The following is a 57671-nucleotide window of genomic DNA, read 5'->3' on the forward strand; positions in this document are numbered from 1 at the left end:
GCCTATCTCTATTATTATTACTACCTTGGCGGCTCGTGCCTATAATGGTGAACAAAACTTGCTTGAGGGTTTGCTTAATGTAGTAGATAATCTTGAAAAAAGCATTACCAAGAATGAGATAGGCGAGGATGTGGTGTCGAATCCGGTAAACCCTGAAGAAAACTTTGCTGATAAATGGCCAACACACCCCAAAAGACGCAAGAATTTCTATAAATGGCTCGCTACCGTGAAGAAAGATATGCATGAGATCCTTGATGGAGCAAACAGAATCCAGATACAGATTATTATGGGGCGTGTATTTGGTAAGAATATGATTGAAAAAGCTTCGTCTCTTTTGGTGGAACGAAGAAAATCGAAGCTTGCGACAGGTGCTGCTCTTTTGACTAGTGCGGGAAAAATAGCTGCGAATACAGTTGGAAAAGTTATAAATACAGCGAATACCTTTTATGGAGAATAAAGCTATAACACCGATCCAACAGTTTGGCATTTTGAGGCATGAATTCCCCGAATCGTCAGGTACCATTCAATGTGGTACTATGACTTGGTTCGGAGAGTTCACACCTTCGGCTTTGTCTGATACCTATAAGCTAAAGATTACTTACAAACTAGGACAGGCACCTAAAGCATTTATCATATCCCCAAAACCTCTGCAGCTGGCAGAGGGGGCTAAACGACTGCCTCACACATACAACTATAGTAATGGGAAACAACAGTTATGTCTCTATTTGCCAGGGACTGGCGAATGGCGACCGTCAATGGTTATAGCTCAAACAATAGTACATTGGGCAGTGCAGTGGATGTACTATTATGAGATATGGGTAGCTACTGGAAAATGGATGGGCGGAGGACATGGCAATTGGGATGCAGAGAAACAAGAAGATAATATCTCTTGAGGAGAGTGTAAAGTAAACTGTGCCTGATGGCAACAAAAGTAGTTTTAACACAATTCTGTCTACACTATTTTATAGGTCTCCTCCATTTTTACATTTTTAAACCCCGTGATGGGCGGATAGTTCTTTTCTGTATTTCTATTTCAGTCCTTTCATATTTGGAATAGTTATTAACCACATTCTGTACTTCCAATCTCCCTTTGGCGTGTTCGTCTTCCGTGAGAAAGGGATGGGATAGTACAGACAAAGTGGTTGCAGCATGTTGTCTGTCAGTGTCGGTATCAAGAAAGTCATTGACAGCACAGGCTTGCCCGAATGTAAACCGTTTGGCAATCGGTTTTTGAGCAAAGACGATGGCAGCTTGCAAAGCCTTACGGCACACAACGTCCAACAACTCCACCGCTTTCTGAAATGCGGCTTTAAGGATAGCGATGGCATAATCTCTCTGCGAGAGGTTAAACTCATAGGTGCTTTTGTCGTTTTGGGATTTCTTTAATAGCCTGTTGTAACTTCGGGTGAGCTTGTTGTATTCGTCCAAGCGAAGTTCCGCAATCTGCCTTTCCCTTTCACAAACTTTCTCCAGTTCGGCAGTTCGTTCAGCTACGCCTTCCGCTATCCTATTGGGGTTCAGTGCCACCTGCTGCTTCATTTCTTCATTTTCCGTTTCCAACTGAGCGTACTTACCCTTTCCTGCAATATGAGCCAAGCCGGATAAGATAGCACTGCCATTTTCCCGATTGCTTTCACTTGCTTGTCGTGGATTTCTCTGTCCAGCCTTGCACAATCATGGGCTTTCTGCTCGTTTTCCTTTGCCAATTTCTCCGTTTGCTTCTTTGTCTCCTCCAGCTCACGCTTCTGTTTGCCCACAATATAATCGTTACGTTCCAGATGCTGCTTGCCTGTCTCCAACTTAGAAACGTCACGATTCATTTCTAACGCTTCCGCTGCCATATCCTGCATGAGGCTAATGTCTTCATTGTCCAGTTTGTAGGACTTACCTGTATCATGGTTCATCCAGTCCCAGATAATGTGAGCATGATAATTGGGCTTCCATGTAGAAGCATCGCTTGGATCCGTGCAATGCCCCTCGTCTTTATGAATGTGGATTTGTAGGACAGTAATGCCAAACCGTTGCTGGCAAAGGTCAGCAAAACGCTTCAACTGTTCCATCGTTGTATCTGCCTTACAGACAACTACACCCTCCCGCAAGGGTGTGCAGCCAGCAATTTTCGTCCCCTTACCCGTATTCTTGTTTACTCTTTCGCGTTCTTTGGTCTGCATGGCTCGGCCGGTCTTTTCCTTGACCACCCGCCGATAGCGTCATAATACTGCTGCAAGGTCATTTGTCCTTGCAGACCTGATGCCCACGATAGATTCTGTGGTATCAGGTCCTTTCTGATATAAAGCTTTTCAGCATTAATGTGATCGAGATACGCTTTTGTTCTTTGATTGTGTGCTTCACTCTGCCCGATATTGCAAGGCTTGATGTGAACGGATGTCTTTTGTATCATAAGAATTTATATTTAGTCGTTGGATATTTTTCTTTATAGCGGTTCTTAGGGTAGTCCTAAGCGGAGAGTCCAGAGAGAGGGTCACTCTTTGGTCAGGGGGCTTGGGGGCAGATGTCCATGAGTGGAGGGTGCAGGGAGAGAGTCACTCCTGCCGGTTCCCCAAGGCTGGCCTTGGGCCCACAACTACGAAAGCGAAGCGTGTAGTTATAGTGGGCTATAACAAGGGCAAAGCCCTGTTCGTTCCTCCCGACACTTTCAGCGGCTATGGATTTCCCCTGCACTTGATTTTGTCAATCAGGTGTCGGTTGATGTCCCGATTGACAAAGCCACAGTCCACCTTGAATTGTTTACCAAATTGCTCCGTCCAATAATCACTACTCATATCGTCAGGGAAAAGGACCACCCTCTTGCCACCCAGCTTGTTCATCATGCCATTGGTGAGATTGTTGCCTCCTCCGACCGCCAGCCAGTCAATGGACGGTTCGGCAAGCGTACCGAGCAGGGTGGTCTTTTCTTCTGTGACAATGGCAACAGGCTTGCCTGATAACAGATGTTCATCGAAGAACACCTCGTTATCCGTGTAATAGTCGAGGCAATACCAGTTGTAAAGATGATCCGTGATAGGGGTTTGTCGAAGGATATTGCCGTTATCCGCATCAAAGTATATCACTTCCCCCCCCAGCAACATTTTCTCTTTCATTGATACGAAGTAGTACGGAACCATAATGCCCATTGAATGTTGTACTAACCGCTCCTAAGTGAAATCGTGAGATAAGTTCATCAATCTTTCGCATCATAGAGGTATCGCAATTTACCACCTTATCCAGATAATCCGTAATGGAAGAATAATGGTTGCCAATTTCTCCCCTTGGAATCTCTATCAGCATCCGTTCGTTGGGTGCCGCTTTTGTTGCCATTACGCATCTTAATTCATCCTGCTTCATAGTCTTTGTTATTTAGTTTTATGCAGTTTATGCACTTATGCATATTGCATAAAATGCATAAAGTGAATAATCAGCTGTTCAAAAGTCTCGACACTTTGCTTTGGGTAATGCCACATTCCTTGGCTATGTCCTGTTGTTTCATGCCTTGGGAGGAGAGTTCCTTGACCCTTGCCTTCAATCCCTCACGCTCATTGGTACTTGTCGTTTCCAAATGGGGCGCCTCTGTATCAAAGCCCCTGAAGGTAAAGCAGAGATTGCCCTCACCGTTCTTGGCCCGCTCGTATAAAGCCACATTATCCGCATCGAGTACCACTTCACCATTGCGCCATTTGCATTGCTTCACATATACCAATGAGCCGTCCTTGTGTGATTGCCCCAATCCTACGGCATCATCAATAAGCTGGTTGAGCTTGGCAGAACCTTGTATGGCGGACAGGGAAAGCGGCACGGCACCCGAAAACATCTTGGGAACATGGTTAAGAACAATCAGAGTCCAATTGTATTTCTTTTTGAGGGCATTGAGCGATGCCATGAGCGAGCCCGCATCGGCACCTTTGTCAAGCGACTGACTAAGGGCGGTAATGTTGTCGATGAACACCACCTCAGCAAGATTCGCCACGGCTGCCGTTTCTATTCCCTTCAGTACGTCATCGGCGGGATGGTTCCCGTCCATCTCCGCACGAAAGAACGTGGAAGGGAAATCTGGGGATTCATAACGGAGAGACAGCTGTCGCAGCGTCATCTCGAAGTCGGCGTACAGGACACGCTTTCCCTTGGCTGCAATATCCCGTGCCACCTGCATGGCAAAGATGGTCTTGCCGATACCCGACTGTCCGAAGATGATGCAAAGGTCACCTTCGAGGACAATATTGGGATAGAGTACCACAAGAGGGGAAGCGACTTGCCTTTTCTTACACAGTCATTCATGGAAGACACATGAAAGCCGCCAGCATCAATGGCTCCCTGTTCCTGCAATTCATGAAAGGAGGACAGGATGTAATCCATATCTGCCGGCTTGGGAATCGTTTTGATCAGTTCATCCATAGCATAACCCTATTGATTATTTGTGTTAGTAGGAAGCCCATTGGAAATCAATGCGTCCACTTCTTGCTTGGAATACAGGTTGCGCCTACCAATCTTATGCGCCTGAATGTCGCCACGCTTCTCCATTCGCCAGAGCGTAGTATAAGTAATGTGTAGGCGTACACAAAGCTCGTCACGGGTGTAATACTCGGTGGATGCTGTCTGAACAGGTTCTTTCAGCAGATTCTTGCCCACTATAGTTTCTAATACTTCTACAATGACCTCCTTGAGGTCTTCCTTTTGCAGCATAATGAAATTTCCTTGCATTTCCGTTTGTTTTGAAAGTTTGCTGCAAAAGTATCATGCGATTACATGGAATCATGCCCATATAGGTACCACATGGTGCCTATATGAGGGATTGAGACGCATTTACCCCCAATGGTATAAACCCAAATCGGTCATTAGGAATTCTCTGTGTTGTATGGCAGTGAGAAATCCTTCAACTTTTCCCATATTGAAAGAAACGACTTTCTCGTTTTCAACGACCTGGCAGGTATAGGATGTGCTTGTCTTTCTTTTTCCCCAGATATGCGGGAGTGGAAATCAGTTCGTACCGGATTGTCTTGAGAAACTTCTTTTTGTCCGAGTTAATCAAAGCATGACGGAACAGGGACATGAAGTTGTATGCCATGACGATGAAATTGCCACAGGCCTCCGTTGCCCAGAAGTTGTGCGACACGAAGTCGTCTATCGAGAAATCGTACTTGAGCTCCTTGATCCTATTCTCGGAGTCGGCCCTGCCCCGGTACGAGTCATATACAATCTTGGCAGGCAATGCAAGATTCGTGACGAAGCAGCTGTATCTGTATTTCCCGAAATCCTGCTCATCCTCAAAAAGCTCGAGCTCTCTGACCTGCTTGCCCGCTGCCTTAGGCCGCTTCTTAACCTCCTGCCTTACCATGACGATACGCTTCGGACTGTCCCAATGCTCCGCTTGGTAAGTGGTTTCCGCTATTTCCAAACCATCTGCCACCTCCACCCATGTCTTCTCATGCGTCAGGCTGTACTTGATGCGGTTGTTGAGCCGGCAGGCTATGATGTAGCTCAACTGCCTCTGTTCCAGATACCCGAGTATGTTCCCCGAAAAGAAACCGCTGTCCATGCGGATGAGTCCCACTCTCTTGTCTTGAAGCCGTGACAGCGTGTCTTCCAGAAAGGACAGGTAGTTGGTGCTGGCAGAGGTGTTGCCGGGGCGTAGCCAGTAGTTGGCTATCATCCGGACGTCCGACACGAAGGCCAGAAGAGGATGATGAGAGGGCCTGCCCGGACGCTTCGGGTTATACCCCTTGGCTGCTCCTTCCTGGCTGCCCTCACGGACCATGACCGTGGAATCGAAGTCAAGCGTGTAGTTGTCAAACACCAACTCAGAAAAGAACCAATTGAACAACTCGCTGAACACACGCTGGTTGGTCGCCTGTGAGAACTTGTTGAGATAACGCTGGTATGCCCTGTGGTCAGCTCCGCGATTCCATCCCAAAAGATTGCAAAGGGAGGTGTCATATCGGACAATATCAAGGCGTCCGAAGCGACTCGCACCGCACCAGACTCCTGCAAACAATCCAGGTATGATCTGTACGGGGTTGTACCCTCTGTTGGAGCCTTGGGATGGAATGCCGCTTTTCACGAGCTGCTCGTCAAAATGGCATCTGTCAAGCATCTTCAGAAACAGGGAAAGACCTCCAAATGGCGTAATCTCCTTGTTCACAAACTTTATGTCATAGTCACGCATCATAGCTATAGCTCTTCTTTTACGTGGTAAAGATAGTAAATTGTTGTCAATCAGATAAATAACGTGAGTTCGATGAATTCAAAACAATGCAAGTTGTGTATCAATAGTCCTTTACAGATTTATGCACGGTTTCTTTGGAAACAGACAATAGGCAGCAATAGCCCCTAATAAGTTGACGATGAAATTGTCAAAGCATCTATGTCTGGAGTGTTCCACTTGTGCAATGTTCTTAAGTTCATCATTCACCGTTTCTATAATGGCTCTTTTTCTGAGTAAAAGTCTGTCTGAAACACTCATTAAAGCTCCTTTCATGTTACTTTTCAATTTGGTAATAAGCTGTATTCCGTCAACGAAAAGCCTTTAAAAGAGGTTCTTGCCGATGTACCCCTTGTCACCGACTAGCTTACCATATATAAAATCTATGAATGCTTTGTACTCCAAAGGTTTACGGTCATCAACATCTCCCGGTGTTATCATAAAGTTGAGAAGCTCTCCTTTCTCATTGCAAATCAAATGCAACTTGAAACCGAAGAACCAACCCATGGAGCATTTTCCTCTTTGAGCTATGCCTTTGAAAACCTTGTGAATATGTATTCTTTGTTTTTTGCAGACACGCAGTGGTGTGCTGTCAGCGAAGCTTATGCCCGTACATTTGCCCAACAGGACCTTCTTGATAAACAAGGTTAAGGGTACGGCTACCTCCCTTTCCAATTCTACTATACGGTTATAAGAAACAACTTTTGGAAACAGATGGCGAAGATGCTTGCATACTTTTTCAAGATAGAAATGTTTAAAGCAGCGATAACCAGAATCGTGGAAAAGAATCATTATCAGCATGACTTCAGCCTTTGACATTGTAGAATTTCGATGATATTTTCTTTTCCCGGTAGCTTTTAGCGTATATTTTGCTGTCATTGCATCAAAAAACTTGCAGAAGTCATCTGCCATACAAAAGATTTCAGTAACTTTGTCTTCGGTGATCATAGCGATTTTTGTTTGTAATTCTATATATCAACACCTTAAAATTACAACAAATTTCGCTAATCACCAAATTTATAGACACTTATAATTCATCAAACTCACGTTATTAATAACAAATATAAACAAAATTATGAGACATCTATTTTCTGTTCTTCTCTTCGTGGCAACACTAATAGGCACAAGTAGTTTTACGTATGAAACGACATCTACAACCCGCGCAGAAAACATTAGTTTGCAGATGCAAATGAAGTATAAGGGGAGGAAAGCTTGTAAGCGTTCGAAAGCCCGTAAGCCAAGTGTCCATAAGAAAAGATCTACCCGCTCTGTTAAAGTAGGTCGGGTTGTATACATCACTCCTACAGGTTCTTGTTACCATTCACGAACATCTTGTCCTGCATTGTGGCGTGGAAACTACTCTCGCACATCTTTAAGTTCTGCACGAAGTGAAGGCTATCGTTCATGTTCAAGATGCTATTAACATAACGAGAATTCGTCGAACTCACGTTAAATATGATTGTAATTTTCTAATGGAGGTCATTGGAAAAAGGAGGAAATTGTCTCTAATGACCGATTTGGGATAAATGCTTGTATAGTAAGGCGAATGGATAAAAAAGCCCATGCAAGGCTGACTTACATGGGCTGCGGATTTTTTCTTTTAGCGGAATATCAATTCCACAATTTCATGATCGATGGGCAACTTTCCCGTCTTATTTGTATAGGTGTTCTTGTAATTGGCCAGTCCGGAAACACCGAACAGAGTCTCAAAAGGCTTCCAGTATGTTTTCTTCTTTCCGTCCTGCTCCGCCTTGGATAGGCCTAAATACTGGCAGGTGCAGTATCACCGACTCTCGTATAATTGTTGGAGAACAAGAAAGGATAATCTTGTTGGCTCACAATATGCTCCTGCTTCAACAACTTGGCGGTATAGGCATACAGGTGCATCACCGCTTCAAACAACTGCTTCTTCAGGTCATTGATGATACGGTCTGCCGTTATTTTGTTAGCGTGATACCATATCAGCAAATCTTCTTTATACTTCGATTCCATAAGTTATAGTTTTAAGCTATCCTTATTCATGAGAAAATCCAGCAGACCAATGGTTACGATTCCTTGCTCGTCCCGTTTAGGCTTAATATCATCTTTTACAACAACAATCTTCTTGAAAGAATCATTGATAAGTGAAAAAGAAGTCTTTTCCTGCTGTTCTTTTTCAATGTTGGGCATGGCAAAAGCAGACTGTATATAGTATCTGTCACTTCCCTCGTTCACCACAAAATCAACCTCATATTGCTTGCGAATACTTTTACCGTCAATTTTTCTTTTAACATCTACAACACCAACATCTACATTATAACCTCTCATTCGCAACTCATTATAGAGAACATTCTCCATAATATGATTTTCTTCTTGTTGGCGGAAATTCAAAATTGCATTTCTTACTCCTAAATCACAAAAATAAAACTTCGACAAGGAACCTATATATTTACGTCCCTTGATGTCATAGCGTTCTGCTTCTTCTATCAAAAAAGAGTCTTTCAAGTAAGATATATACTTAACGACAGTAGGATAAGATAAATCAACATTCTCTTTACTCTTAAAGGTATTGGTCAATTTGTTTGGATTGCAGGATGAACCTATAAAAGAAGATAGCATCTTTGCCAATTCCTCAAACTCATGTTCTTTAATCTCATACCGTTCTTTTATGTCTGTCAAATAGGTTTTGCGATAAACATTATAAAGATAGTCACTTTTCTTCTTATCGCCTACCAAAGTCAATGTATGAGGTAGCCCGCCGTATGTATAATAATCTTTCCATGCCACTTGCTTCTCTCCGCCAACAGCTGCATAATACTCAGAGAAAGAAAATGGATACATGTGTATCTCGTCACTCCTATCTCGAAACTCTGTTACAATATCATTTGAAAGGAAATGGGAATTGCTACCTGTTACATACACGTCCACATTCTCTATATGTAGCAGACTGTTCAGCACATCCATAAATTCATCCACCATCTGTATTTCGTCCATAAGTATGAAATACAACTGGTTATCCGTGACTTGCTGTCGAATATACGCCAACAAAACATCAGGATTTCTTAGAGCTTGGTTGATACGGTCATCCAAAGCAATAGAGATGATGTGGTCAGTTGGTATATTCTGTTTCAACAAATAATCACGGAAAAGCACTTGTAAAAGCGTGGACTTGCCGCATCTCCGCATACCTGTAATAACCTTAATAAAGCCATTTTCTCGTCCGTCTATAAGTTGCTTCAAATAGATGTCTCTGGGGATAACTGTTCTCATATTTTAATTTTATGCCCCAAGGGGCAGTTTTTTCAATGGCAAAGATACAAATTTTATTTTGGCAAAAGTAATTCAAATTTGAAAAAAGTGCCCCGAGTGGCATTTTTTTCAAATCAGCTCATTCACTACAAAGATGCCAGCAATTCTTTCCTTTCCTCATTGCTCATAGTCTTCAATAACTCCAAGATTGTCTGCTTATCTGTAGTTTTGCCTCCTTTTCTTCTTTTATCATTCAGCAAATACCAATTATATTCCAGCATTTTCTCCAATGGATAGGCACCTATATAATTTGAAGTTATATCACCATTTCCACTATGTCCCATACTGTCACTAATGTATTTATATGGTACCGAGCCCGAATTATTCAAATTTGTAGCGAAACTATGCCGAGCCCATGTAGATAAAGGACGTTGTTCCATATTGAGAAGTTCTGCCACTTTCGCCATGTGTTCACGAATGTAGCGGTTATATCGTTGGATAACCCATACTTCCATGGGGGTGTAAAGCTGTTCAGGAAGCAAGTAAAAAATGTGTAAACCAATTCAGTAACAATAAACAAAAAAGTGTGAAGTAAATTTAGGCATAGTCATTGACATTGCGAAAGCGGCTATTTTGCAACGCAAAACAGCCGCTTTTACCGTGCAAAACCTACGCTTTTGAAATGCAAAACAATAGGTTTTGTAATGCGTTGATGATTAGAAGGTTAAGCGATTGACTATGCCTAAATTTACTTCACACTTTTTTGTTTATTGTTACTGAATTGGTTTACATATTTTTTACTTGCTTCCTGAACAGCTTTACACCCCCATGGAAACTTTACTGATTCGCTTTACATAGTCATAAACTTTGACAATGAAGTCCGAACGTGTGTAGCACATGTTCAAAGTTAATATTTTTCCTTCAACTTACAAAATTTAATACCATGAAAAGCACAGAAACCCTTATGCCGCATTGCAGTGCCTTTCCCTCATTTGTCTTGGCGTAAGCATGCCGTTGCTCATATGTGGTCTCTTATTGTTGTAGAAGTCTATGATACCGGCAATGATGCATCGTGCATCATCGAGGTCCTTCGGTCGTTTCATGTGGTAGAGCCACTCTTGCTTTATTATTCCGTTCACTCTTTCGGCGATTGCATTATCTGTAGGGTTGTAGTCTTCAGTCATGCTTATGCACGAGTGTATACTCTCCAGCCTTGCCACATAGGCGTTGCTGCAGTATTGAACCCCACGATCAGAGTGGTGCGTCATCAGCGAGAGATCCATACCCTGTGACTGTTCTATTGCCATGTCAAGGGCAGCAAGCGTATTGACAGCCTGCAGACTGTCAGAAAGCTTCCATCCGATTATCTCATGAGTGAACGCATCGGTTATGAGGTGGAGATAGACCACACCATCCTCAGTATCTATATACGTGATGTCTGCTACCCAGAGCTGTGCAGGACGTGTAAGAACCATTCCTTTTGCCGTGTTCTTATACTTGAAATAGTTGTGGTTGAGTTCGTGGTGTGGCGACATCTGGATGGCTTCAGCATAAGGTGATGCTTGTGCATTAGCTGGTAGAACCTGTCGCGCCCAGGCATTAAGCCAGGATAGATATCCATAAGCATGTGCAAAAGTTTCTGTGCACCTATGCGAGGAGCATCTGCACGAACATCCATTACTGCACGTACGACAATTTTCTCAGTAAGTTTACGGCGTTCCCTCTTCTCCTTACTCACAGAGTAATAGCCTTCACGAGTCTTGCCAAACAGTCCACTCAGCAGCCCAATTGATAAACGGGGGTTGCGGACCCGAAGGCTGTCTACTGCTTGGCGCCAGCTTTTTTTAGCAAATCCTCCCCGTATTCCTTACTGCTTATCTCTATGACTTTCATCAACCCTTGATTGCGAAGTTCAGAATACTCCAGAGCTTTCTTCAAATTGGATACTTGTTCCTCAAGCTCTTCCTCACGGGTTAGAGGGGCTTTCTCCATATCTTTCTTACTACGCATAGCTTTTACTTTAGTAATAATATCATGCGACAAAGATAGCTTTTTTTCATCTAAACCATACTTCTTTTGCCATTGATAAAAGCTGGCACTACCAATGTCGTACTTGCGACAGATGAAATTAATTGACACTTCTGACGAGTAATACTCGCGAAGTAAAGTGAGAATAAAGTCCTCACTGAATGTTCTGCGTCTAGAATGTTTACTTCCCATTTTGAATTTTAAATGTTAAAACGATGTGAAGTAAATCTGGTATAAGACAGATAATTGTTCTTATGAAAAATATTTACACTTATATTGTTTACTTTTCGTTCATAAAATAATGTGAGTTCAGTGTAAGTTCGCACACACATTAGGAATAACATTACATAAATATACTAAATGGGGAAAGCCTAATTTAGAAGAGTTAATTGACGGCAAGTGTTTCACTGTAGAACAAATCCCAGCTTTTCAAATAGGCGATCGGTGGATATTGGCAACAAGAAGTAAACAAGAATTGCTGAAATCTTTTCAAGATAGCTGTATTCAAAGTAAAAGCTTATTTCCCAATAGCGAAACATTCTACAGAATAGGCGATTTTTGTGATATCGGGAATGGCATGGTGTCTGGATTGGACAAAGCGTTTAAAGTTACAGATATTGATATTCTAAACGAAGACGAGCGCAACAGTTTAATAAAAGTAAATAAAACAAAAGACTTAGAACAATATTCTAATATCGGAACAAGCTACTATTTCTTCATAAAGGACGATATGAAAGAAAAAGATTTTGCTGCAAAATTCCCCCATTTCTACAAACAGCTGATGCCTTATAAAGAATTATTGGAAAAACGATACAGTTACGGTCGCAACTTACCGATATGGCAATTTGCTTTTCCAAGAATGGTAATTTAAATAAATAAATCTAAAAAAATCAGATAAAGTTTTGTTTTTTATATTTTATGCTTATCTTTGCAAATAATCCGTAACATTAAAGCTTAGCGAAGTTTTTATATGTGGTAAGCTTTTATTATGTGAATAATGAAAAAGCATACCTTAAATTATTCAGAGGAAAATTAGACTTACATAATAATAATAATAAACTTAAAGACGTATGAAGAAAGTTTACTATTCTTTTGTCTTAGTGCTAATGGCACTAATGTCAATGAACTCAATGGCAGATATTCCTATTAAGTTAGATGTAGATGATGCCAGTAGAATTAGAGTAAAAGTTAATTATTCGCCCATTGAAAATATAAAAAATGGTGTGAACGAATTAACCGTGCCACAATATGGCTCAGTTCAAATAGAAGCCAAAGATGGTTCGTATTTAACACGAGTTTATAAAACTAACAAAGATGGAGAGGCAGTAGAACAATCTATTTCCAATCTAACTTCGTGTAACATTTATTTAACAGATGCAGATAAAAACCTAAAGTTTACGGTAAAATCGGGAGTTTTAGCCGATGCACGCACAGCATCGTGCACAGTAAAAGTAGACGATGCTACAAAAGTTAAATTAGAACGTTATGAATCGCACACAGTTGTGAGCCTACAAAATGGCGATAACACAGTGAAGTATATTCCTAATGTGGAGAAAACCTTAATAATAGGCAATGCAAACTATGGCGATGTTCCACTTTATAAAGTAACACTCGATGGTACAGAAGTAGAAAGTTCAGGCAATCAGTTTTTTGTAACACCGAAAGAAAATAGTGTAATATCAATTGCAGCAAACTATCCAGATGTAGATTGTGGTGTGAAATTTAATTTCTCAAGCAACGATGTGAAAGGTATTCTTGCCAAAGTAACAGTGAATGGCGAAGAAGTAACCAACTATAACGATGCAAATTTCACGGTTAAGGCAGGAACAAAGTTAGCACTTACTTTCGATAAAACGAACTACGCTTTAGAGTCGTTTAAAGTGAACAATGTGGAAACAAGTGTTTACGGAACGTTTGAATATCTTGTGAAAAATGCAACAACCTTCGATATTAAAGCACACAAATATGCAACAATAAAGGCAACACTGAATGTTGATAAGGCAGAAAATATTACAGTTTATCACGGCAGTAGCTATAATAATAAGGTGATAGCCATAAAAGATGGCGAAAACACTATTGAACTGAACGAAGTTAGCAGTATGATTCAGGTAAAGCCCAATAGTGGTTGCAAAATAGAGAGCCTTAAAGTAGATGGAAATGTGAAGACCGCTGGTAGCGATGGCATTTACGAAATAAATCTTGCAGAAGGAATGAAGATAGAAATTACGACATCTGCCATTGTACGCGACCAAAAAGCAATTGTGTATATCGATGATATAAGCCTTGCCAACTACGGCTTCAACTTTTATCGTTCCGACCATTCTACGGTTCCTATGCAAAGTGGAGAAAACACATTGATGTTTTCTGCCGACGATAATTTGTTTATGTTCGGAGCATACGGTAGCGACCTTAGCAAAATGGTTGTAGAACTAAATGGAGTGAAAGTAAAACCTGCTTACGAAGGAGGAACCAGTTACGAAGTTAGGTTAAAAAATGGTGATCGTTTAGAAATAAGGCTTAGTGGTCCTAATGGAATTGACGAAATAGAATTGCAATCTACAAATAGAAAGACAATAGTTTATCGTATTGATGGTACACGCGTAAAAGACAGAACTTTGTCTCCAGGTATGTATATTATTAATGGAAAGAAAATTATAATTAACAAATGATGAAAAAAATTACATTTACTATTTTATGCTTAGGCATGGCTTGCTCAGCATTTGCCCAGTCTAAGCTCGACTTGCAAAGCCGGATGACGCTATTGCAGATGCGTAATACTGCCATTCCGACCTACAATAGTCGCACACGCTCTTTTGAACGTCCGAAAAGCGTTCAGCCAAATGTTATGGCAATGATTGAATTTACGGGCAACAATGCCCTTAGCGAACTCGAAGCACAAGGTGTAAAAGTGCTTAGAGTACGTGGCAATATTGCTATAGTAATGGTTCCTACAGCTGATGTAGAACGCATATCAGATTTGAGATGTGTGCATCGTTTGGAATTATCGCGTCCAGTTTACCAGAAAATGGACATTGTTCGCCAAGTAACTGGTATTGATAAAATACATAAAGGTGTTGATCTTCCACAAGCATATACAGGTAAAGGAGTAGTAACAGGTATTGTTGATGGTGGTATCGACCCTAACCATATCAACTTTTTAAAGCCAGACGGTACAACTCGTTTTGGTTATATCAGTAAGATAACTGCAACAACAACAACTCAGCAAGGCTATCTTTACCAAAACTATTATCCTCGTGCGGTACTCGACACAATGACACAGCGAGATAACACGTATGCAATAGAAGATTTCTCTACCGATAGCTATACAAATTTCCATGGTACACACACCACAGGTATAATGGCAGGTGGCTATAAAGGAAATATTACTGCAGCGAAAACCGACGATCAAGACGTTTCTTACAAAGTAACAGTGCCTAATCTTTATTATGGTGGTGCTACTGAATCGGAAATTGTTGCTTCGTGTGGCGATCTGCGCGATCAATATATTGCTTTTGGTGTAGACGATATCATTAACTATTCTAAGCTCTCCGGACCGGAACGTAAACCTTGTGTTATTAACCTTTCGTTGGGTAGCAATATTGGTGCACACGATTCAACCAGTGTAATGAACCGTTTCTTGGCTCTTTGTGGTAAAGAAGCAATTATCTGTGTAGCGGCTGGTAACGAAGCCGACCACCCTGTGGCATTGACAGCAAAGTTTGATAAGGCTGATGCAACAGTTCAAACTTTCATTCGTCCAATAATGGAAGGTGAATATAAAACAGCAAATAAATCTTATTTCAATCTTCGTAATGGACAAATATGTGCTTATAGCAATGATGCCGACGAGTTTGAATTGCAAATTGTTGTTACCAACGGAGCACGTAATAATAAGGTGGCTGTTCGTATTCCAGTAGCAACAAATACAAATGGACAACCTATAATTTATTCTTCTGGTGGCGATTATGCCATTACCGGTGCAGTTGTAAACCAAACATTTGCAAAAGCTTTTAATGGATATGTAAGTGCAGCATCTATTAAAGATCAAGAAACTGGACGTTATTATGTACTTGCCGAATTTCTGACAAGCGACAACCAGAAAACAAATAAAGATGGTAATTATAAGTTAGGCTTGATAATAAAGAGTAAGAAAGCAGATCAGCGTGTAGATGTTTATGGCGATGCACGGTTGGTTTATTTCGATGATTACGACCAACCAGGTTGGGTAAAGGGTTCTCGCAATGGTTCAATAAGCGATATGGCATGTGCAGCCAATGTAATAAGTGTTGGTAGTTATAATGTACGAAATCATTGGCCATCGTTAGACGGATATGTTTATGGCTATAATAAGAAAGGTCAAGGAAACGATTTTCCAGAAGGCGAAGTATCACGCTTCTCTTCTTATGGAACATTAGCCGATGGTAGAAATCTTCCAGACATTTGTGCTCCTGGTGCATCTGTCATTTCTTCTGTAAACACATATTGTGTAACTAATCCTGATATGGGTTATACACCAGCTGCGTTGCAAGCAGAAGTAAAAAAAGATAATAAGACTTATTATTGGCATCAATCACTTGGAACATCAATGGCAACACCAGTTGTAGCAGGTGCAATTGCATTATGGTTAGAGGCAAATCCTTCGTTGACCTATAAAGATGTAGTGCGTATAATAAAAGAAACAGCAGTAAAAGACAATTATGTAAAGAACACTGGCGACCCAGTACAATGGGGAGCAGGAAAGTTTGATGCATATGCTGGTTTGAAACAAGTATTGAAAGAAAAGGCTGCAAATGGTATTCAAGGTGTGAAAGCAAATGAGAAAGAGATACCAGTTCTTACGATGACCGGTACACGTTCGTTCACTGCTTTCCTTGCAAATGCAAAGCAACTAACTGTACGTGCCTATACACTCTCTGGCCAATTGGTACACACAAATGTTGCCCAAGGTAATGAGACCGACATTGACGCATCATCATGGGAGAAGGGTGTATATCTTATTCAAGTAAACGGAAGTTCAGCACAACGAATTATTATTTATTAAAATATGAAGAAAAAATTAAGTTTCCTTTCATCAGCTCTATTGATGCTGATGGCGATGATTTTGAAGCCTCTTGGTGCACATGCACAAAGTGAGGAAGCAATCATCAGTTTCCATACGAATGTGTATGAAAAAGCGCAAGGCACTGGCGTTACACCAAGTGTTTCATTTGTTCTTGGAGCAGCAAATACAAAGCAAGTTGTAAGTATCGACTGTGGTAATGGCGAAGAGGAATTCGACGTAGATGTTGCCCAGACAGGAGAGAACCAATCTATAAAAGGTTCTCTTTACACCGGGCAAGTGTCAAAGGAGGGTTGGGTTAAAATTTATGGTGATCCTTCTCAAATCTATTATTTTAATGCTTCTGGCAACGAAATAGATGCTATTAAGTTCAACAGCAATTTAGGACTTCGTGTTCTTAATCTCGAACACAATGTTTTAACCTCTCTCAATATTGACGACTTAAAAGGTTTGCAAATTATCTATTTGCAAGATAATCCATTTGCGAAAGCTACACCTTTAATGATTGGTTCCTTGCCTAATTTATTGGTATTGGAAATTCCACAAATTGGACATATCTCACCTAACTTTACGCTTCACAATTTCCCTGCACTGCGTTCATTCGATGCATATCATACTTTGACTTTAACAAGTGTAGACCCTACAGCTTGTCCTCTTTTGCAACGTTTGAGTCTTGATATGACTAATGTTTCGTCTGTAGATCTTTCTAAAAATCCAGAATTGCAAGTATTGAATGTTAGCGATTCGCGTGTTAGTTCGCTCGATCTTAGCCATAACCCAAAGATAAGAGAACTCTATATCTCTCATACTTCTGGAACAGTGAATACAGATGTGAAGTTCGAAAATATTGATGTAACACATTGTCCTGAACTTTACTATTTCTTCTGCGGTGGTAACAAATTTAAGCAACTTGATGTTAGTAAGAATCCTAAACTCTTTACTTTCTCTTGCGACGACAACTTGTTACGTTCTCTTGACGTTACCAATAATCCAGACCTTTATAGTGTTAGTGTTCGTAATAACTATATGGACTTTGCTACCTTGCCTTGGCCAGGTAACTGGTTCGAATATTACCATGCACAGCACGAAATGGAATTGAACGATACTTATAAGGTAGGCGATGTTATTGACCTTAGCAATCGTGTGCTGCGTCAGGGTACAACTACCAATGGAATGCTTTATAGAGTTCCGAAGGAAGATCCAACAAAACCTGTTGCATTGGACAATACGTATTATAAATATGAGAATGGAAAAGTTAAGTTGTTGAAGGCTCTTACAGACCAAGTTTTCATTCAGTATACAAATACCGTATTGAAAGATTATCCTATTCGTACCGAAAACTTCACCATTAGAACTGCTGAAGAATTTGGCAAAGACATAAAGGCCGTAGAAATTTCAAGTCTTGGTTCTGCAGGTGCTCCGATAAAAATGTCTGTTGGTATTTTGGGCGCAACCGATGCCAAGCCTGTTTCTGTAAAGGTTGATTTGGGCGATGGCAATTTGGTTCCTATTGCAATTAAATCAGAAAATCCTGCGACAACACCTAACATCGATGCACAGCGCAAGGGAACCGGCAATATTATTGTTTATGTACCACAAGATTATTATATTACAGCTTTAGAGACAGATAACTTGCCAATCGATAATATCGACCTTACGGCATTGACTCAGTTGCGAGTACTTGTTCTGAAGAATGCTGGTTTAAGAAATATTGATCTTGGTTACAACAATAAGTTAAGGAAATTAGACCTTTCTGGCAACTTGCTTACAAAACTTACGCTGAAAGGTCCGTCTTCTTACTTCTATAAGAGTTTGCTTACCGATATTAATGTAAGCAACAACCAGTTGGAAAACTATGAGTTCGATGATTTCTATGCTGTCCGCAATTTCGATATCAGTCATAACAAGATGAAAGCATTAGACGTTTCTGATGCAGACAATCTTCGTTCGCTCAACATTTCCAACAATGCTTTCACACGTTTGTTAATGAATCATAGCGAACTGTTGGAACGCTTAGATGCTTCTAACAACGAACTTACCGAAGTTAAGATACCACCAGTTGCACCATTGACTTATCTGAATATAAGCGGCAATAACTTTACATTGGCAAATATGCCTGCCGACTTTGGTTTAGATGGTGCACACTTTATTTATGCTCCACAACATGTTCTCGAAATATCTACTTCTTCTCCGGGAATCGACCTTTCAGAACAATTCATAAAGAAGAACGGTGCTACAACACAATATGTGTGGAAGAAAGAAAATGGACAGAAACTTGTTGAGGGCACAGATTACACTATTAAAGACGGTGCTTCTAAATTTAAGAATCTGACTGTGGGCAAGATTTATTGCGAAATGACACACGCTGCTTATCCTGCATTTACGGGTGCAAACGTATTTAAAACAACGCTTGTGCAACCAATTGACATGCCTAAATACGAATTGGCTTCTTTCACAACTATCAATGCAAAGGATAGTATAGATTTGGCGTTGGCAAGTCCTGTTAAGGGAACTTCTGTTTACTTTGAATGGAATGGCGATGGGAATGTTACTCAATACACGCTGGATACTACTTACAAACTCTTTAGAGCAAAATCTAAAGCTAATACCAAAGTGCGTGTACTTGTTGCTAATGCAGACGACAAGCTGTCGGTATTCAGTATTTCTAAGGTTAAGATTGGCGCATCTGATTTCTCCGGATTGAAAGACACCCGTTCTATTACAATTGCCGAGGCTGGAATGCAGTCTGTAAAAATACCTGCTTCTACAGCTCTAACACAATTGAACCTTAGTGGAAATGAACTTACCGACTTTGATTTGTCAAACTATCCAAACCTTTATTTCTTGTCCTTGACCGATAATAAGATAAGGAAATTCGATTTGTCGAAAGCTAAGAAACTTGGTCTTGCGTTTATTTCCGGTAACAAGATGCAAGAAATTAAGATTGACAACCCTGACTTGTGGAATCTCGAACTGAGCAAGAATGCTCTTGAAAGCGTGTCGCTCGACAAGGCTCCTGCTTTGGAACAACTTTGGTTGAACGACAACCTGCTTTCGAAGGTAGACATTTCTAAGAATACTAAGTTGGGAGTATTGAATCTTGTTAAGAATAAGCTGAGATTTTCTACAATGCCGATTGCTGTAGATGCAGATGGTAAGAGCAAGTTCAACAAATATTCTTACAACCTTCAGGAGCCTCTCGACGTAAAACTGAATGGCTCTAAGGTAGACTTAAGTTCAGAGGCTACGATTGACGGCGCACCTACCGAATTCCGTTGGTTCATCGACCGCATTAACATAGTTGATGGTGAACCTCAGGGCGAAGAGCTTGACAAGGACGATGAATATACTATAACAAATGGTATAACAACATTGAAGTTGACGAAAGCAACCAACCATCTTGTTTGCCTGATGCGTAACCCTCGTCTGCCGAATCTATATCAAATTACAAACTATATAGACTTCGACCCCACTGCTGTAGATGGCATTACTGCAAACAACGATATCCAGATACAGTTCGTAAATGGCGGCATTACCGTAATTGGTGCAAAGAACAACACATTAGCAGTTTACACAATAGATGGCAGACTGGCTTACCAAGGCAAGTTGCCCGATAACGAAGCACATGTTCCTCTTGCTGCAGGCACATACGTTGTACGTGTTGGCAACAAAGTGGCTAAGATGAACATTAAATAAGGCTAATCCAATAGTTCCAAGACTCTAAGAATAGAGGCTGTATTGCAAGCATCGTCCTGCGATACAGCCTCTTTTCTTGCCGTTACTCCAATGGTTCATCGAATGACAGAAGACAATATAGCCAGTATAACAATGCACGGACTCATCGTGTTCCAATCTTCAGAATACCGCTATTCACGGTGTCAGGGAGAAGCTGTATTTATATGTTTAGAAACGCTATTCGTTGTAACTCCTAAGCAGTATTTGCCGTAACCCCGAAGCGATGATTGTCGTAACCCCGAAGCGACGATTGCCGTAACCCCGAAGCGACGATTGTCGTAACCCCGAAGCGACGATTGTCGTAATTCTGTTGCTATGATTACCGTAACAAAAGCCCCCGCATTAATGCTTCTCTCAGCATTGAATGGGGGGCTGCACAGTTTATTAGTAGTGGTTAATGTGAGATTTTAAATACATTTTTTGAGCCGTTTTCGTGGTATATGTGTAGTATGATTGTACCTTTTGGCAATGCCGACAGGTCGATGCTGTTTGTATGAAGTATGCCTGACAGGCTTCCATTCGTATTGTATATGCGAACTTCCTTAACCTGTCTTAGTATTAAGTTGCCATTGGTTATGGCAGGCGAATTGTCGCTGATTGCTTGAATACCGGTAACATTGCAGATGCGGGCAGGCAAGAATGCAAGTCCTTTTGCAGTATGGCTCAGGAAACCTTCCACGTCAGCTGTAGCTCCGGCAATAGGTAGCTCCGTAATGTTGTCCGAGATATTCAGTGCAAGCTCGTTCTCTTTATCGGCGATAAGCATTTCCCCATCGTTGCCCTGCTTGAATGTTACGCCTTTCAGACTGACTAAACGTGCTTCGAATGCTTCTGTATTTGCTACGAGCGATTTTAGTTCTGCCGGCTGGGCAGTAATTGCATTGTCCGAAGACAGAATAGAAAGATAAACCGGCTTGAAGAGCAACAGTCCGCTGTCTTCTTTTATTAACTTGCCTTTCAGATTGCCAATCTTGTCGCCGACCTTGATGTTGTAGCCCGCAAGTTCGCGCGTATCTAATGCGATGCCGGCAGTCTTGTCTTCAAAGAAAGTATAGTTAGGGTTTGCTCCTGCTTGCCCGGTAACAAGAACTTCGCCTGTAAGTGTGTAATTATAGCCTACATTCGCTTTGGCTTTGCGCAAGGCGGCTACATCGTTCAGAATAGTGCTGTTCTTGTATCTAACTTTGAGTTCCTCCGATATGCTTGCCTCCTTGTCGTTATACAAAGGCACTACTTGGAACGTGTAAACACCATTGGGGAGCGACATTGCCGACCAGCGGCAAGTGTCGGCAATACCCGTTTCTATACCATTCACCAATATCTTGTAACCCGTCAGGTCCTTAATGCGGCTGGGCTCTTTCCATCGCAGCGTATCTTTCGTAAGTGTCAGAGATTTTGCCAAATGCGTAAAGTGATATTCTTTCGATGCAACGAAATCTTCAACCGAATAGTTGTGCCAGTTGTTGTCTCGGAAATCGGAATGCGTAATGCGTGTTGTCCGTTCTGTTTCTGTAGAATAGTCGTAGTTTATGCGCTGATGTGGAACAAGCTTGCCATCTTTCCGGCGTTCTTCGGTGAGTGTTTTTATCTCTCCTTTATTGCCGAATGATTTTTCTATGCGTGCAGTTGGTGGAGTTGTTGTATCTGTAGAAGCGTAGACACTGTCCAACTGGTGAGAAAGATACTTGCCATTGAACTCTAAAGTACTATTGGTGAAAGCTGTTACAATGGAATCACCTTGTGCATCGAACTTGTAGGCAACAGTTTGTACGGGGTGTTGGTAAGAGATGCTCGGGTCTGTGAAGTAATATTCTGCATTGTCTTTTACGAACATCTGTTTGTTCTTGTCGAAAGTAAATACCTGTTTAGCCGACAAAGCGCCAGCTGAGTTGTACAGATATTGTACTTTCTGATGTTTCTCCCAGTTCTTCTTTGTAGGGTTATACAGGTCGATGTCTTCCGATTCGGTCTTTGTGGAATATTTACGTATAGCGACTGCCGTGCGCTGTGTGGGCTGACCGAAAGCATCGTATGCAATGTAGAACGACAATGTCTCGCCCATCGAAGTGCTCGTATAATAATATTTGTTGGTTTGTTTTATATCGCCATCTTCGTTCTTTATGGTTGAATATTCGTTCTCCCAATGAGCAGTAACTTGGTCAGTAACATCGCTCAAGTCAATCTCAAATGTAAGTGGGTCAGACTCACCTTCCTCGTAAATGGCATAAAGTTCAACCTTAACTTTCTCTTTATCGTAGTAAGCAAATGTTCCGAAAAGCTGCTCTGGTAAATCGGTCTTGCCCGTTACTTGGTGTCCGTTGTTAGAAACAACCCATCTGTAGCCCTTTAGTGTAAGTCCTTTATATTTCGGTGCATCGAACTTAAACTTGACATTCCATTTGGTATAGAACTCCTTATAAACCAATTCCGGGCTGGTTGGAGCCGGCAAATTCATCTCTATTGTATGCTGGAGAATGTTGCTGCAGTTACCCGTATGTTCTTGCTCGTAGACAGGAACTACACGATAATGATGAACTCCGCGAGGCTGATTGTGTAACGTAAAATGTGTACTGGTATACAGTTCGTCTTGTAAAGTGTAATCGGCAAGAACCTTATAACCTTTCAAGCCAGTAACGTCGGCAGGCGGCGTTACTTGGAATGTGATATCGCCCGGAGAGTCTGATTGCACCGTTATGCTTGCTTGTGGTGTTTTCTTTTCGCTATAAAGATGATTCTGATAGACAAATCTATAAGTTTGCAGGAACTCTTGCGAAGTAGTATTAAACTTATATTCCTCTACTTCAGAAGGAATAGTGTCTGAAAGTGTGTATGCGTAATTGTGTTTCAGGTAGAGCCGGAAAGCAGAAGTGCCATTCGGTTCGTTCACTTTCCTATATAATGTATCGCAAAGCAAACGCTTCTGATTGTCGTAAGCAAACACTTTTCTTTCTTGCAACTCTTCACTCTTGGAAGTAAATGCGATTGATTTCGTTTCACTTAACAGATTGTCTTCGTTATAACTGAAGAGTGTTTGGCGCTGCTTTTTAGCTTCTGTCTTTCCATTGCCATACGCTAAATAAGTAATGGTGGCACGACGTCCTTTGGTATCGTATGTGTACTGTTCTTCTGTTTTCTTTTCGTTTTTCTTGGTGTAATGTATGACTGAAGCCAATCTGTTTTGCTGGTCATACGAGCACACCACAGAATCAATGCGATATGCAATGTTGGTTTTATAGCTATATTGTGTTGAATGCACCAAGAGTCCGTTCCCATCGTAATAGTAGCAGGACTTTACCCTGTCGGTACTGTCAGAAAGTAGGTGCGATTGTGTGTCGTAGGTATAAACTGTATTTACAGGCAGTTGCAGCTTTCCATCTCTTGTGTAATTGTATTTGCTACTTTGTACCAAACGTCCTTGCTTGTCGTAGAAGAAGAGTTCTAAAACCTTGTCGTCTTCTGTTTTAACCAATGTGCCGTCGGGAGCTTGTTGAAACTTTATACGGAGGGTCTTAATCTTCTCATTCTTCAATATCGCTTGTGGCTGTGCCGATAGCAGAAGTGCGGAGAAGGTAAAAAGAATTGTTAGCAACTGTTTCATAGTCGGTATATTCTATTTCTACATTTAGTTTTTCTTGTACACTTTGGATTTAATGGTCTGCCCGTCAATCTGTGCCTTGACAATATAAACTCCTTTGGCAAGACTGCTTATGTCGTATTCGGTTTGACTTAATGCAGATTCAAATACTTTTCCTCCTGCCAAGTCGTAGATGCTTACCTTTGTAGTCTTCTGAGAGCACAGCAACATATTCCCGTCCATGTATATGGAAGAAGACGACGGGGTGTTAAGTGTCTGGATTATGCCGCTTACTATTGGTGTCTTAATGCAGACAACTTCCTTCTTGTCTAATTCTCCATCGTCTCGAACAGAACGGTAAGAAGCAACTATGAGGTCGAGTCCTTTGCCAACAGTCTGGCAATCTAAATATTTCGTATTGGCAGGTAGCTTGTCGTATAGGTTAAATCCATGATTTTTTCTCAGCCATTCCGACAGTTCTATTGTTTCGTTGGTTTCGTGTAGTAAAAGTATTATCTTCTCTCCGTCAGACGATAGCATGTCGCCATAGTTGGAAACAGCTACCGGCACAAAACCTTTGGCAGCCTTAATGACTTCTGCTTCTTTAGTAACTGTATTGTAACGGCAAGGATAAACTAATTGTGAGACACGCTCTATATTAACAGCTCCTTCTTTATAAGAATACTCATTTATAACGGCTACTGGTGCAACAAACTTTCCGTTCTCGCTCATAATAACTGGCACTGATGTGAACTCTGGACCTTTCTTCCACGCTTTGAAGAACTCGTATTGCCACTTGGCATGTGCTCTTTGGTAAGCCTTTACTTGTTCAAGATAATCGTTCTCTCCGGGGCGGGCTGTAATATAGTCTTTTGTCTGGGGTTCTTTCTCTGCCCATGTCTTATAAACGTCCATATTGTAAGATATGGCTACGAACGGAGTTTCGTATTCCCATGTTCCGTTGTCTTTCTTATAATAGATTATGGGTTGAGAGTAGAAGCCGTGTTGCTCCATCATTACACCGATGATGGTTTTACCGTCCGGAGAAATAGTTCGAGGCGAAACAAACTGTGTTTTACCACCCAAGAAGTCTGTTTCCGGATTAGGAAGTCCAACATATTTGTAATCGTCGTCGTCTTGCTGCTCCCACAACGCAGGAATTGTCTTATACGGGCTGCCTGCATTACCTTTGCCTATTATGTATCCTGTAATATATTTGCCATCGCCTGTACACTGTGCGCACGAACCATCTTTCCATTCTCCTTCAGGGCAGGGCAGTGCTTCCCAGCCCACTTCGCTGTCTCTATAGATGGCAGGTTGTTTCTTGTCGTTCTTGCCAACCAAAGTTCCATTGTCCATTACGTCTAAAGCTGCCATGTCCGAATATGAATCGGCAGCAGGAATGGTCATAAGTCTTTTTTCTTTCAGGTCGAATCGGTAAGCTTCTTCATACATGCGTGCGCCGCATATATATCTTCCGTTATTCGATATACCTTTCACGTTCACGGAAGTACCTGTAAAAATTACTTGTGGCTTGTCTTCTGTTTGAGCTTTGGCAGATAGTTGGCAAGCAAGTGCTGCACCAATGAGCGAAAAGTAAAATTGACATTTCATAATAGCATGCGTTTTGAGGTAATTATTCATTAGATTGCAGACACAAAGATAGTAGTTATTGCCCGAAAGGCATACCAATCATGGCGTTGAATTGTTTGAATTCGTGAATTCAGACAAATTAGAAACTTAAAAGGCTATTTAATGTACGTCCGACGAATTCAACTTATGGAGTACGAAAGCGGTTTCAGACAATATGAAACAATCAATAAATTCGCGGGACTCACGTTATTTAGCATCAACGTTCCTTTGGAAATCGATTGGGGTTAGTCCTGTTACTTGTTTGAAGGCAGCAATAAACGATGAACGCGACTTAAAGCCCACGCTATTGCCAATAGCCTCTAATGTAAAGCCACTGTATTGACCTCCATCTTCTATTCGTCTGCAGGCTTCTTTTATTCTGTACTTGTTAAGAAGGTTCGAAAAACTGCATTGCATGAGTTCGTTAATTACTTGTGAAATGTACTTGTAGTTTACACCTATCTCCGATGCCAGTTGATTGGCAGAGAAATCGTAGCTGAATATGCAGTCGTTGTTATCCATTAGTGTAAGTATCTTCTGCAACAGTTCCTCTTTCCGTTCTTCGCTGAGCGTACTCGATTTGTATTTCCTCGCTGTTTTTCCTTCGACGAAATGTTCTTCAAGAGCCTTTCTGCGCATGCGTTCTTTCTCTTCCGATTGGAAAAGCTCTATGTTCTTTCGGAAAAGTGCCTTGTTGGATTGGTTAAGTTTCTTGTTCTTCGATGCAACCACGAAGAGTGATATGGCAACGATGCAGCCTATGGTCATAAACAGAAAGATAACTATTCGTTGCATTTCCTTTTGGTGCTCCAGCTGTTTGAGATGGTAGGTTACGTCTTTCATCTTGTTTTCGAACTCCATTTCGTTTACACCTGCAATAAGCCGATAGTTCAGCAACGAGTCCTTCAGCATAATGTATTTACTCTGATAGTCGGCTGCTTGCCTGTTGTCTCCAACTTTTGCGTAGGTTTCGTACAACAGCTTGTAAGCTTCTAATTTTGTATCTTTCGTCTCAAAGTCGGCGCTGATGCGTTCTCCTGCCTTCAGTTCGTGCAGTGCCATCTCATAGTCTTTCCGCAGACAATATGCCTTGGCGAGGTTTATGTGTGCTAAGTAGACATAGCGTGAATATTCGTGCGAAAGTTGCTTGAACAACGCCAGTTGCTCGCTGAAGCATTTCCGTGCAGCTTCTGCCTTGTTCCTTTCCAAAGCCAAGGCACCCGCATAGAGCAATGAGTCGTATTTGTATTCTAAAGCATTGAAACTCCTGGGAATTTGTTTAAATACACTTAGCTCGTGGTGTAGCGATTGAAGGTTGTGCAGTTCGGCAGAGACCACGATGATGTTTCCAAAAGCATTCAGCATCACTCCCCAGTCCTTGATCTTCCGTGCCTCATGAAAGGCTGCTTTATAATGGCTGAGCGCTTTGCTGTAGAGAGACTGTTCTAAACTTTGTTCGGCAATCATCTGGTACATAAACCCGAAATCCAAGTAGACCCACGAACTGTTCAGACTTCGTGCCTTGCATACGTTCAGGCTCTCTTTCAATATTTCGTTCGATTTCATGTAATCGTAATAATGAAAGAAGTAAATATACCATAAACCGCTGAGCGTCTTGGTCAGCATGTCGTCGTCTACAGTTTCCTTGTCGTCAGCATATCGTTTATAAACAATGCTGTAACACATTAGTGCACTGTCCATATCGTTCTTTTTACCGATATATGCCGACGCCTCTTTCAGCAGATGTCCGTTAGTGTATGTCTTAAGGTCTGTTATAGAGTTGTTGGCTGTCTTCTTCTTGCTCGTGGGCACACCCGTTTTATAGGTAGTGCCGTGTCTTGTATTCAGATACTTATCTTTTTCTTTTGCGTCCGGCGATAAATTCTGACCGCAAACAAATATTGCTGTCAATAAGCATACAACAAATAGTGTTCTCCGTCTCATGTATTGCTATTCTATTGTTTCGATGTTCTTTATTCTATTGCAATATTATAAATAATTTTTATAAGTAGCAAGTTTTCTTAACTCAAATTGGTCATCAGCGCCTGTACAAAGTCCAACAAGAATGTACCAATAGGGTTTCTTTTCTGCCTTTTGTTCACAACTATCAAATGCGCTTGTTAAAATGAAAGGCTAATTGTCACATGTTTGAGACAATAAGGAATTAATGAGACTACCTACCCTATGGGTAAACAGAAGATGATAAAACTGTAAAAAATCTTCATAAACACAACCATCATATAACTATCTGTCCATCAAGGTATTGTAAAATCTATTGTTTTGCATTCTAAAAGTGGCTGTTTTGCAATGTAAAATCTATGCTTTTACCGTACAAAACAGCCACTATCGCAATGCAAAAGTGAAAGCATCATCTCTCAAAGATGTTTTTCTTTACAAATCATAACGATTTTATGAGCAGCACAGTAACGGTATCGCTATTTGTCAAACCCGATGGGGCGAAACTGTCTTTGGGTTTCGCTATATTCGAATCCCGCTGTACGTAGTCGCTCTTGCAGTCCCTTGGGGTCTTCACTAAAATTGTAGCAGAGTTCTGAAAGCGTATCAAACTCTCTGTCGCGTAAAAGCATATTTACTGCACTAACAAGGATTGCGGGGTCTTTGGGTAATTTATCCATAAAACAAAATAATATATTGATAATTAAAAAAGGAGTGGTTATGAAAATCCTTATCCATCGTTTTCTTAGTTCACTTTATTATATATAGAGTGCTTAAACATAATTTATAGAGAATATAAACCACCTGAAAATATTAACGAAGTATATGTCCCGTTTGTCTAAAGCATCGATTCACCTATAAACTGCAACGGCAACAAATCTTTAACTGTATCGATTACATAAACAGTTTCAGTACCATAAAGCAAGATGCGAACAGGCTTTTTATAGCGGTCTTCTATTTCCAAGACAACCTGTCGGCACGCTCCACAAGGTACAATAGGCTGCTTCATCAGTCCTCCACCATTGCGCGCGGCTATTGCCAATGCCTTTATGGGTTGGTCGGGACGTGTGCTCTGCGCTGCAAAAATAGCTGCGCGTTCGGCACAAAGCCCCGATGGATAGGCTGCATTCTCCTGGTTTGCCCCTATTACCATTTCGCCATTTTCCAACAGCAGGGCTGCTCCCACGCTGAAATGGCTGTAAGGCGAATAGCTGTTCTTGGTGGCTTCGATTGCCTTTTTTATAAGTGCTTGCTCGTCGGCAGACAGTTCTTCCAACTGGCAGACACCTATTTTAATGTTTATATCAATTTGCTTCATAAGCTTTTTCTTAGTCTTTTTTCTTTTCAGGTCTATATTCATAGCAACCTACATCGGGCTTCTCATCGCGCGCAAAGCCGTCGTGATCGGTGGTACTGATGCCGTTGGGCAATGCAACACCTATATCACGGGCTTTCGATTTCTCCGAAAGATGGAAGTCGTAAGCCTGCTTGTCGCCGTCTATCTTGCGGAAATGCTTCTCGCCCGACTGCACTGTGTCGGCAGCTTCCTCCCACAATACATCGACGTACTTGGCAGCATCGATTTCCTTTGGCTTTATGGTGCGCAAGATGCTGTGGTCGAATTTGAAGTTTTGAGCAGCCTCATCGGAAAACGCTCCCATTATTACATCTTCGGCATACCCCGTTATCAAGGTGTTGAAAACATTGAATTGCTGAAGCGTGTATTGCTTTCCGTCGCTGCTGTTTCCGAACCGTAAGGCTGCGCCACGGTTTCCGTCGAAAGGATAGAACTGCGCAAGGGTGCAATGGCTCAACGTAATGTTGCCGCCAAAGAAAGCAGCACAGTCTTTCAACGTGTTTGTAATTTGGCTGTTGCTGACGTCTATCTTGCAATTGGTGGCGAGCAAACCATACCCCTGACAATTGTGTATGGTGCTCCGACGAAGCGAAAGTGTAGAACGGTCTATGCTCGACGAGTCGCACACAATGCCATTGTAGGTCGAATGAATATCGGCAAATTCTATTTCGTTGTCGTAACTCGATGTATTGAAATGAATGCCTTGCCACTGCCCACTCACACGGTCATATGGCAAATAGTCGAATATGTGATCCAAACGGTCGCCCCGAAGCGTAACAATCTTGTCGGCTGTTCCTGCTATTTTCAGCTGTCCATGCACGTCAATGCCCGCCTTGTTGGAGAAATAAAGCGTGGTTCCAGCACCAATGGTAAGCGTTGCGCCCTCGTTCACCTTAATGCCTCCCTGCACTACAATGGGCTTCGTGCTCTGTATGGTGGTATCGTGCTTTATCTCAATGTTCTTCAAGAGTTCGGCGTCCCAGCTGTAAGCCTTCAGGTTTACTTTCTGCTGCACCGTGCTTTCGAGCGTAAACACGAGGTTGTCCTCCACCAATTGTGGGTCGGTCTTGCCATTCTTCGGCGTTGTAAGCTCTACGAAGACACGAATGCTGTCCTTGTTTCGCACCTCAAGCCCGTTCACCTGATAGCCGTTTGCCTGTCCCAAGTAGATGCCGTCTACATTCACTCGGAAACCCGTTTGGTTGCCTTGCTCCAACCGAACATTGGCAAGACGAATGCCATTGCCCGACCGGTTGTAGACCCAAAATGTCTTTGTGGGGGTTGGAACTTTCGAGAAAGTAGTGTCAAGGCGCACCGTATCTGTTGAAAATGCCAACAGATTGCTCTTCGACGTCGTAAAAGTATCGTCGTCGTTGCAAGCCGTTACCAATCCGACAACAGCCAACAGCAACATATATGCAAGTATTCTAATCTTCTTCATTGGTATAATAACGCAGAAAAACACTACTTATTACACTATTATAATAAAAATACAAGCAAACAAGAAACAGGTTTTACTACGAATACGACGCCTCTGTACTGCAGCATAACACCGCCATACTGATGGTACAAAAGTGCTTTTAAAAATTTGGACTGCCACTTTTGCAATTTAAAAACACAGTTTAAATGTTAAGATATTTTAAGAAACGGGGGGGGGGAAAATGCTTTTATATCAAAATAAAGTATTATATTTGCAACATCTTATAACTATAAAACCAATCTGAACAATAAATAAGTTGCATATATGATACGAAAGAAATGTTTATTTAGCCTTATACTTGCCCTATTGGCAAGCATACCAATGATGGTAAGTGCAGATATTGTTACAGGTAAAGTCGTAGACGACAAGACGGGCGAACCGTTGGCAATGGCGTCGGTAAAGGTAGAATGCAAAATGGGTGGATCTATTTACTGGACCTCTACCACTACCGATTCGTTGGGTAACTTCAGCAATCAGTGCCCCTCGGTGGGGCGAATGACGGTAACTGTGAGCCTCTTGGGCTACCACTCCACAAAGAAAAGAGCCTACTGTGAAAGCAGTTCGACTGCCGATACCATAAAGTTGGGAGAATTCAGACTGAAGCCGTCGGACGTTGTACTCGACGAAGTGATGGTGTCTGCAAAGGCTAAACGTTTCACCATACAGGGCGATACGATTGTGTTTAACCCCGCTGCATTCAAGCTAACCGAAGGTGCACGACTGAAAGAGCTCATAGAAAAGTTGCCGGGCGTAACGAAAAAGGACGGCAAACTCTACTGGAACGACAAACCTTTGCGCCTACAAATGAACGGACACGATATATTCGGAGGAAGCGGAATCGTTGCCGACCTACCTGCCGAAGCCGTTCAGAACATTAAAAGCTACAACAAAGCGAGCGAATTTGCCAAACATTCGGGCAAAGACGACGGCAAGGAAGACCAAGTTTTGGACATTAAAATAAAGGCGGGCTTTATGGATAAATGGTATGGCGACATAAAGGCAAAGTTACAATCGCCCAAGAACTACGAGGCTGATATTACTTCTACAAAGCTCAGCGACAAGAATCCTATCATGTTCCACCTTAATACCAACAACGTAGACCGATATCAGAAAGTAGGTACAAGCTGGTGGGAAAGTGGCGACTTCGACTATTTCGGCAAGGCACAGAATGCAGCCTTGGGCTATCAGCACAACTGGAAAGCAATAGCCAACGAGTATCACTTCATTGCGTTTACTTCCAACTTCAATCACAAAGATGGCTGGGGAACCGACTACGAGACTTCTCAGTACTTCTCACCAAACAGTGTTACGACGTGGAGCCTCAACCGAAAGAAACACTATAACCATGAAATAGCGCCCGAAGTGCGCGCCGAATTGATGTCGTTTGTCGACAGAAATAACATCGCTGCAGCAAACTTAATCTTCAATTACACATTGCAACGAAACAATACAGAGACAGGTAGCGCACGCTTCGACACCGATACGAAACCTTATGGAGACTTTCCTTTAGACTTAGCACTAAGCGCAGGGCACGGAGATGCTGTCTATCGGCACATCATAAACCGGGAACGTTCGTACCAGCAACAAATAAACGAAGGTGGAGGAATCAAACTCGAAGGTATCTGGAGACATTTCATTGCCAAGAAAGCACAGTTGGAAATCAATGCCGAAATGACATATCAGAATGGCAACAACCGCTTCGATGCTCACCGTGAGCTGGAGTATATAAACAAAGGAACGTCCTCGCCACTCTATCAATACAGCCGCGCACCCTATCATAACATAGAGGCAAGCGGAAAGGCTGAGATAGAATATCACATCAATGACGCACTTATGCTAACCGCAGCAGAACAGTTTAAAGCTGGTAACAATAACATTCGGCAAAGTTTTTACAGTTCTCCCATCGCTTCAAAGATAGAAGACGACCCCGAGAGCGTGCTCGATGCAGCCAACAGCTATCGCAGTAAGCACTTAGAAACCAATGCCACAAGTACACTCGGAATAACTTACAAGGTGGGCAATTGGCAATTTATTCCTAAGGTAAACTACAATTTTGACTGGGAAAGACTGAACTATCAGCGCGGCAGATTGGACACTGTGGCACACCGCAACAGCAATACCTTTATGCCGGGAATGGCTGTTAAATGGAAGTTAAACAAGAACAACCGCTTCGACTTCGCCTTCAACTATACGACAAAACTGCCCGACCTGCTGTCTACATTGGGCTATCGCGACGACACCGACCCATTCTGGATAGTAGAAGGAAATCCTCTCTTGCATCGCAGCCACCAGCATACAACCTCGTTAAACTATGCTGCCACAACGGCAAAACAGCAAGCTATGTTCCTCTTTAAAGTGGGTTACACACACATTATCAACCCCATTGCTACCGTGTATAACTTCGACCCACAAACAGGCGTGTACCGTAGCCACAGCGAAAACGTGCGAAGCGGCAACGATTGGTTCGCTGAAGTAACCTACGACCGAAGCTTTGGCGACTACATACGCTTCTCCAACAAGGCAGAAGTGCATTTCAAGAAAGCGTATGGCTATCTTGCCGACTTCAACGGACACGCTGCGCAAGAGCAAAACCAACTGAAAATGTTTACTTTCACATCAAATCCAGAACTGTCATACGAAAGCGATTGGCTGCAAGCAGGCATCTTCGGGGAAATTAATTTGCAACGAAACCGATACTCGCTGGCGAGCCAATACAACAACACACCTATTGAATATGCCTATGGATTGCGCGCAACACTGAAGTGGAAAGGCTGGGAAATAAGCAGCGAAATACAAGACAAAGCCGCAACGGGCTATCTTGCACAAGAGCTGAACCGCCACCGCATACTCTGGGAGGGCTACATTCGCTACGTCTGGAAGAAGAGCAAGAGCTGGATTGGATTAAGTTTCGACGACATTCTGAACCAAAACCGCTATTATTCTCTCGATGTAAACTCAACGAGTCGCACAGAAAAGTGGAACGAAATACTGCACCACTATGTTTCCTTAACCTTCAACTACCACTTCGACGCAAAGGGCAAGAAGAAGTAAGGAGCACGGTTGTACTCTGCAACCCTATGCCCTGCACTTTGCAATATCCCTGCTTTTGCATAATCTTCGTACTACTATTGAAGCAACATCTTTGCTCGGGAGGTCTGCAAATGTACAGACTTATTTCGGTCATTTGCGGGCTTTGAATTATACAATAGGGCAGGGGAAACAGAATGGATACGGAACGCATTGTGTTTTCTCCGCCTTTTCTTTTGCTTTACTCATGGATTTGTATCACCTTTGTGCCTAATTCATAGAATTATCACAGCTATGATAAATATTTTTTATAGCTGTGATAATATTTTTTCATAGCTGTGGAAAATATTTTTTATAGCTTTGATAAATTGACGGAACAGGCATCTAAATGTGTCTGGACAGGCATTTGCCGATGTCCCGAGTACCTATGCTCCGATGCATGAGGCATGGTTGCAGGACGGAACTGTAACAAACAATTAAGCGTGGTACGAACCACGCTTAATTGTTTCTGTCAAGTATCTTTTCTAAAGATTCCTTTATTTATTTCTTGTTTGGGGCTGGAGTTAGTATCTTTTTGTATTCATCGATATTGCCAAGCAGCCTCACGGCTTCTTTCCATTGCTTGTCGAACTGAAGACTGTTGGCTATTGCTCCACGCTGATAGTAGTAGGCAGCCACCAGGTCTGCTGTAACAAGTTGCTTTATGGTCTGCTTGTGATGGTCGAGTTCCTTTGCTAAATTGTGCTGCAACTTCTTCTCCAGTGCCGCGAACTCTGGTTTGGCATCGTCGTAATAGCCCTCGAACTTCGCAATGTCAATAAGGTTCTTTACTGCTTTCTCGCTTTGCCGGTCGTATTTGAATCCGCTCTTTATGACAGCCGACTTGAAACTTTCGTAGTCGGCATCGGAGACAACAAAACTTTTTGGGTCGCCAATGGTTGGATGTTGCTTAATATAATCCAATTCCCAGTTCATCATAACCTCTGTTGAATCTAATCCCGGATTTACAAGATAGAGCGCAATGTTGGGGATTGAGTCAGGGAGGACCTTCACGTCAGGACTTATACCACCACCGTCGCGCACAATTCTTCCATTTGCCGTATGGAACTCTTTCGTCAAAGAATCGGGAACGTGCTCCAGATATCCACCACGGCTGTGCTTGTAATTGATGGCTTGAATGCAGCGCCCGCTCGGAATGTAATATTTGCTGATTGTAAGCTTTAGGTTTCCGTTATAAGGCAAATCCATTGGTGCTTGTACCAATCCCTTGCCATAAGTACGACTGCCTAAGACTACGGCGCGGTCCAAGTCTTGCAAACTTCCACTTGTTATCTCGCTTGAACTTGCTGTTTCTCCGTTTACTAATACCACAATCGGTATAAGCGTGTCTATCGGTTCGACCGTTGTTTTGTATTCGCGGTTGGCACGTTGCATTTTTCCCTTCGTCTTCACAAGCAAAAGTCCCTTCGGCACAAACATATTCACGATGTTTATGGCTTCCTGAAGACTTCCGCCGCCATTGTTACGCAGGTCGAGCACTAACGACTTCATTCCCTCTTTCTTCATTTCCAAGAATGCTCTGCGAACATCTTTCGAACAGTCTACGGTGAAAGAGTTCAGGTCTATATATCCAATTCCGTTCTGTTGCAAGCCATAATAAGGCACGGCAGGCATCTGAATGGCTTTCCGGGTAAGTTTAAACTTCAATACCTTACCAGTCGAAGGGCGCTTTATCTTTAACAAGAAAGAAGACCCGGCATCGCCACGCAAGCGTTCGCTGACATAGCTTGTGGACTTTTTATGCATCAATGAATCGTTGATAGACAATATTATATCGCCCTTCTTCAGACCGGCTTCTGCGGCTGGCATGTTCTCATAGGGTTCGTCTATTATAACATTATCCAACTTGAGGTCGTATCGTATCAGTGCACCAATACCTGCATATTTGCCCGATATCATCATGTCCAGGTCCTTTACCTTGTCTTCAGGGAAATAGACGGTATAGGGGTCGAGCGAACTCAGCATGGCATTAATGCCGTTTCCTATAACTTCGTCGGCGTTCAGTGTGTCTACATACATCAAATCGAGATATTTGTAGATAGCCGAAAACGTCTCTAAATTCTTAGCGACTTTGAAGTTATGGTCTTTGTCTGGCGTACTTTGAGCCAGAACATTCGTCTGCGACAGGAATGTGCACACACACAAGCAGAGAAATAGTCTTTTCATCATTCTTTCGTACATACAAAAGGGTTTATTTTTAAGAGTCTGTGCAAATTTACACTATTATATTGAAATACGGTGAGTGGCAGGAATAAAAAATAACCAATTTGGTTTATATCGCATTACTTAAATATAAGTGTTTTTGGTAGTTTCACCCACTTATTGTTCACAACTATGTTTATAGTACTGCCCTTTAGCTGCTTGAAAGTGTAAGAACCATCGCCATTATATGTTAATGATGCTTCGAGGTCTTCGCTACCGTAGTCGTTAATAATAGTGAGTTTGGCAGTATTACCACTAATTGAATAATCTACAATAATCCACTTCCGAGTGTCGCGCTTGGCACCAAGATAGCCGGGAACCTTGCCAAACACTTCCTGATTGGGTATTAATATGCTTGGTTTATAGAGGTCGATGTCGAGCCAAACTTGGTACGCAGCGTTCTCGATGTGAGCTTTGAATATAGCTGTATCGGCAGAATTGTCCTGTACATGCGCAGAGGCATCGGCAACAAAAGTATCTGTTGCACGAATAGTGGCAGCAGACACTGTTATTACCAAACAGAATGCGAACGCCACTAACAATATCATTAATAGTCTTGTCTTCATAACTTCTGCAAAGATACTTCTTTTTTCTTTTGTATTGTAGCAAATATAGCTTTTCTTTTTCCAAAGTTAAACGTTCTGCAAAGAAACAACGTGATTTATATCATAATTTAAAGATTAAAACACTTAAATAATCGATTTAGTTCTTTGCAGTTCAATTTTTTATAGTACCTTTGCAAAGTTTGATAAGAAAAGAAAATGTTTCTGGATTTTATTTTTGAGACCAGTTGGGAAGTATGCAACAAGGTTGGTGGTATCTACACTGTGCTTTCCACACGTGCCAAAACATTGCAAGAGATAATGCGGGACCGCATTGTCTTCATTGGTCCTGATTGTTTCAATGGAGAAGAGAACCCATATTTTTTTGAAGACAAAGCACTTTTCAACGACTGGTTAGCCGTTGCCAAACATGATGGGTTAAGTTTAAAGATAGGTCGATGGAACACTCCAGGCACTCCAATAGCCTTTTTAGTAGACTTCAAGGCTTCTTATGCTGATAAGAACAAATTCTATGGTGAGCTTTGGGAACGCTACGGTGTAGACAGCCTGCATGCTTACGGCGATTACGACGACTCGGCTATGTTCTCTTATGCTACCGCAAAAGTTGTTGAAAGTTTCTTTCGGTTCTATTTATGCAACTGCACAAACGTTATTTTCCACGCCAATGAGTGGCAGACGGGCTTTGCTGCATTGGCATTACAGCACGATGTACCCGAGATAGCAACAATATTTACTACCCATGCAACAGGAATAGGACGCAGCATAGCCGGCAACAACAAGCCACTGTACGACTATCTGCAAGCATATAATGGCGACCAAATGGCAGACGAACTCAATATGCAGAGTAAACATTCTATTGAGAAACAGACTGCACACTATGTAGACTGCTTCACTACAGTGAGCGACATTACTGCCGTTGAATGTAAAGAACTCTTGGACAAACCCGTAGACGCGGTGCTTCCGAATGGATTCGAAGACGACTTCGTCCCTAAAGCCGCCCTATTTACGAAAAAACGTAACGCTGCCCGCAAACGATTGTTACGTATTGCCGAAGCGCTTACTGGTTCTAAGCTTGACGACAATACGCTTATTGTGTCTACAAGTGGGCGTTACGAATTCAGAAATAAGGGCATCGATGTCTTTATTGAGGCAATAAACAAATTAAGGCACGATGAAGAACTACAACGAGATGTCGTTGTATTCATTGAAGTACCAGGTTGGGTAGCTCGACCTCGCACTGACCTGCAAGAACGTTTAGCAACAAACAAAACATACGACACAGCACTGTTCCTTCCACTTGTTACACATGAACTACACAACATGGACGCTGATCGTGTATTGAACATGGCGCGTCATTTAGGCATTGCAAATGCACCCACCGACAAAGTGAAACTAATATTTATTCCTTGTTACTTGAATGGAGATGACGGAATAGTAAATATGTCTTACTACGATGTGGTGTTAGGCAACGACCTTTGTGTGTACCCATCTTACTATGAGCCATGGGGGTACACACCTTTAGAATCGATAGCTTTCAAAGTTCCGTGTATCACAACCGACCTTGCTGGCTTTGGTTTATGGGCAAACCAGCTGAAAGGCAAATTTTGCGAGATAACAGATGGCGTAAAAGTAATACACCGAACCGACAACAACTACTTTGAAGTGGCAGACAGCATAAAGCAGACCATAAAGGAATATGCTGCGATGGACAAGAAAACAGTTGAGAAATGTAGAGCGAACGCACAAAAGTTATCGAAGAAAGCATTGTGGCGCGAGTTCATACAAGCTTACAAAACTGCCTACGACATTGCCATAAAGAATAGAGACGTAAGATTAAGAGAAAGAGAATGAAAATGATAACAAACATATCCGAATATAGCGATAGACGGATTAGATTGTAAGGATAAAAAGAATAAACATAAAATAACATAATAGATAGAATTATGAAGATAAAGTCTGATTATTCAAATGAACCTCAATGGAAAGAGGTGAATGTTAAGTCAAGTCTTCCAAAAGAATTGGCTTGTCTCGACGAGATAGCACACAACCTTTGGTATGGTTGGACACACGAGGCACGTAGCCTTTTTACCCATTTGGACGAAGAACTTTACGAGAAGGTAGGGCACAATCCGGTGTTGTTACTCGAACAATTGAGCTACGACCGTAAGGAAGCCATTGTTAAAGACAAGGATCTGATGAAGCGCGTGAAGAACGTTTATAAGATGTTCAAGGACTATATGAACGTGAAACCCAATGCTAAACGTCCGTCAGTAGCCTATTTCTGTATGGAGTTTGGTCTTAACCAAGTCCTGAAAATCTATTCAGGTGGTTTGGGAATGCTCGCCGGGGACTACCTCAAAGAAGCGTCAGACTCTAATGTAGATCTCTGTGCAGTGGGCTTCCTCTATCGTTACGGCTACTTCCGTCAGAGTCTTTCAATGGACGGTCAGCAGATAGCAAAGTACGATGCACAAATCTTCAATTCACTTCCTATCGAACGTGTGCTCGATACTGATGGTAACCAAATGGTTGTAGATGTGCCTTACACCAACTATATGGTTCACGCATTGGTATGGCAGGTGAACGTAGGTCGTATAAAACTCTACTTGCTCGATACCGACAACGACATGAATTCAGAGTTCGACCGTCCTATTACGCATGCCCTTTACGGAGGCGATTGGGAAAACCGAATCAAGCAAGAAATATTGCTCGGTATCGGTGGCATACTCACTTTGAAGAAGCTCGGCATAAAGAAAGACATCTATCACTGCAACGAAGGACACGCAGCACTTTGCAACTTGCAACGACTCTGCGACTATGTAGAGCAAGGCTTAACATTCAATCAGGCAATGGAACTTGTCCGTGCATCTTCGCTCTACACCGTTCATACGCCTGTCCCAGCTGGACACGACTACTTTGACGAAGCTCTCTTCAACAAGTATATGTCAGGTTATCCCGAAAAATTGGGCATAAGCTGGGACGAATTCATCGGCATGGGACGTACCAATCCCGACGACCACAGCGAACGTTTCTGCATGAGTACCTTCGCTTGCAATACATCACAGGAAATCAACGGCGTATCTCGCCTGCACGGTTGGGTAAGCCAGAAGATGTTCGCACCGCTGTGGAAGGGCTATTTCCCCGAAGAAAACCATGTGGGCTATGTTACGAACGGTGTACACCTGCCTACATGGACAGCTACAGAATGGCGTAAAGTATACGCTGCAAACTTCGATGACAATTTTATGTCAGACCAAAGCAACGAGAATATTTGGCACGCCATATACAATGTTCCTGATGAGGAGATATGGAACACACGTATGGCTTTGAAGAATAAACTCATAAAATATATCCGCGATAAATTCACACAGCAATGGCTTCGCAACCAGGGAGACCCTGCAAAGGTGGTTTCTATCCTCGAAAAGATAAATCCTAACGCACTGATGATTGGCTTCTGCCGCCGCTTTGCAACCTATAAACGTGCGCACCTTCTCTTTACCGATTTGGAGCGTTTGGAGAAGATTGTGAACAATCCCGACCGTCCGGTGCTCTTCTTCTTCTCTGGTAAGGCACACCCTGCAGACGGTGCCGGGCAGGGACTGATTAAGCGAATATTCGAGATTTCGCAGATGCCACAATTCCTCGGCAAGATTATTTTCCTTGAAGACTACGACATGGAACTGGCACGCCGCCTTGTTTCCGGTGTCGATATTTGGATGAACACTCCGACTCGCCCGTTAGAGGCAAGTGGTACATCTGGCGAAAAGGCAGAAATGAATGGTGTTGTAAACTTGTCTGTGCTCGATGGCTGGTGGGTGGAAGGTTATCGCAAGGGTGCTGGCTGGGCTCTTCCAGAGAAGCGCACTTACCAAAACCAAGAGTATCAGGACAAACTCGATGCTGCCACAATCTACAGTTTGTTAGAAAACGAAATAACGCCTCTGTTCTTCAACAAGACCAAGGGCAAGACCTATTCGGCTGATTGGGTTAAGGTTGTGAAGAATTCTATCGCTACCATCGCACCACATTACACAATGAAGCGCCAGTTAGACGACTACTACTCTAAGTTCTATGACAAGCAGGCTGAACGTTCGGCTAAACTGCATGCCAACGATAACCGTTTAGCCAAGGAAATTGCATTGTGGAAAGAGACGGTAGCAGAACGTTGGGACAGCATTAACGTTATAGACAGCAATTTCGATGCGCTGAACAATGCCGTAACCGGAAAGGTAACAACACTTACATTCACGATAGACGAGCAGGGACTTCAAGACGCAGTTGGCTTGGAACTTGTAGTGCTAAACAATACGCCTGTCGACGATGTTAACATTCATAAGGTGTTGCCATTCAAGCTTGTTAAGACCGAGGGCAACCTCTACACTTTCCAATTAGACTTCGATGCCTCTGACGCAGGTGCATTCAAGTGTGCCGTTCGTATGTATCCAAAGAACAGTTTGTTGCCACACCGTCAAGACTTCGCGTATGTTAAGTGGCTCAACTAAGCTGCCGAATGCACATTATAATATATAGACAACAGTCCCCTCTCGAGTTCATATTCGGGAGGGGATTTTGTTTATGTCACTGTAAATGTGCCATACTTCGCATTGTGCAACGTCTTTACACGTTGGTTGAAAGTTTTCAGATATAGTGCAAAAAAGGCTTAGAGTACAATATATTCTGTTATTTTTAGTTTAATGTTTAGACATTAGTTGAGATATTTTGTTTGCACCATTTAGAGACTGATATGGAGGAATGTTTAATGTTAAAGTATTAATGGTGAACATTTCATTGCGAATGGACGTACGGGTACTATAAAAGGGGTATTTATATTTTAAAATAGTATTAAATTGATTATGAACGATAACGATGTTTCGTATTATTATAAGGAGGCTTTAGCTACAGATAGTTTTACGGTACACAATAACTTTCTGAATATGTTATTGCAAGATGATTCTGCATTAGGTATGGAACGCCATTATTGCTATTTTAAAGATTCGGAGAATGCTTATTTGAAACGAATTTTAGGGAAAGGATTTCTAAAGCGTGGAAGAGAAGGTATGCTTTTTTTGGAAGAAAAACTGAAAACTGAAACTGATACTCTGGCAAAATCTAATGTGATTCATCTCATAGGATTGTCGTACAATAAAGAATATCTGCCCTATATTCTGCCTTATCTTGACGATGCAGACAAAGAAATTAGATACAAAGCCATAATTGCTTGTGGCTGGTTGGGCGATGCTGAGGCTATTAAAATTTTAAAAGAACATTATGCTACCGAAAAAGATACTTTGTTGCGTGGATTTATTGTATCGGCTATGCGACAGATTTTTTTTAGACACAAGGAGACTAAGCAACAAATTGTAGATTTTATTTATGTAAAAATGCCAGAAGAAACCGACAACGAATTGCTTGCCATTATGATAGTTGTTCTTCAGGACCTTACAAAGATGAAATTTGGTTTGAAAGAAGAATCGAACTCTGGTATTATTTCGGGCAATGTTACACGAGCTGTAAATAAAGTGCTGAAAATGATAGAGAAGTAGAAACGTTGTTTTACAGATATTTTCGTAACTCTCCAATTCTCTTTTTGGGTTTAAATGCACAAATGGGCAGGTGTTCTAAATTAAACCCATATATGTTTGTTCCAATTTTGTTTTGCCCTATCAATATTTTTAAGTCTTTTTTGTGGATACAAAACGAGAGTAATTTTCAATGATAATTAGTTCTCCCTTAAAAACCTAATATTCCTCTGATTCATAGTATATTATCCTGTAAATTATTTGCTTATATCTGCAAGTTTTTGTACCTTTACATTATAAATCTTGCAGATATTTATGCTTAAACGTACATCCAAACAGCTCTCTTTGTTCTCTTCTTTAGAGGACATGCTTAGCCATGAACATCCCCTTTTCCAACTTAGTAATAAGATTAATTGGGCACGTTTTGAAAATGCTTTTTCTCCATTGTATTGCAGTACTAATGGTCGCCCTGCCCATGCTATTCGGTTGATGTGTGGTCTTTTAATTTTAAAACATTTGCGTAATGTGTCAGATGAAATGGTGGTTTCTCAATGGAGCGAGAATGCTTACTACCAATATTTCTGTGGTGGACTTGAATTTATGCCAAAAGAGCCCTGTGATGCTTCCGAGTTAGTTCACTTCAGAAATCGTATAGGTGAGAAAGGTATGGAGTTAATATTAGCCGAGAGCATCCGCGTTAATACTGACCATGATAACGAAGATCATTTTGATACGGCTTTCATTGATTCTACCGTGCAGGAGAAGAATATAACCTATCCTACAGATGCGAAGTTGCATAAAAAGATAATCAAAAACGTTCTGAAGATAGTTCATGACAATTGTCTCCCTCTACGACAGAGTTATACGCGTACCTTGAAAGGAATTTACCGTTCCCAACGTTTTCGTAATCATCCCAAGAATCGTAAGAAAGCTCTTAAGGCAGATAGGCAACTGAAGACCATAGCAGGTAGATTAGTAAGAGAGCTAGAGCGTAATCTTGTGGGAAGGAAAGGATATGAGAAGATGTTTGAGCTATATTACAGAGTTCTTTCTCAGAATAGGAAGTCAAAGAACAAAGTATATTCTCTGCACGAACCAGATGTAGTTTGCGTCAGCAAGGGTAAGGAACATAAGCAATATGAGTTTGGCAATAAAGTATCTATTCTTCGCTCATGGTCAGGACTTATTCTTGGTGCATGTTCTTTTAGGAATGAATATGATGGGCATACTATCGAAAAGACGTTGGAACAAACCCAAAGGATGACAGGAAGGAAGGTTGATAAGTTTGCAGGAGATAGAGGGTATAGAGGTTTAAAGCAGATTGGGCAGACAAAGATACTCATCCCAGACACTCCTAAAGCTAAAGACAGCTACTACCAAAAGAGAAAGAAACACAAGCTGTTTTGTAAACGAGCCGGTATAGAGCCAACGATAGGACATCTTAAAGCAGACCACCGATTATCTCGCAACTTTTATAAAGGTGTCAAAGGAGATGCTAGCAATGTATTATTAGCTGCCGCAGCATATAACTTCAAAAGAGCTATGAGAGTTCTTTTGTACCTTATAAAAAGAATCAGTATAAAGCTTGTCAGTACAAACTTTATGCTGAAATATAGTTTTTAAGGGACGACTATATAATTATAATTCATTATATTCTGACTTAGAACATTGTTTAAATAAGTATATATCAAAATACATTATAGAAAGTGATTTACTCCCAAAGCTATATTCATAGCCTAATCCTACATAAGTTTTATTATCAGAAAATTCTATTTTATTATCTTTAGAAGAAATAGAATAGATAGAATATTTCCTATTTAATGAATTTTTAAATCTCTCCCATACTTCTTTTAAAAGCTCTTCTGGAGTATATTCTCCATCATCCCTAAAATCAACACAATATAATTTTCCTTTATAAAAACTAAAATAAGTATCTTGCCAGTTATAGCCAGCAAATGTTATATTTGATGCTACATATTCACCATTTTTTCTAAGTGAATATTTATAATGATGATTTTTCAAATAATTTAATACTTGTGCCTTCGTTGTAACACCTAAAGTAAAATCTAATATTTTCCTTTGTATTTGAGCTGTTGCAGTTACCATACAAAGTAAAAGAAACATAAGAGAATATAATCGTGGTGTCATATAAACAGCTGTTTTTTACAAAAGTACAAAATAAAAATGATATAGTATAACTATATAAAAGTTAAAAATATATAAAAACGTATTGGTTTACTAAAAAGAAAAAAATAGAAGAACGTAGTAATCCATTTGATTATTTGATGTATAATAGTACTGGAAGTTATACAGAAAGTAAGGCTTTACTACTTAGTACGGTTTATAGATGTGTAGAAGTAATATCTGATAGCATTGCTTAGCTACCATTAGAGCCGTATAAAATAGACAATAATGGATATAAGATTAAATATACAGAGCATCCTACTTACAGCTTACTAAATAGAGAGCCAAATAATAAAATGACTAGGTTCACTTTTATAAAGACTTTGGTTATTAGTATGCTTTTAAAAGGTAATGGGTATGCTTATATAGAAAGAGATAATAACGGAAATGCTAAGGCTTTACATTATATTCCAGCAGAATTAGTAACTGTGGTACAGCCACAAACTATTAATGATAATATAGTATATAGTCCTCCCTTATAAACCTAATATTCCGCTGATTCATAGTATATTATACTTTAAATTATTTGCTCATATCTGCAAGTTTTTGTACCTTTACATTATAAATCTTGCAGATATTTATGCTTAAACGTACATCCAAACAGCTCTCTTTGTTCTCTTCTTTAGAGGACATGCTTAGCCATGAACATCCCCTTTTCCAACTTAGTAATAAGATTAATTGGGAATGTTTTGAAAATGCTTTCTCTCCATTGTATTGCAGTACTAATGGTCGCCCTGCCCATGCTATTCGCCTGATGTGTGGTCTTTTAATTTTAAAACATTTGCGTAATGTGTCAGATGAAATGGTGGTTTCTCAATGGAGCGAGAATGCCTACTACCAATACTTCTGTGGTGGACTTGAATTTATGCCAAAAGAGCCCTGTGACGCTTCCGAGTTAGTTCACTTCAGAAATCGTATAGGTGAGGAAGGTATGGAGTTAATATTAGCAGAAAGTATCCGTGTTAATACCGACCATGATGACGAAGATCATTTTGATACTGCTTTCATTGATTCTACTGTACAGGAGAAGAATATAACCTATCCTACAGATGCGAAGTTGCATAAAAAGATAATCAAAAATGTTCTGAAGATAGTTCATGACAAGAGTCTTCCTCTACGGCAGAGTTATATGCGTACGCTGAAAGGAATTTACCGTTCCCAACGTTTTCGTAATCATCCCAAGAATCGTAAGAAAGCTCTTAAGGCAGATAGGCAACTCAAGACCATAGCAGGTAGATTAGTAAGAGAGCTAGAGCGTAATCTTGGGAGAAGGAAAGGATATGAGAAGATGTTTGAGCTATATTACAAAGTTCTTTCTCAGAATAGGAAGTCAAAGAACAAAGTATATTCTCTGCACGAACCAGATGTAGTTTGCATCAGCAAAGGTAAGGAGCATAAGCAATATGAGTTTGGCAATAAAGTATCTATTCTTCGCTCATGGTCAGGACTTATTCTTGGTGCATGTTCTTTTAGGAATGAATATGATGGGCATACTATCGAAAAGACGCTAGAACAAACCCAAAGGATGATAGGAAGGAAGGTTGATAAGTTAGCAGGAGATAGAGGGTATAGAGGTATAAAGCAGATTGGGAAGACAAAGATACTCATCCCAGACACTCCTAAAGCTAAAGACAGCTACTACCAAAAGAGAAAGAAACACAAGCTGTTTTGTAAACGAGCTGGTATAGAGCCAACGATGGGACATCTTAAAGCAGACCACCGATTATCTCGCAACTTTTATAAAGGTGTGAAAGGAGATGCTATCAATGTATTATTAGCTGCGGCAGCATATAACTTCAAAAGAGCTATGAGAGTTCTTTTGTACCTTATAAAAAGAATCAGTATAAAGCTTGTCAGTACAAACTTTATGCTGAAATATAGTTTTTAAGGGACGACTAATTATGTTTCTCTAATTTTTATATTATAATCTTCTTTTTTATAATATAAAAGTGCCGAATTTATAATAAGGAAAAATCTTTTTTTTCATTATAAGTTTTCGACCGTTCATAACAGTCTTGTTTTTAGTGGTTTAAATTTATCTGGTTATATCTGTATCATTCCACCTTTCTGCCATATTTTTTGTATGGGCAACACACTTTCGAAAAAAATGATAGGTAGCAAACCATAAACTAACGGTATGTTTATGTATTAATAGAAACTAATTTTGAGCATGTGAATTAGGTTTCGGATAGAATATTAGAAAGTTTTAAGCCGACAAAAGAGATGAAAAAGGGGAAATAAAAACAGCTAATATGTAGAAAATGACATATTAGCTGAACCTATCCTTAAATAAGTTGTCCTAAGCGGATTCGAACCACTACAAACAGAACCAAAACCTGTTGTGCTACCATTACACCATAGGACAATTGCGAGTGCAAAAATAGTGCTTTTTTAGTTTATGTACAAACTTTTTGCTAAAAAAATGCGGTTTTTGTGCATTTAGCATAAAAAAATGGTGATTTATTCATTGTCGTCTTCTAATGTGTATGATGTTATTATCGCCCTTTATTAGGTATTTAGCAAAACAAATAAACCAATTGTTTGTGCCATAAAATTGCCCACTTGTTGCATACGGTTTGAATTTACACCACCACACTTTTTGCTTTTTTTCTGTATTGTCCTGGTGCACAACCTTTCATTTTTTTAAAAAACTTATTGAACTGTACTTGCGACGAAAAACCGAAGGCGAAAGCTATTTCCTGAATGTTTTGAGTAGTCCCTATAAGATAGGTTTCCACCTCTTTTATAATGTAATCGTCTATAAGTTGTTTTGGTGTTCGTCCTGCAACACGTCTGGTTATTTGTGCTAAATAGCGAGGTGTTACATTTAGCGCATCGGCATAGAAGCGCACTTCGCCCGTTTTACGATGATTGGCAGCAATGTTATCCATAAGTTGGTTGTATAGTTCCAACATTCTGTCGGAAATTGTTTGTTGTGGCAAATCGCTGCTATGGTCGAGCAGTCGGACATTTGTGCCAAGATTAGAGTCGGCAGAACGCAAAATAAGTTGGCACATATAGTCAGATGCCTTTCCAATAGCTTGTTCTACACTGTTTCCAGCACACAAATTAACTGCAACTGCCGATGTAAATGCTCCGCCCGAACCGTGAGTAATGCGGTCTATAAAGCCAGGTCGGGTGTAAAAGTGTGCCGTTTTGTTTTTCTCTACCAATACATCGGTAAACGATGCTTTAGTAACAATTCCTCCTTGCAACACAACAGACGCACTTCCTAATTGCAGAATTTTTCGTGCCAATAGTTCCAAAGCCTCGTTGCTGTGTGTTTCTTTTTCGTGCAACATATAGGCAGCACTATTTTGTTGCATAATAACAATGCTGCTTAATGGAAAAAGACGTTGCACCACAGCATTAACCACTTCGTTCGGCATAAGCATTTTGCCACTACTACTAATAATAACGGCATCTAAAACCACAAATTCAGGTTTGTATTTACGCAGCAAGTGTTCAACGGCAATTACTTGTTCTACATTTCTAAGCATACCAATCTTCACAGCATTGGGTTTTAAATCGTTCAACACCGCACAAATTTGCAAATTCAGCACTTCGGCAGGAATGTCGTATAATTGCCGAATGCCTTCCGAATCTTGTGCAGTAACCGAAGTTATTGCAGTAGCCGCATACGCTCCTAACATAGTTATGGTTTTAATATCGGCTTGAATTCCCGAACCGCCCGTACTGTCCGAGCCAGTTATAGTAAGAATGGTGGTTTTTCTTTCCATAGTTGGTGTGTAAACAAGAGTTTGTTACTGGTGTTGTTGTTTGTAAGCAATGTTTCGTGGGTGATGTTCCAGAATTTCTTTGCGCAGAGTAGTGGTGTCTATATGCGTATAAATTTCGGTTGTGCTAATGCTTTCGTGTCCAAGCATAGCCTGAATGGCACGCAAGTTTGCACCACCTTCGAGCAAAGCAGTGGCAAACGAGTGTCGCAATGTGTGTGGCGATATGGTTTTTTTTATGCCAGCATCTTTGGCATAATTCTTAATCATTATCAAAATCATAGTCCGAGTGAGATGCGCACCACGTCTGTTTAAGAAAATATAATCTTCTTCTCCTTCTTTTATCTTCATAGCGTTGCGGTCGGCAAACCAAAAATCCAATTCTTGCAAGGCTCTTGGAGAAATTGGTACCAAACGTTCTTTAGAACCTTTACCCATAACCCGCACAAATTGTTCTTCGCGATAGAGATTTGACAGTTTAAGATGGGTAAGTTCTGATACACGTAATCCGCACGAAAACAAAGTTTCTATAATGGCACGGTTTCTATGTCCTTCCCATTTAGATAAATCTATGGCACTTTCAAGCATATCAACTTCGGCAGTAGAAAGCACTTCTGGCAAATGTTGTGGTTGTTTTGGCGATTCGAGTAATTCGGTAGGGTCGGCTTCTATATATCCATCGAGCACTAAGAAACGATAAAACTGCCTTACTCCACTTAAAATTCGAGCCAACGAACGGGCACCAATTCCCAAATCGCCAATAGTAGCAGCAAAGTTTTCTATATCTTCCAACTTTGCCTCTTGTGGTATTTTCTGTTCGTCGGCTAAAAACTTCAATAATTTGTCTACATCGCGAATGTAGGCTTCTAATGTATTTGGCGAATAACCTTTTTCCAACTTTAAATAGCGTAGGTACTTATGAATAAGATTAGAACTTGTTTCTTTGCTCGTTTGCATATTATTGTGTATTTTTGCAGAGGTTGTGCCCGATGAGTGCAAAGTTAAATAATTTCTGTGTAATATGAAAATAATCGTAGTTAATGGTCCAAACCTTAATTTGTTAGGCAAACGAGAACCCAGTATTTATGGCAAAATGCCTATGGAAAACTATCTGACAAAATTGCGTGCAATGTATGCTGATGTAGACATTGAGTACTATCAGAGCAACGTAGAGGGCGAACTTATAAACAAGTTGCAGGAAGTGGGGTTCGCTTACGATGGTATTGTGCTGAATGCTGGGGCATATACGCATACAAGTATAGCACTGTCAGACTGTATTCGGGCTATTGCCGCGCCCGTTGTAGAGGTACATATAAGTAATGTAAATAGTCGCGAAGAATATCGTAACCATTCTATGATAGCTTCTGCTTGTATTGGAACTATTCAGGGATTTGGAATGGACAGTTATAGGCTTGCAGTGGAAGCTTTGAAAACTATAAATGCCAATTCTTAAAAGCAAAAAGGCAAACAAATGACGGAAACCGAACAGATAGATAAGTACATTTTAGACCATATTGCCCCGGAAGGCGGCTATTTGTACCGACTTTACCGAGCAACCAACATACACACCATTCACGGACGAATGGCAAGTGGGCATTTGCAAGGGCGATTATTAAAAATGTTGGTACAAATGGTTCAGCCCAAAAACGTATTGGAAGTGGGAACGTTCAGCGGATATTCTGCCATTTGTATTGCTGAAGGTCTGCCAGACGACGGCAAACTCTATACTTTTGAAATAAATGACGAGATGGAAGATTTTACACGTCCGTGGATAGAAGGGTGTGAAGTAGCCGACAAAATAGACTTTCGCATTGGCGATGCTAATATAGAAGCACCAAAGTTAGGCATTACTTTCGATATGGTTTTTGTGGACGGCGACAAGCGAACTTATTTGGAAACTTACGAAACCGTGCTAAAAATGTTGCGTCCTGGAGGTTATATTCTTGCCGATAATACGCTGTGGGACGGACACGTTACCGATAAGGCTTACGAACACGACCATCAAACGCAAGGCATTCGCAAGTTCAACGACTTTGTAGCAAACGACACTCGGGTAGAAAATGTAATACTGCCTTTGCGCGATGGGCTGACAATTGTGCGGAAGAAGTAAGGGCAGAAAGTGTTTATATTCTGAAATAAAAGAAAAGAAAAAAGAGGCGCACCAATATAGTGCGCCCCGAACATAATTTAATTCAAATGAAAGAGTTGTATTTATTAACCTTTTATTTCAGCACACCAAGTTCCTTGCCAATCTTAATGAAAGCGTTAATGCACTTGTCTAACTGTTCACGATTGTGCCCTGCGGAAATCTGAACACGAATACGAGCTTCGTTCTTTGGTACTACTGGATAGTAGAAACCTGTAACGTAGATGCCTTCTTCGAGCATCTTTGAAGCGTAAACTTGTGAGAGTTTCGCATCGTAGAGCATAACAGCGCAGATAGCACTTTGTGTAGGTTTAATATCGAAACCTGCAGCTATCATTTTTTCGCGGAAGTAATTTACGTTTTCAACCAACTTGTCGTGCAATTCGTTGCTTTCTTTCAGCATTTTGAAAACTTCGAGACTTGCACCGATAATGCTTGGAGCCAGCGAATTTGAGAAGAGGTAAGGACGGCTGCTCTGACGAAGCATATCTATTATCTCTTTGCGACCAGTAGTGAAACCACCAAGTGCACCGCCAAATGCTTTGCCAAGTGTGCCTGTGTAAATATCAACACGACCGTAAGTCTTGCAAAGTTCGCTAACACCGTGTCCAGTTTCGCCAACCACACCTGCAGAGTGGCTTTCGTCTACCATAACAAGTGCATCGTATTTTTCTGCCAAATCGCAAATCTTGTCCATCGGAGCAACATTGCCGTCCATAGAGAAAACACCATCGGTAACAACAATGCGGAAACGTTGAGCCTGTGCTTCCTGCAAACATTTCTCCAATTCTTCCATGTTTCCATTAGCGTAACGGTAACGTTTAGCCTTGCAGAGGCGAACACCGTCTATAATAGAAGCGTGGTTCAATGCGTCAGAAATGATAGCGTCTTCTTCGTTGAACAATGCGCCGAATACACCGCCGTTAGCATCGAAACAAGCTGCGTAGAGGATAGTATCTTCTGTTTTGAAGTAATCGGAAATGGCAGCTTCAAGTTCCTTATGAATGTCTTGTGTTCCGCAGATAAAACGTACTGAAGACATGCCGAAGCCACGCTTGTCCATCATTTTCTTCGCACCTTCTATAAGGCGTGGGTGGTTAGACAAGCCGAGATAGTTGTTTGCACAGAAGTTCAGTACCTTCTTTCCCTTCACTAAGATTTCAGCTTGCTGTGGTCCTTCAATAATACGTTCTTCCTTGTAAAGACCTGCATCTTTAAGTCCTGCGAGTGAATCGCAGAGATGTTGTTTCATTTTACCATACATAGCATAAAGTTTTTAATTATTCGCATACAAAGGTCTTCATATTTTTTGAGAAAAGGAACTGAAATACTAATTATTTTGTAGGGAAACTGCTTTTTTATACAACATTAATACTTCTAATTTCTAAATTAATCAAAAAAGTACTTAACTTTGTGCCACAAAACGATAAAATCTATTTAATAATAATATGAAAAATATTTTAGTTGTTGGCTCTACAGGGCAGATAGGCTCAGAGCTTGTAAGAGAATTGCGCAGCATTTACGGTGGCAACAACGTTGTTGCAGGTTTCATAAAAGGAGCAGAACCTACGGGCGAACTTCTCGAAGGTGGTCCATCGGCAGAGTGCGACGTTACAAATCCGGAAATGATAGCAGCCGTGGTGAAGAAGTACAACATTGACACCATTTACAATCTTGCTGCATTGCTCTCGGTTGTGGCAGAAGGAAAACCACGCTTGGCTTGGAAGATTGGCATCGACGGCTTATGGAACATTCTCGAAATTGCCCGCGAAAACAAGTGCGCAGTGTTCACACCAAGCTCTATTGGTTCGTTCGGTCCAAGTACACCACACGACATGACACCACAAGACACTGTTCAGCGTCCAGGCACAATTTACGGAGTTTCTAAGGTAACTACCGAGTTGCTTTCAGACTACTACCAGAAGAAGTACGGCGTAGACACACGTTCGGTACGCTTCCCAGGTATTATTTCATACGTAACTCCTCCAGGTGGTGGTACAACCGATTACGCTGTAGATATTTATTATTCAGCAGTGAAAGGTGAAAAGTTTGTTTGTCCTATCAAGAAAGGCACCTACATGGATATGATGTATATGCCCGATGCATTGCACGCTGCAATATCTTTAATGGAAGCCGACCCGACAAAGCTTATCCATCACAATGGTTTCAACGTTGCTGCCATGAGTTTCGAGCCGGAAGAGATATTTGCAGAAATAAAGAAACACAAGCCAAACTTTGAGATGGTTTACGATGTAGACCCATTGAAGCAAGGTATTGCCGACAGTTGGCCCGACCGTTTGGACGATTCTTGCGCCCGCAGCGAATGGAACTGGAAGCCTAAGTACGACCTCAAGAGTATGACCGTAGATATGCTTGAACAGCTCAGCAAGAAACTTCTATAAACCGAAATAAGAAAAATGGGGATTTTAAAATAATCTCTGCAAAATAAAAGGGAAAAGTCTGGAGGCATTTGCTTTCAGACTTTTTTATTCCACATCGATCATCAGGAATAGACACTCTGTCAATTTCAATGACCGATTTAGTATTTAATATAAGTAGGATTTTAAAATTAACGTGAGTTCGACGAATTGTAAGTGCCTATAAATTTGGTGATTAGCGAAATTTGTTGTAACTTTAAGGCGCTAACATACAAACAATTACAAACAAAAATCGCTATGATCACCGAAGACAAAGTTACTGAAATCTTTTGTATGGCAGATGACTTCTGCAAGTTTTTTGATGCAATGACAGCAAAATATACGTTAAAAGCTACTGAAAAAAGAAAATATCATCGAAATTCTACAATGTCAAAGGCTGAAGTCATGCTGATAATGATTCTTTTCCACGGCTCCGGTTATCGCTGCTTTAAACATTTCTATCTTGAAAAAGTATGCAAGCATCTTCACCATCTGTTTTCCAATGTTGTTTCTTATAACCGTTTAGTAGAATTGGAAAGGGAGGTAGCCTACCCTTAACCTTGTTTATCAAGAAGGTCCTGTTGGGCAAATGTACGGGCATAAGCTTCGTTGACAGCACACCACTGCGTGTCTGCAAAAACCAAAGAATACATATTCACAAGGTTTTCAAAGGCATAGCTCAAAGAGGAAAATGCTCCATGGGTTGGTTCTTCGGTTTCAAGTTGCATTTGATTTGCAATGAGAAAGGAGAGCTTCTCAACTTTATGATAACGCCGGGAGATGCTGATGACCGTAAACCTTTGGAGTACAAAGCATTCATAGATTTTATATATGGTAAGCTAGTCGGTGACAAGGGATACATCGGCAAGAACCTCTTTCAAAGGCTTTTTGTTGACGGAATACAACTTATTACCAAATTGAAAAGTAACATGAAAGGAGCTTTAATGAGTGTTTCAGACAGACTTTTACTCAGAAAAAGAGCCATTATAGAAACGGTGAATGATGAACTTAAGAACATTGCACAAGTGGAACACTCCAGACATAGATGCTTTGACAATTTCATCGTCAACTTATTAGGGGCTATTGCTGCCTATTGTCTGTTTCCAAAGAAGCCGTGCATAAATCTGCAAAGGACTATTGATACACAACTTGCATTGTTTTGAATTCATCGAACTCACGTTAATATTAATAATATACAAAACATAGAATTAGGTACTGGAGACTACATTTTTGATTATACAAATTTGTCTATCGATGAATTGTACTATTTGCTACATCCATCTTCTAAAACACAAGTACCAAAACTGATGGAAGCCATAAGATCTTTGAAAATGTCAAAACTTGACACAAATACAGAATTAGCTTCATATTATAAACAAGACCCACAAGGAATTTCGATTGTAGGGAATATCTACAAAGCAAAAAAAGCAAAACGATCATTTGAAGTCTTCTATTACAATCATATTGTGGATATAGAAGACAAATCATGTAATTTCGATTTTAATCTTCTTGCAGCGCAGATTACAAATGAATGTATTTGGGATTCTGACAGAAATAATTCTTCATTGTGGGGAGACAGAAACGAAACAGATGTTTCCAATTGTATCAGTTTAATATCTCGTATAAATAATGTGATGTCAACATCCGAATATAATAAGATTTTTGGGTTTAGAAAAGAGACCATTCCCAATGCGAAAGATTTGCGAGTGGGTATACAAAACTTCATACAAGATACGAACCATAGTATTCTTCGATTAGACTTTTCAAAAGTGAGTTTTGATTATCAAGTAAGAGAAATATTGGTAAATGCAATAGGGAACCATTTATTGAATGAAGCAAGAAAAGGACTTTATAAAGATAGTTCAATAATTGTATTCATTGACGAAGCTCATCAGTTTTTAAATAGTCATCCCTTAAAAACTATATTTCAGCATAGAGCTTGTACTAGCAAGCTCTATGCTGATTCTTTTTATAAGGTACAAAAGAACTCTCATAGCTCTTTTGAAGTTATATGCTGCGGCAGCTAATAATACATTGATAGCATCTCCTTTGACACCTTTATAAAAGTTGCGAGATAATCGGTGGTCTGCTTTAAGATGTCCTATCGTTGGCTCTATACCAGCTCGTTTACAAAATAGTTTGTGTTTCTTTCTCTTTTGGTAGTAGCTGTCTTTAGCTTTAGGAGTGTCTGGGATGAGTATCTTTGTCTGCCCCATCTGCTTTATACCTCTATACCCTCTATCTCCTGCTAACTTATCAACCTGCCTTCCTGTCATCCTTTGGGTTTGTTCTAGCGTCTTTTCGATAGTATGCCCATCATATTCATTCCTAAAAGAACATGCACCAAGAATAAGTCCTGACCATGAGCGAAGAATAGATACTTTATTGCCAAACTCATATTGCTTATGGTCCTTACCCTTGCTGACGCAAACTACATCTGGTTCGTGCAGAGAATATACTTTGTTCTTTGACTTCCTATTCTGAGAAAGAACTCTGTAATATAGCTCAAACATCTTCTCATATCCTTTCCTTCCCACAAGATTACGCTCTAGATCTCTTACTAATCTATCTGCTATGGTCTTCAGTTGCCTATCTGCCTTAAGAGCTTTCTTACGATTCTTGGGATGATTACGAAAACGTTGGGAACGGTAAATTCCTTTCAAGGTACGCGTATAACTCTGTCGTAGAGGGAGACAATTGTCATGAACTATCTTCAGAACGTTTTTGATTATCTTTTTATGCAACTTCGCATCTGTAGGATAGGTTATATTCTTCTCCTGCACGGTAGAATCAATGAAAGCCGTATCAAAATGGTCTTCGTTATCATGGTCAGTATTAACGCGGATGCTCTCGGCTAATATTAACTCCATACCTTTCTCACCTATACGATTTCTGAAATGAACTAACTCAGAAGCGTCACAGGGCTCTTTTGGCATAAATTCAAGTCCACCACAGAAATATTGGTAGTAAGCATTCTCGCTCCATTGAGAAACCACCATTTCATCTGACACATTACGCAAATGTTTTAAAATTAAAAGACCACACATCAAGCGAATAGCATGGGCAGGGCGACCATTAGTGCTGCAATACAAAGGAGAAAAAGCATTTTCAAAACATTCCCAATTAATCTTATTACTAAGTTGGAAAAGGGGATGTTCATGGCTAAGCATGTCCTCTAAAGAAGAGAACATAGAAAGCTGTTTGGATGTACGTTTAAGCATAAATATCTGCAAGATTTATAATGTAAAGGTACAAAAACTTGCAGATATAAACAAATAATTTAGAGGATAATATACTATGAATCAGAGGAATATTAGGTTTATAAGGGAGGACTAATTAATAGGTAGGTCAATAGCCTTTGGAGATAAGAATCTATACTTATCTCTATTAATTATCGACTACTCCCATAAGAAAACATACGATTATTTAATACAAGCTTTTATAAATAACTTTCCAAAATCAGTAATCTCATAATAACTTTCTTCGACAGTAATAGATTTATAAGTTTGAGGAACAAGTGCGTCCTCAAGTTTTTTCAAATTGACTTCATCTCTAATCTTATTATAAATAGTTTTATCTATTCTAAAAATGCCAGCCTTGTCTATTATAATACCTAAGCTGATAAAATTAGCCAAATATGCATTGAGGTTTTGAGGATAATTGAATTCTATTTCATTCCTTAAAAGTGTTTCATGGTCAACAAGTGTCGCATACCCCTCCCCATCTTTTGCATCACCGTAAAAATTACAATACTGGATATCAATTTTATCCTTTAGATAGCTTAATATTCTTGCTTCATCGGGAGACATTCGTTCTATCATATTAACGAATGAAGGATGTGCATTATTTACCATATCAGCATTTGATGCATTTGCCAATAATGTTGTAAACATATCGGCTATTTCATCATTTGTGGTATACGAAAGTTTTTCAATTATAGGAGTACCTATCTGTGGGTGCACCTCACAACGTTTATCTTCAGGTATTTCTTCTAGTTTTTCTTTATATTCATTTAAACGCTTCTTGAAATTCAATTTAAACTTCTCATTTAATAGTTTTACTGGCAATAAAAAAGAAGTACTAAATTCAAAGACTGTACCCAATGCATTTCCTACCGCTTTAACACTTGGTTGCGCCAAATCCTGATAAATTACTCCTAAAATATTCGGAGTTGATTTTATTAAATCTGTAATATTATTATCCATATTTATTGTTTTGTATTCTTTATACCTATTTGTAAAATTTCATAAGATACTAATATTGTTTTTCTCCTGATGAATAGATTACCAGGATTATTGCAATGCAAATATAATAATTTTATTTCGAAAAATAATTAACCAAGAGAGTTTATCACGTGGTAGTATTCTATGAAAGTGTCTAAACTCCTCTTTTTATCTTTGTATTTGGAAACACTGCCGTCCACTAAAAATCAGTAATTGTTCTTTGAAATAGTTGAAATATAGCTGGTTATAAAGTTTTTTCGAGTCAACGGATTTGAATTTGTACCTTTGCAGAGTATCATCAGTTTCTGCATATGCACAAAGATAAATACGTTTTCGCTCAGTTAGTCTCATTTCTTGACAGAAACCACTTCAATTATCTCGTACGTAAATACGGAGGTGATAAGTATGTGAAGTTCTTTAGTTGCTGGAATCAGTTGCTTACCCTCATATTTGGTCAGCTTAGTAATCGAGAAAGTCTTCGTGACCTAATAGTAGCTATCAATACTCACCAAAAGAAAAGTTATCACCTAGGATTTGGTAAACACGTGACAAAGAGCAATCTTGCCAAAGCAAATCTGAATCGAGACTATCGTATCTTTGAGGATTTTGCTTATTTTCTTGTTGATGAAGCTAGACGTAAACGTGCCGTTGATATCTTTAAGTTAGATGGTAATATCTATGCATTCGACTCTACGACGATAGATTTGTGTATGGATGTATTCTGGTGGGCAAGGTTTCGCAAACATAAAGGTGGTATTAAAATACATACCCTCTACGACATTGAGACTCAAATACCAACATTCTTCCACATCACGAGTGCTAAAGTGAATGATGTCAACGCAATGGACGTAATCCCTTACGAAATAGGCTCATACTATGTTTTTGATCGAGGTTATAACGACTTTAAACGACTCTATAGAATCAAGACATTAGACTCTTTCTTTGTGGTCAGATCCAAGAAGAACCTCCAGTATAAGTGTGTTAAATGGAGCCGTAGACTTCCCCAAAACATACTCTCGGATGCTGAAATCGAATTGACAGGATATTATCCTCACCAATACTATCCTGAATCGCTCAGGCTTGTCCAGTACTGGGATGAAGAGTTGAACAGAGAGTTTACTTATCTGACTAACGCTAAACATCTCTCAGCACTGCAGATTGCAAACCTATATAAAAACAGGTGGCAAGTCGAACTTTCCTTCAAATGGCTCAAGCAGCATCTCAAGGTTAAGAAATTCTGGGGAACAACAGAAAATGCTGTTAGGATACAAATCTATTCTGCAATATCTGCTTATTGCCTGGTAGCTATTATCCAACATGACATGAAACTCGAAAGGAGTACTTATGAAGT

General features: G+C 40.6%; 40 protein-coding genes, 1 tRNA gene and 6 pseudogenes (2 of these 47 cut by a window edge). 19 read left to right on the forward strand and 28 right to left on the reverse strand.

Translation table 11 applies throughout. The features are described from left to right. Both RDV52_RS03085 and RDV52_RS03090 read left to right on the forward strand, forming a co-directional pair. Window positions 1–457, forward strand: partial view of a nucleotidyltransferase domain-containing protein gene (locus tag RDV52_RS03085; RefSeq protein WP_004367147.1) — the end only. Its footprint begins 776 nt before the window's first position; only the last 457 of its 1233 coding nucleotides appear in the window; the start codon falls outside the window, past its left edge; the stop codon is at window positions 455–457. Further along, window positions 447–893, forward strand: a complete 447-nt coding sequence (locus RDV52_RS03090) for a hypothetical protein (RefSeq protein ID WP_004367146.1) — start codon at window positions 447–449, stop codon at window positions 891–893. Before RDV52_RS03085 ends, RDV52_RS03090 begins: the two co-directional genes overlap by 11 nt. An 88-nt stretch (window positions 894–981) precedes the next feature. On the opposite strand, the gene RDV52_RS03095 is transcribed toward RDV52_RS03090, so the two are convergent. From RDV52_RS03095 to RDV52_RS03155, 13 genes and pseudogenes are all read right to left on the reverse strand, one after another. After that, entirely contained in the window at window positions 982–1539 is a 558-nt protein-coding gene (locus RDV52_RS03095) for a hypothetical protein (protein ID WP_004367145.1), read from the reverse strand. Then, window positions 1536–2171, reverse strand: a complete 636-nt coding sequence (locus RDV52_RS03100; RefSeq protein WP_004367144.1) for a hypothetical protein — start codon at window positions 2169–2171, stop codon at window positions 1536–1538. Before RDV52_RS03100 ends, RDV52_RS03095 begins: the two co-directional genes overlap by 4 nt. 492 nt (window positions 2172–2663) lie before the next feature. Further along, window positions 2664–3071: a DUF6371 domain-containing protein gene (locus tag RDV52_RS03105; protein ID WP_256593309.1), complete on the reverse strand. Its 408-nt coding sequence runs from the start codon at window positions 3069–3071 to the stop codon at window positions 2664–2666. Continuing rightward, window positions 3058–3345, reverse strand: a complete 288-nt coding sequence (locus tag RDV52_RS03110) for a hypothetical protein (protein ID WP_223381180.1) — start codon at window positions 3343–3345, stop codon at window positions 3058–3060. The genes RDV52_RS03105 and RDV52_RS03110 overlap by 14 nt, the downstream gene beginning before the upstream one ends. Before the next feature lie 70 nt (window positions 3346–3415). After that, window positions 3416–4389, reverse strand: a pseudogene (locus tag RDV52_RS03115) (AAA family ATPase). A 9-nt stretch (window positions 4390–4398) separates the two neighbouring features. Continuing rightward, on the reverse strand, window positions 4399–4695 hold the full coding sequence (locus RDV52_RS03120; protein WP_004367137.1) for a helix-turn-helix transcriptional regulator: 297 nt from the start codon (window positions 4693–4695) through the stop codon (window positions 4399–4401). A 134-nt stretch (window positions 4696–4829) separates the two neighbouring features. Further along, window positions 4830–6157: pseudogene (locus RDV52_RS03125) on the reverse strand (IS1380 family transposase). A gap of 111 nt (window positions 6158–6268) precedes the next feature. Continuing rightward, a pseudogene (locus RDV52_RS03130) lies at window positions 6269–7141 on the reverse strand (IS982 family transposase). Between the two features lie 813 nt (window positions 7142–7954). Then, the gene (locus RDV52_RS03135; RefSeq protein ID WP_004367131.1) at window positions 7955–8185 is read right to left on the reverse strand and encodes a hypothetical protein; all 231 of its coding nucleotides are present in this window, start codon (window positions 8183–8185) and stop codon (window positions 7955–7957) included. Window positions 8186–8188: 3 nt separating this feature from the next. After that, window positions 8189–9442 (reverse strand): ATP-binding protein, encoded by a 1254-nt coding sequence (locus RDV52_RS03140; RefSeq protein ID WP_004367129.1) that lies wholly within the window; start codon window positions 9440–9442, stop codon window positions 8189–8191. A gap of 125 nt (window positions 9443–9567) precedes the next feature. Then, window positions 9568–9936 (reverse strand): annotated as a pseudogene (locus RDV52_RS03145) (recombinase); the annotation flags it as partial. A 447-nt stretch (window positions 9937–10383) separates the two neighbouring features. Then, complete coding sequence (locus RDV52_RS03150) at window positions 10384–10956, reverse strand: IS3 family transposase (RefSeq protein WP_004367125.1); 573 nt, start codon at window positions 10954–10956, stop codon at window positions 10384–10386. Window positions 10957–11242: 286 nt separating this feature from the next. Beyond that, window positions 11243–11641, reverse strand: a complete 399-nt coding sequence (locus RDV52_RS03155) for a transposase (RefSeq protein WP_004362928.1) — start codon at window positions 11639–11641, stop codon at window positions 11243–11245. A gap of 385 nt (window positions 11642–12026) precedes the next feature. Here RDV52_RS03155 and RDV52_RS03160 point away from each other — a divergent pair, with 385 nt between their 5' ends. The 4 genes from RDV52_RS03160 (at window position 12027) to RDV52_RS03175 (ending at window position 20204) form a co-directional block, all read left to right on the forward strand. Next, window positions 12027–12320 (forward strand): hypothetical protein, encoded by a 294-nt coding sequence (locus RDV52_RS03160; protein WP_174262598.1) that lies wholly within the window; start codon window positions 12027–12029, stop codon window positions 12318–12320. A 199-nt stretch (window positions 12321–12519) separates the two neighbouring features. Then, window positions 12520–14118, forward strand: coding sequence for a hypothetical protein (locus RDV52_RS03165; protein ID WP_004367122.1), 1599 nt, complete (start codon window positions 12520–12522; stop codon window positions 14116–14118). After that, complete coding sequence (locus RDV52_RS03170) at window positions 14118–16490, forward strand: S8 family peptidase (RefSeq protein ID WP_040557093.1); 2373 nt, start codon at window positions 14118–14120, stop codon at window positions 16488–16490. Before RDV52_RS03165 ends, RDV52_RS03170 begins: the two co-directional genes overlap by 1 nt. A 3-nt stretch (window positions 16491–16493) precedes the next feature. Next, complete coding sequence (locus RDV52_RS03175; RefSeq protein WP_004367120.1) at window positions 16494–20204, forward strand: leucine-rich repeat domain-containing protein; 3711 nt, start codon at window positions 16494–16496, stop codon at window positions 20202–20204. A gap of 433 nt (window positions 20205–20637) precedes the next feature. On the opposite strand, the gene RDV52_RS03180 is transcribed toward RDV52_RS03175, so the two are convergent. From RDV52_RS03180 to RDV52_RS03205, 6 genes are all read right to left on the reverse strand, one after another. Beyond that, window positions 20638–23841: a hypothetical protein gene (locus tag RDV52_RS03180; protein WP_004367118.1), complete on the reverse strand. Its 3204-nt coding sequence runs from the start codon at window positions 23839–23841 to the stop codon at window positions 20638–20640. Between the two features lie 24 nt (window positions 23842–23865). Beyond that, window positions 23866–25431, reverse strand: coding sequence for a T9SS type A sorting domain-containing protein (locus tag RDV52_RS03185; protein ID WP_040557091.1), 1566 nt, complete (start codon window positions 25429–25431; stop codon window positions 23866–23868). A gap of 225 nt (window positions 25432–25656) precedes the next feature. Next, window positions 25657–27393 carry a helix-turn-helix domain-containing protein gene (locus tag RDV52_RS03190; RefSeq protein ID WP_004367116.1) on the reverse strand — a complete coding sequence of 579 codons (1737 nt, stop codon included), beginning with the start codon at window positions 27391–27393 and terminating at the stop codon, window positions 25657–25659. A 491-nt stretch (window positions 27394–27884) separates the two neighbouring features. Then, a complete protein-coding gene (locus RDV52_RS03195; RefSeq protein WP_004367114.1) occupies window positions 27885–28085 on the reverse strand; it encodes a DUF4250 domain-containing protein in 201 nt (66 codons plus the stop codon). 158 nt (window positions 28086–28243) lie between these two features. Beyond that, window positions 28244–28723: a cytidine deaminase gene (gene cdd / locus RDV52_RS03200; RefSeq protein ID WP_040557089.1), complete on the reverse strand. Its 480-nt coding sequence runs from the start codon at window positions 28721–28723 to the stop codon at window positions 28244–28246. 10 nt (window positions 28724–28733) lie between these two features. Next, a complete protein-coding gene (locus RDV52_RS03205) occupies window positions 28734–30203 on the reverse strand; it encodes a hypothetical protein (protein ID WP_004367112.1) in 1470 nt (489 codons plus the stop codon). Window positions 30204–30506: 303 nt separating this feature from the next. Here RDV52_RS03205 and RDV52_RS03210 point away from each other — a divergent pair, with 303 nt between their 5' ends. Further along, on the forward strand, window positions 30507–33293 hold the full coding sequence (locus RDV52_RS03210; protein WP_004367111.1) for a TonB-dependent receptor: 2787 nt from the start codon (window positions 30507–30509) through the stop codon (window positions 33291–33293). A gap of 516 nt (window positions 33294–33809) precedes the next feature. Here the strand turns inward: RDV52_RS03210 and RDV52_RS03215 are convergent. Together RDV52_RS03215 and RDV52_RS03220 are read right to left on the reverse strand one after the other, a co-directional pair. After that, entirely contained in the window at window positions 33810–35495 is a 1686-nt protein-coding gene (locus tag RDV52_RS03215) for a S41 family peptidase (protein WP_036874711.1), read from the reverse strand. A gap of 116 nt (window positions 35496–35611) precedes the next feature. Continuing rightward, entirely contained in the window at window positions 35612–36097 is a 486-nt protein-coding gene (locus RDV52_RS03220) for a rhodanese-like domain-containing protein (RefSeq protein ID WP_004367107.1), read from the reverse strand. A gap of 195 nt (window positions 36098–36292) precedes the next feature. Here RDV52_RS03220 and RDV52_RS03225 point away from each other — a divergent pair, with 195 nt between their 5' ends. The 4 genes from RDV52_RS03225 (at window position 36293) to RDV52_RS03240 (ending at window position 43236) form a co-directional block, all read left to right on the forward strand. Next, the gene (locus RDV52_RS03225) at window positions 36293–37945 is read left to right on the forward strand and encodes a glycogen/starch synthase (protein WP_004367106.1); all 1653 of its coding nucleotides are present in this window, start codon (window positions 36293–36295) and stop codon (window positions 37943–37945) included. Between the two features lie 92 nt (window positions 37946–38037). Further along, the gene (glgP, locus tag RDV52_RS03230; RefSeq protein ID WP_004367103.1) at window positions 38038–40596 is read left to right on the forward strand and encodes an alpha-glucan family phosphorylase; all 2559 of its coding nucleotides are present in this window, start codon (window positions 38038–38040) and stop codon (window positions 40594–40596) included. Window positions 40597–40947: 351 nt separating this feature from the next. Next, window positions 40948–41637 carry a HEAT repeat domain-containing protein gene (locus RDV52_RS03235; RefSeq protein ID WP_004367101.1) on the forward strand — a complete coding sequence of 230 codons (690 nt, stop codon included), beginning with the start codon at window positions 40948–40950 and terminating at the stop codon, window positions 41635–41637. Between the two features lie 291 nt (window positions 41638–41928). Next, window positions 41929–43236: an IS5 family transposase gene (locus RDV52_RS03240; RefSeq protein WP_115098584.1), complete on the forward strand. Its 1308-nt coding sequence runs from the start codon at window positions 41929–41931 to the stop codon at window positions 43234–43236. A gap of 15 nt (window positions 43237–43251) precedes the next feature. Here the strand turns inward: RDV52_RS03240 and RDV52_RS03245 are convergent, their stop codons facing one another. Further along, the gene (locus RDV52_RS03245) at window positions 43252–43761 is read right to left on the reverse strand and encodes a hypothetical protein (protein ID WP_147278301.1); all 510 of its coding nucleotides are present in this window, start codon (window positions 43759–43761) and stop codon (window positions 43252–43254) included. A 245-nt stretch (window positions 43762–44006) separates the two neighbouring features. Between RDV52_RS03245 and RDV52_RS03250 the strand changes: the two are divergent. After that, window positions 44007–44279: pseudogene (locus RDV52_RS03250) on the forward strand (phage portal protein); the annotation flags it as partial. 98 nt (window positions 44280–44377) lie between these two features. Continuing rightward, on the forward strand, window positions 44378–45685 hold the full coding sequence (locus RDV52_RS03255; protein ID WP_004367097.1) for an IS5 family transposase: 1308 nt from the start codon (window positions 44378–44380) through the stop codon (window positions 45683–45685). A 406-nt stretch (window positions 45686–46091) separates the two neighbouring features. Here RDV52_RS03255 and RDV52_RS03260 read toward each other — a convergent pair. The 3 genes from RDV52_RS03260 to xerD all read right to left on the reverse strand — a co-directional run bounded on the left by RDV52_RS03260 (window position 46092) and on the right by xerD (window position 48491). Further along, window positions 46092–46162: transfer RNA gene (locus RDV52_RS03260), tRNA-Gln, on the reverse strand. Between the two features lie 217 nt (window positions 46163–46379). Continuing rightward, window positions 46380–47537 carry a hydroxymethylpyrimidine/phosphomethylpyrimidine kinase gene (locus RDV52_RS03265; RefSeq protein WP_004367096.1) on the reverse strand — a complete coding sequence of 386 codons (1158 nt, stop codon included), beginning with the start codon at window positions 47535–47537 and terminating at the stop codon, window positions 46380–46382. 24 nt (window positions 47538–47561) lie between these two features. Further along, window positions 47562–48491, reverse strand: a complete 930-nt coding sequence (xerD, locus tag RDV52_RS03270; protein ID WP_040556933.1) for a site-specific tyrosine recombinase XerD — start codon at window positions 48489–48491, stop codon at window positions 47562–47564. A gap of 64 nt (window positions 48492–48555) precedes the next feature. Between xerD and aroQ the strand changes: the two genes are divergently transcribed. Next, the gene (gene aroQ, locus RDV52_RS03275; RefSeq protein ID WP_004367094.1) at window positions 48556–48987 is read left to right on the forward strand and encodes a type II 3-dehydroquinate dehydratase; all 432 of its coding nucleotides are present in this window, start codon (window positions 48556–48558) and stop codon (window positions 48985–48987) included. An 18-nt stretch (window positions 48988–49005) separates the two neighbouring features. Next, window positions 49006–49644, forward strand: a complete 639-nt coding sequence (locus RDV52_RS03280) for an O-methyltransferase (RefSeq protein ID WP_004367093.1) — start codon at window positions 49006–49008, stop codon at window positions 49642–49644. Between the two features lie 112 nt (window positions 49645–49756). On the opposite strand, the gene kbl is transcribed toward RDV52_RS03280, so the two are convergent. Beyond that, window positions 49757–50944 (reverse strand): glycine C-acetyltransferase, encoded by a 1188-nt coding sequence (kbl, locus tag RDV52_RS03285; RefSeq protein WP_004367092.1) that lies wholly within the window; start codon window positions 50942–50944, stop codon window positions 49757–49759. A gap of 184 nt (window positions 50945–51128) precedes the next feature. Here kbl and RDV52_RS03290 point away from each other — a divergent pair, with 184 nt between their 5' ends. The 3 genes and pseudogenes from RDV52_RS03290 (at window position 51129) to RDV52_RS03300 (ending at window position 54124) form a co-directional block, all read left to right on the forward strand. Then, window positions 51129–52082, forward strand: a complete 954-nt coding sequence (locus RDV52_RS03290; protein WP_004367091.1) for an NAD-dependent epimerase/dehydratase family protein — start codon at window positions 51129–51131, stop codon at window positions 52080–52082. A gap of 273 nt (window positions 52083–52355) precedes the next feature. Further along, window positions 52356–53260 (forward strand): annotated as a pseudogene (locus RDV52_RS03295) (IS982 family transposase). A gap of 144 nt (window positions 53261–53404) precedes the next feature. Further along, window positions 53405–54124: an ATP-binding protein gene (locus RDV52_RS03300; RefSeq protein ID WP_172606452.1), complete on the forward strand. Its 720-nt coding sequence runs from the start codon at window positions 53405–53407 to the stop codon at window positions 54122–54124. Here the strand turns inward: RDV52_RS03300 and RDV52_RS03305 are convergent. Both RDV52_RS03305 and RDV52_RS03310 read right to left on the reverse strand, forming a co-directional pair. Further along, on the reverse strand, window positions 54011–55318 hold the full coding sequence (locus RDV52_RS03305; protein WP_115098583.1) for an IS5 family transposase: 1308 nt from the start codon (window positions 55316–55318) through the stop codon (window positions 54011–54013). The two genes, RDV52_RS03300 and RDV52_RS03305, sit on opposite strands and share 114 nt — an antisense overlap. Before the next feature lie 201 nt (window positions 55319–55519). Continuing rightward, a complete protein-coding gene (locus RDV52_RS03310; RefSeq protein WP_004367088.1) occupies window positions 55520–56302 on the reverse strand; it encodes a DUF4393 domain-containing protein in 783 nt (260 codons plus the stop codon). Between the two features lie 329 nt (window positions 56303–56631). Between RDV52_RS03310 and RDV52_RS03315 the strand changes: the two genes are divergently transcribed. After that, window positions 56632–57671, forward strand: partial view of an IS4 family transposase gene (locus RDV52_RS03315; protein ID WP_004367087.1) — the 5' portion only. The gene runs 127 nt beyond the window's last position; 1040 of the gene's 1167 nt are visible here — the first part of the coding sequence; the start codon lies at window positions 56632–56634; its stop codon lies off the right edge, out of view.

It is taken from the genome of Prevotella nigrescens (assembly GCF_031191185.1).
GTDB classification, from domain to species: Bacteria; Bacteroidota; Bacteroidia; order Bacteroidales; family Bacteroidaceae; genus Prevotella; species Prevotella nigrescens.

What these genes read in the sequence shown, in the direction of transcription:
- RDV52_RS03090 (WP_004367146.1), top strand. Translation starts at nt 447, where the DNA reads ATGGAGAATAAAGCTATAACACCGATCCAACAGTTTGGCATTTTGAGG.
- RDV52_RS03265 (WP_004367096.1), bottom strand. Translation starts at nt 47,537, where the DNA reads ATGGAAAGAAAAACCACCATTCTTACTATAACTGGCTCGGACAGTACG.
- RDV52_RS03310 (WP_004367088.1), bottom strand. Translation starts at nt 56,302, where the DNA reads ATGGATAATAATATTACAGATTTAATAAAATCAACTCCGAATATTTTA.
- kbl (WP_004367092.1), bottom strand. Translation starts at nt 50,944, where the DNA reads ATGTATGGTAAAATGAAACAACATCTCTGCGATTCACTCGCAGGACTT.
- RDV52_RS03160 (WP_174262598.1), top strand. Translation starts at nt 12,027, where the DNA reads ATGGTGTCTGGATTGGACAAAGCGTTTAAAGTTACAGATATTGATATT.
- cdd (WP_040557089.1), bottom strand. Translation starts at nt 28,723, where the DNA reads ATGAAGCAAATTGATATAAACATTAAAATAGGTGTCTGCCAGTTGGAA.
- RDV52_RS03220 (WP_004367107.1), bottom strand. Translation starts at nt 36,097, where the DNA reads ATGAAGACAAGACTATTAATGATATTGTTAGTGGCGTTCGCATTCTGT.
- RDV52_RS03245 (WP_147278301.1), bottom strand. Translation starts at nt 43,761, where the DNA reads ATGACACCACGATTATATTCTCTTATGTTTCTTTTACTTTGTATGGTA.
- xerD (WP_040556933.1), bottom strand. Translation starts at nt 48,491, where the DNA reads ATGCAAACGAGCAAAGAAACAAGTTCTAATCTTATTCATAAGTACCTA.
- RDV52_RS03305 (WP_115098583.1), bottom strand. Translation starts at nt 55,318, where the DNA reads ATGCTTAAACGTACATCCAAACAGCTTTCTATGTTCTCTTCTTTAGAG.
- RDV52_RS03300 (WP_172606452.1), top strand. Translation starts at nt 53,405, where the DNA reads ATGGAAGCCATAAGATCTTTGAAAATGTCAAAACTTGACACAAATACA.
- RDV52_RS03215 (WP_036874711.1), bottom strand. Translation starts at nt 35,495, where the DNA reads ATGAAAAGACTATTTCTCTGCTTGTGTGTGTGCACATTCCTGTCGCAG.
- RDV52_RS03235 (WP_004367101.1), top strand. Translation starts at nt 40,948, where the DNA reads ATGAACGATAACGATGTTTCGTATTATTATAAGGAGGCTTTAGCTACA.
- RDV52_RS03190 (WP_004367116.1), bottom strand. Translation starts at nt 27,393, where the DNA reads ATGAGACGGAGAACACTATTTGTTGTATGCTTATTGACAGCAATATTT.
- RDV52_RS03225 (WP_004367106.1), top strand. Translation starts at nt 36,293, where the DNA reads ATGTTTCTGGATTTTATTTTTGAGACCAGTTGGGAAGTATGCAACAAG.
- glgP (WP_004367103.1), top strand. Translation starts at nt 38,038, where the DNA reads ATGAAGATAAAGTCTGATTATTCAAATGAACCTCAATGGAAAGAGGTG.
- RDV52_RS03175 (WP_004367120.1), top strand. Translation starts at nt 16,494, where the DNA reads ATGAAGAAAAAATTAAGTTTCCTTTCATCAGCTCTATTGATGCTGATG.
- RDV52_RS03150 (WP_004367125.1), bottom strand. Translation starts at nt 10,956, where the DNA reads ATGTCGCCACACCACGAACTCAACCACAACTATTTCAAGTATAAGAAC.
- aroQ (WP_004367094.1), top strand. Translation starts at nt 48,556, where the DNA reads ATGAAAATAATCGTAGTTAATGGTCCAAACCTTAATTTGTTAGGCAAA.
- RDV52_RS03255 (WP_004367097.1), top strand. Translation starts at nt 44,378, where the DNA reads ATGCTTAAACGTACATCCAAACAGCTCTCTTTGTTCTCTTCTTTAGAG.
- RDV52_RS03140 (WP_004367129.1), bottom strand. Translation starts at nt 9,442, where the DNA reads ATGAGAACAGTTATCCCCAGAGACATCTATTTGAAGCAACTTATAGAC.
- RDV52_RS03290 (WP_004367091.1), top strand. Translation starts at nt 51,129, where the DNA reads ATGAAAAATATTTTAGTTGTTGGCTCTACAGGGCAGATAGGCTCAGAG.
- RDV52_RS03195 (WP_004367114.1), bottom strand. Translation starts at nt 28,085, where the DNA reads ATGGATAAATTACCCAAAGACCCCGCAATCCTTGTTAGTGCAGTAAAT.
- RDV52_RS03180 (WP_004367118.1), bottom strand. Translation starts at nt 23,841, where the DNA reads ATGAAACAGTTGCTAACAATTCTTTTTACCTTCTCCGCACTTCTGCTA.
- RDV52_RS03100 (WP_004367144.1), bottom strand. Translation starts at nt 2,171, where the DNA reads ATGCAGACCAAAGAACGCGAAAGAGTAAACAAGAATACGGGTAAGGGG.
- RDV52_RS03280 (WP_004367093.1), top strand. Translation starts at nt 49,006, where the DNA reads ATGACGGAAACCGAACAGATAGATAAGTACATTTTAGACCATATTGCC.
- RDV52_RS03135 (WP_004367131.1), bottom strand. Translation starts at nt 8,185, where the DNA reads ATGGAATCGAAGTATAAAGAAGATTTGCTGATATGGTATCACGCTAAC.
- RDV52_RS03110 (WP_223381180.1), bottom strand. Translation starts at nt 3,345, where the DNA reads ATGAAGCAGGATGAATTAAGATGCGTAATGGCAACAAAAGCGGCACCC.
- RDV52_RS03210 (WP_004367111.1), top strand. Translation starts at nt 30,507, where the DNA reads ATGATACGAAAGAAATGTTTATTTAGCCTTATACTTGCCCTATTGGCA.
- RDV52_RS03155 (WP_004362928.1), bottom strand. Translation starts at nt 11,641, where the DNA reads ATGGGAAGTAAACATTCTAGACGCAGAACATTCAGTGAGGACTTTATT.
- RDV52_RS03095 (WP_004367145.1), bottom strand. Translation starts at nt 1,539, where the DNA reads ATGAAGCAGCAGGTGGCACTGAACCCCAATAGGATAGCGGAAGGCGTA.
- RDV52_RS03165 (WP_004367122.1), top strand. Translation starts at nt 12,520, where the DNA reads ATGAAGAAAGTTTACTATTCTTTTGTCTTAGTGCTAATGGCACTAATG.
- RDV52_RS03170 (WP_040557093.1), top strand. Translation starts at nt 14,118, where the DNA reads ATGAAAAAAATTACATTTACTATTTTATGCTTAGGCATGGCTTGCTCA.
- RDV52_RS03120 (WP_004367137.1), bottom strand. Translation starts at nt 4,695, where the DNA reads ATGCAAGGAAATTTCATTATGCTGCAAAAGGAAGACCTCAAGGAGGTC.
- RDV52_RS03240 (WP_115098584.1), top strand. Translation starts at nt 41,929, where the DNA reads ATGCTTAAACGTACATCCAAACAGCTCTCTTTGTTCTCTTCTTTAGAG.
- RDV52_RS03185 (WP_040557091.1), bottom strand. Translation starts at nt 25,431, where the DNA reads ATGAAATGTCAATTTTACTTTTCGCTCATTGGTGCAGCACTTGCTTGC.
- RDV52_RS03205 (WP_004367112.1), bottom strand. Translation starts at nt 30,203, where the DNA reads ATGAAGAAGATTAGAATACTTGCATATATGTTGCTGTTGGCTGTTGTC.